At 50.1% G+C, this 40,926-nt stretch carries 29 protein-coding genes; all 29 read left to right on the top strand.

Annotated features, from left to right (window positions below; translation table 11 throughout):
* Positions 1-224, top strand: a 224-nt coding sequence (locus F560_RS0117890) for an IS3 family transposase (RefSeq protein ID WP_019007139.1), incomplete at its 5' end; no start/stop codon positions are given.
* 306 nt (positions 225-530) lie between these two features.
* Positions 531-1,745: a stage II sporulation protein D gene (spoIID, locus tag F560_RS24270; RefSeq protein ID WP_019007138.1), complete on the top strand. Its 1,215-nt coding sequence runs from the start codon at positions 531-533 to the stop codon at positions 1,743-1,745.
* Between the two features lie 121 nt (positions 1,746-1,866).
* Positions 1,867-2,598, top strand: a complete 732-nt coding sequence (locus F560_RS0117880) for a M23 family metallopeptidase (protein ID WP_019007137.1) — start codon at positions 1,867-1,869, stop codon at positions 2,596-2,598.
* A 376-nt stretch (positions 2,599-2,974) separates the two neighbouring features.
* Positions 2,975-3,262, top strand: coding sequence for a sporulation transcriptional regulator SpoIIID (gene spoIIID / locus F560_RS0117875; RefSeq protein WP_019007136.1), 288 nt, complete (start codon positions 2,975-2,977; stop codon positions 3,260-3,262).
* 149 nt (positions 3,263-3,411) lie between these two features.
* Complete coding sequence (gene mreB, locus F560_RS0117870) at positions 3,412-4,410, top strand: rod shape-determining protein (protein WP_026298376.1); 999 nt, start codon at positions 3,412-3,414, stop codon at positions 4,408-4,410.
* Between the two features lie 12 nt (positions 4,411-4,422).
* On the top strand, positions 4,423-5,289 hold the full coding sequence (locus tag F560_RS0117865) for a flagellar hook-basal body protein (RefSeq protein WP_019007134.1): 867 nt from the start codon (positions 4,423-4,425) through the stop codon (positions 5,287-5,289).
* 48 nt (positions 5,290-5,337) lie between these two features.
* Positions 5,338-6,180, top strand: coding sequence for a flagellar hook-basal body protein (locus F560_RS0117860; RefSeq protein WP_019007133.1), 843 nt, complete (start codon positions 5,338-5,340; stop codon positions 6,178-6,180).
* An 86-nt stretch (positions 6,181-6,266) separates the two neighbouring features.
* Positions 6,267-6,518, top strand: a complete 252-nt coding sequence (locus F560_RS0117855; protein ID WP_019007132.1) for a DNA-directed RNA polymerase subunit beta — start codon at positions 6,267-6,269, stop codon at positions 6,516-6,518.
* A gap of 157 nt (positions 6,519-6,675) precedes the next feature.
* On the top strand, positions 6,676-7,191 hold the full coding sequence (pgsA, locus tag F560_RS0117850) for a CDP-diacylglycerol--glycerol-3-phosphate 3-phosphatidyltransferase (protein WP_019007131.1): 516 nt from the start codon (positions 6,676-6,678) through the stop codon (positions 7,189-7,191).
* A gap of 211 nt (positions 7,192-7,402) precedes the next feature.
* The gene (fabZ, locus tag F560_RS0117845; RefSeq protein ID WP_019007130.1) at positions 7,403-7,840 is read left to right on the top strand and encodes a 3-hydroxyacyl-ACP dehydratase FabZ; all 438 of its coding nucleotides are present in this window, start codon (positions 7,403-7,405) and stop codon (positions 7,838-7,840) included.
* A gap of 45 nt (positions 7,841-7,885) precedes the next feature.
* Entirely contained in the window at positions 7,886-9,607 is a 1,722-nt protein-coding gene (locus F560_RS0117840; RefSeq protein WP_019007129.1) for a phospho-sugar mutase, read from the top strand.
* A gap of 361 nt (positions 9,608-9,968) precedes the next feature.
* Positions 9,969-12,014 (top strand): DUF5693 family protein, encoded by a 2,046-nt coding sequence (locus tag F560_RS0117830; protein WP_019007127.1) that lies wholly within the window; start codon positions 9,969-9,971, stop codon positions 12,012-12,014.
* Between the two features lie 106 nt (positions 12,015-12,120).
* Complete coding sequence (csaB, locus tag F560_RS0117825; protein ID WP_019007126.1) at positions 12,121-13,281, top strand: polysaccharide pyruvyl transferase CsaB; 1,161 nt, start codon at positions 12,121-12,123, stop codon at positions 13,279-13,281.
* Positions 13,282-13,353: 72 nt separating this feature from the next.
* On the top strand, positions 13,354-14,055 hold the full coding sequence (locus F560_RS0117820) for a WecB/TagA/CpsF family glycosyltransferase (RefSeq protein ID WP_083932126.1): 702 nt from the start codon (positions 13,354-13,356) through the stop codon (positions 14,053-14,055).
* 133 nt (positions 14,056-14,188) lie between these two features.
* Positions 14,189-15,334, top strand: a complete 1,146-nt coding sequence (locus F560_RS0117815; protein WP_019007124.1) for an MraY family glycosyltransferase — start codon at positions 14,189-14,191, stop codon at positions 15,332-15,334.
* A 712-nt stretch (positions 15,335-16,046) separates the two neighbouring features.
* Positions 16,047-19,940 carry an S-layer homology domain-containing protein gene (locus F560_RS0117810; RefSeq protein ID WP_019007123.1) on the top strand — a complete coding sequence of 1,298 codons (3,894 nt, stop codon included), beginning with the start codon at positions 16,047-16,049 and terminating at the stop codon, positions 19,938-19,940.
* A 581-nt stretch (positions 19,941-20,521) separates the two neighbouring features.
* Positions 20,522-23,185 carry an S-layer homology domain-containing protein gene (locus F560_RS0117805; protein ID WP_019007122.1) on the top strand — a complete coding sequence of 888 codons (2,664 nt, stop codon included), beginning with the start codon at positions 20,522-20,524 and terminating at the stop codon, positions 23,183-23,185.
* Positions 23,186-23,377: 192 nt separating this feature from the next.
* Complete coding sequence (locus F560_RS0117800; protein ID WP_019007121.1) at positions 23,378-25,525, top strand: hypothetical protein; 2,148 nt, start codon at positions 23,378-23,380, stop codon at positions 25,523-25,525.
* 138 nt (positions 25,526-25,663) lie between these two features.
* Complete coding sequence (locus tag F560_RS0117795) at positions 25,664-27,169, top strand: sugar transferase (RefSeq protein WP_019007120.1); 1,506 nt, start codon at positions 25,664-25,666, stop codon at positions 27,167-27,169.
* Positions 27,170-27,184: 15 nt separating this feature from the next.
* Positions 27,185-29,632: an O-antigen ligase family protein gene (locus F560_RS0117790; RefSeq protein WP_019007119.1), complete on the top strand. Its 2,448-nt coding sequence runs from the start codon at positions 27,185-27,187 to the stop codon at positions 29,630-29,632.
* A gap of 18 nt (positions 29,633-29,650) precedes the next feature.
* Positions 29,651-30,574, top strand: coding sequence for a glycosyltransferase family 2 protein (locus tag F560_RS0117785; protein ID WP_019007118.1), 924 nt, complete (start codon positions 29,651-29,653; stop codon positions 30,572-30,574).
* Between the two features lie 50 nt (positions 30,575-30,624).
* The gene (locus F560_RS0117780; protein WP_019007117.1) at positions 30,625-31,134 is read left to right on the top strand and encodes a hypothetical protein; all 510 of its coding nucleotides are present in this window, start codon (positions 30,625-30,627) and stop codon (positions 31,132-31,134) included.
* Between the two features lie 128 nt (positions 31,135-31,262).
* Positions 31,263-32,549 carry a glycosyltransferase family 4 protein gene (locus tag F560_RS0117775; protein WP_019007116.1) on the top strand — a complete coding sequence of 429 codons (1,287 nt, stop codon included), beginning with the start codon at positions 31,263-31,265 and terminating at the stop codon, positions 32,547-32,549.
* Positions 32,546-33,625, top strand: a complete 1,080-nt coding sequence (locus F560_RS0117770; protein ID WP_019007115.1) for a mannose-1-phosphate guanylyltransferase — start codon at positions 32,546-32,548, stop codon at positions 33,623-33,625. The genes F560_RS0117775 and F560_RS0117770 overlap by 4 nt, the downstream gene beginning before the upstream one ends.
* A 17-nt stretch (positions 33,626-33,642) precedes the next feature.
* Positions 33,643-34,626, top strand: coding sequence for a GDP-mannose 4,6-dehydratase (gmd, locus tag F560_RS0117765; RefSeq protein ID WP_019007114.1), 984 nt, complete (start codon positions 33,643-33,645; stop codon positions 34,624-34,626).
* A 95-nt stretch (positions 34,627-34,721) separates the two neighbouring features.
* Entirely contained in the window at positions 34,722-35,498 is a 777-nt protein-coding gene (locus tag F560_RS0117760; protein WP_033396374.1) for an ABC transporter permease, read from the top strand.
* Position 35,499: 1 nt separating this feature from the next.
* On the top strand, positions 35,500-36,795 hold the full coding sequence (locus F560_RS0117755; protein WP_019007112.1) for an ABC transporter ATP-binding protein: 1,296 nt from the start codon (positions 35,500-35,502) through the stop codon (positions 36,793-36,795).
* Between the two features lie 37 nt (positions 36,796-36,832).
* Entirely contained in the window at positions 36,833-38,071 is a 1,239-nt protein-coding gene (locus tag F560_RS0117750; RefSeq protein WP_019007111.1) for an FkbM family methyltransferase, read from the top strand.
* Positions 38,068-40,599, top strand: a complete 2,532-nt coding sequence (locus F560_RS0117745) for a glycosyltransferase (protein WP_019007110.1) — start codon at positions 38,068-38,070, stop codon at positions 40,597-40,599. The genes F560_RS0117750 and F560_RS0117745 overlap by 4 nt, the downstream gene beginning before the upstream one ends.
* The last annotated feature ends 327 nt before the right edge of the window (positions 40,600-40,926 follow it).

The following is a 40,926-nucleotide window of genomic DNA, read 5'->3' as shown; positions in this document are numbered from 1 at the left end:
GCAAGGGCAACTGTTACGACAATGCCTGCATCGAATCTTTCCACAGCGTTCTCAAGAAAGAGCTCATTTACCAAACGAAATTTAACACTCGTAAACAGGCGTATGATGCGATTTACGAGTACATTGAATTGGAGTATAACCGCATCCGTATCCATTCGTCGATCGGTTATCTGACTCCGTATTTGTACGAAAAAAGGTACTATGAGCAACTCCAGGCAGGATAAAAGTTGTGTCCACTTTCTTGACAGTGATCCAAATCGAGGCCTTTTTACGGTTTGCCGAAGGATTAACGGATTTTCTGTCCGGAAAAAACTTTTTTCAAGCGAAATATCCTCCATAACGGATTGTCCGTCCGTTACCTGGCCACATTCCCCGCACTCCCCGCACTCTCCGCGCTCTGCCCGCCTACCGATTGTTGCCTTTCTCCTTATCCGGTTCTATCTTCCGCATTTCCGTCATAGATTGTAAGACTTCGGACAGGCGGCTTACGCCTTGCGCCGAATCAGGACAAGCCGGAGGTGCAAGAGAGGATGAACAAGCGGAGCGGACGCATCCGGTCTCAGAGCGGGCGATGGATGTGGAGCGCGGCCTGCCTGGCGGGAGCGGCGATTGCCGCAATGGCGTGGATAGCGGAACACAGGCCGGCGGAGCAGGCATATCCCGAAGACCAGGCGGTTATCTATATGAAAAGCATCGAGGATTTCCAGAATGCGAGCGCGGATTTAGCAGGTTTAAGAGAGAAGGGAGACGGAAAGAAGCCGGTTGACGACGAAAGCGGCGCTGCGGCCGGGCAGGATCCTTCGGAAGCGAACCCGGATTCGGCCCGCGCGGCGGACGGGGCCGGCCATCGTCCCGGCCGGGCGCAGGAAAGAAGCGAACAGGCGTCCCTGCTGGTAAGGGTCTATCTGACCGAAGAAAAACGGATTGAACAGGTTCCGCTGGAGACGTACGTGCGCGGCGTAGTCGCCGCCGAGATGCCGCTCGACTTTCAGCCGGCCGCGCTGGAGGCGCAGGCGATTGCGGCCCGGACGTATCTGATCCGCCGCCTGTGGACGAACGACCGCTCCGGCGTGCCGGTTCGCGGAGCGGACGTGACCGATACGGTGACCCACCAGGTCTACAAGTCTTTGAAGCAGATGGAGCAGTTGAAAGCCGCCGATCGCAAGCATTGGGACAAGCTCGACCAGGCGGTCCGAAACACGCGCGGGCTTGTGATGACGTATGACGGCCAGCCGATCCAGGCTTTGTTTTTCGCGTCCACCGACGGCTATACGGAAGCGTCCGAGACGGTATTCGGCGATGCGCTTCCGTATTTGCGCCCGGTCGCAAGTCCATGGGATGCGGTACTAGCTCCGACGTACGAGGAAACGGTCGAAATACCGCTTTCCGATCTGTACCGCAAGCTGGGGATCGACGCGGAGCCCGCTATGGCCCAGGGTGCCGCGGGCGCCGCCCTTAAAATCGTAAAAAAGGCGGCCGGGCACCGGGTCCGAGCCGCCGCGATCGGGTCGAGGACGTTTTCGGGAGAGCAATTGAGAGAAAAGCTGGGGCTTCGTTCCACTTCGTTTACTTGGTCGGTCAAGCAACAGGCCGCGGTGATCACGACCTACGGAAACGGGCACGGCGTCGGGATGAGCCAGTGGGGAGCCGAGGGCATGGCCCGAAAAGGGATGACCGCCGAGAATATCGTCAAACACTACTATACCGGAATCGAGCTGAAAAACGTTTCGGAGCTTATTCGCTAACGGCCGGACGAAGGTGCGCGGCGGGTTGCGTTTTCTCAAAGCTATAAAAATGACAATCTTTCAAAGCGCGTGTATAAAACTCTATCACCTGGCAACACTTGGTTACTGAGGTGATAAAACAATGAGTGATCAAAACAACAAAAACACGCGCAAGGTAGAAGAGTCTCTCAAGCCGATTGCAGCGTCGACCCCTGTCAAGCCTACGGGCTGGAAGAAACTGTTGTCCAGACGTTGGGTGTTCCCTGCCGCTTATATGGCCGCCGCAGCAATCATCGTAACGATCCTCTGGCTGAACACGGGTACGAACGGCAAAGACGAGCCGCAATCCGTACCGAGTTTGTCCGAGGTCGCAAACGATGGCGCCGCCGCGGAAACGGGCGGCCAGGAAGCCGCGGAAGCGTCCGCGAACGGGGAAACGCTCCGCTGGCCGGTAAGCAACAGAGGCGAAATGATCGTCAAGCTGCCGTTCTACGATCCGAGCGGATCGGAGGAACAGCGCGAAGCGGCGATGGTGCAGTATAACGATACGTTCACGCCGCATACCGCAGTCGATCTTGGCCGCGAAGACAACGAAACGTTCGAAGTGCTGGCCGCTATGAGCGGGACCGTGACGGTGGCGGAGCAAAATCCGGTTAACGGCTACGAGGTGGAGATCGAGCATCCGAACGGCCTGACCACCGTCTATCAAAGCCTCGCGGACGTGAAGGTCAAGGTGGGAGACAAGGTGGAGCAAGGCGACGTCATCGCCATGGCCGGCCAAAGCGAGATCGGCAAGGACGAAGGCGTTCACGTACACTTCGAAGTGCGCGACAACGGAGTGTCCGTCAATCCGGAAACGCTGATCAAAGAATAACGAACATTTTGCCAAAACCATACCATGGATCTCTTCCGATCGGGAACCCTGTCGGAAGGGGTCCTTTTTTTACGCGCAAACGATCCGTACGGCGATATTTTCGGCCGGGCTGTCCGCCGCCGGCTTGCGGCAAGCTTTTTTGCGGGGAATGTCGCCGCGGCGGACGTCCGGAGACGGCGTCCTTTACCGGACTGCAGCGAAAGACGGACAGGACTCCGCCTTTTTGCGCACCTTTCCGGGACGCGCGATATGGACGTTTGGCCTAGAAGACGTGCCGCCCATGGAGTTTCTTGGGCTTGTCAGCCCCGATAACAAAGAATAAGTACCCGCTCCCCTCATATAATGTACCAATCTATTCGAGCAGGGAGGCGGGAGCGTGCACGATTACATCAAGGAACGCACCATCAAGATCGGCCGGTGCATTGTGGAAACGCGCAACACGGTACGGACGATCGCCAAGGAATTCGGCGTCTCCAAGAGCACGGTGCATAAAGACCTCACCGAGCGGCTGCCGGAAATCAACCCGGATTTGGCGGATCAGGTGAAGCACATTTTGGAATATCACAAATCGATACGGCATTTGAGGGGAGGGGAAGCCACGAAAATCAAATACAAAAAGACAACCGCCAAAAAACGGGAAATTTTGACGGCGGGAAAACCGTAATTTTGGGTTTATCCCCCAAAAAAAAGAGGATTTTAATCAAAGACGGCGAATACAATACCATTACGTTATTTTCGGAAAATAGCCGCCAAGCCGCTGCCTGCTTGACTTGCGGCAGCCGTCAAACCATATCGCTGGGGGATTCTCGGAACATGTTCAGCAAAGACATCGGAATCGATTTGGGCACGGCCAACGTGTCCATCCACGTCAAAGGCAAAGGCGTCGTGCTCGACGAGCCTTCCGTCGTCGCGATCGAAAGCGATACGCGCAAAGTGTTAGCCGTAGGAGAGGAAGCGCGCCGGATGGTCGGCCGCACGCCCGGCAACATCGTCGCCATTCGTCCGCTTCGGGACGGGGTGATCGCGGACTTCGAAGTGACGGACATGATGCTCAAGTCGTTCATTCAACGGGTCGGAGGGCGCTCGTGGTACAGCCGGCCCCGGATTTTGATCTGCGCGCCCACCAATATAACGTCGGTCGAACAGAAAGCGATCCGCGAAGCGGCGGAGAGAAGCGGCGCCAAAGAGGTGTTTCTGGAAGAGGAGCCGAAGGCGGCCGCGATCGGGGCCGGAATGGATATTTTCCAGCCCAGCGGCAATATGGTTGTCGATATCGGCGGAGGTACGACGGATGTGGCCGTCCTGTCCATGGGCGACGTCGTAACCGCCTCTTCTCTTAAAGTCGCAGGGGACAAGTTCGACGCGGCGATCATGAAGTACATAAAAAGCAAATACAAGCTGCTGATCGGCGAACGGACGAGCGAAGACATCAAGATCAAAATCGGCACGGTCCATCTCGAGGGACGCCGGGAGGAGATGGATATCCGCGGCCGCGACATGGTGACGGGACTGCCGCTGACGATCACGATCCGCTCGGACGAGGTGCGCGAGGCGTTGTGGGAGCCGGTGTCGAACATCGTGGCGGCGGCTAAGTCGGTGCTGGAACGAACGCCTCCGGAACTGTCGGCGGATATTATCGACCGGGGCGTTATTCTTACGGGCGGCGGCGCGCTTTTGGACGGTCTGGACTCGCTGCTCGCCGACGAGCTTAAGGTGCCCGTCCTGATTGCCGAAGACCCGATGCACTGCGTTGTGAAGGGAACCGGCATTATGCTGGACCATCTGGACAAAATGAAGCGCAAGCTAGGGTGAGGAGGGAGAATTATGATCAGAGGACTGTATACGGCGGCATCGGGCATGATCGCGGAGCAAAGACGCCACGATACGGTGACGAACAACATCGCCAACCTCAATACGCCCGGCTACAAAGCGGCAAGCTCCGTCAATCGGGCGTTCCCCGAGATGCTTCTTTATGCGATGGGGGGCAGCGAGCCTTCCCCTAACCCGATCGGCAAGCTGCATACGGGCGTGTTCGCGGAGGAGAGCCTGCTCGGCATGACGCAGGGGGATCTGGTGGAGTCAAGCCGTCCCCAGGATTTGGCGCTCGTATCGGATATCCAGGTGAACGGCGCCGTGTTCGACGGTTCGGGCAAATATGTGGACGCAAACGGAAATGTCGTGTATCAGCCTCAGGCCTTCTTTACGGTCGCTCTGCCTGACGGCACCCAGCGTTACACCCGCAACGGCAGCTTCCAGACGGCGGCGGACGGAACGCTCGTCACGGCCGACGGGTTCCCGGTGCTGGGCGTGAACGGACAGCCGATTACCTTTGACGGGCCGTGGGACAACGTGATAGTTACGGCGGACGGCCGCTTGACCGACAAAACGACGGGTGCGCCGCTGCCGGGCAATCCGCAGTTGCGGTTAACCCGGATCGACAACCCGAACGATCTGATCCGGGAAGGCAACGGCTTGTTCCGCTACGCGGGAGAGCCCGGGGGCATCGCGCAAGTTCAGGCGGGCGACCGCGTCGAGATCCGGCAAGGCTATCTGGAGCGCTCGAACGTCGACGCCTCGCAATCGATGGTCGATATGATGGCTGCGCTTCGGGCTTACGAGGCCAACCAGAAGATGATCCAGTATCTGGACCGAAGCCTGGACAAAACCGTAAACGAAGTCGGCAAAGTATAACCGGCTGCATCCGGCGGCACGAGCATAGAGGAAGGACGTTGAATACACATGAACAACTCCATGATCAGCGCGGCAGCCTCGATGGGCTCCCTGCAGCAGAAGCTCGACATTCTCGCGGACAATATCGCCAATCTGAATACGAGCGGGTACAAACGGAAAAACGCCGTATTCGAAGATCTTTTGACCAGCATCCAGCCGCATAAGGAAGATTTCCGGCTGGCCGGGCGCCGCAGTCCGCTCGGCTTTACGCAAGGCTGGGGCGCCAGATTGGTCGCGCAAACGCTGGATTTGACGCAAGGACCGCTTCAGGAAACGAAGAACGCGACGGACGTCGCGATCGAAGGGAACGCCCTGTTCGAAGTGCGGACGGGCGCTACACTGGGCAGCGAGCGCGCCTTTACCCGCCAGGGCGCTTTTCAGCTGGTGCCGACTGGTAACGGCGAGCGCATGCTGGTGACCAATGCGGGATACCCGGTTGTCGCCACCAACGGCGGCGCGGATACGTTCGTGCTGGTTCCGGACGGATATGAAATGGTCATTGGCGAAGACGGCAGCATTGCGGCCAAAAGCCCGGACGGATCGAATGTGCTCGATCTTGGCACACTAAAGCTGGTTGAAGCGGCGAAGCCCGACCTGCTTCAGGCGGTGGCGCACAACCTGTACGGCGTGCCGGCGAACGTAAACGCGGCCGATGTCGTGCGGCTTGTGGCGGCGGCGCCGGGGCAAAACGGAGGCGTTTCGGTGCGCCAGGGATTCCTCGAGCAATCCAACGTCGATCTTGCCGCCGAGATGGCGGATCTGATCATGGTGCAGCGGGCTTATCAATTAAACGCAAGGGCATTGTCCTCCAGCGATCAAATGATGCAGATGGCCACCGACTTGCGCGGATAACGGCCTTTGTCAACGAGGCGTTTTTTGCCGCGCCGGCTTAGACACGGGTTACGCCGCGCGGCAGAAGCTTAAGGAGGAATCGATAGGTGACGGCATCAACCCGTTCGCCGGACCCGAAACGTCCCGCGAACGGAAAAAAACGTTCAGCGGGCAAAATAGCCGGAAGGGTCGTCTGGACGTTTGTGAAAGTGTTATCGGTACCGATTGTTTGCTTAATCGCTTTGGCCGTCGGCCTGGCGTTCGGATATGTGGTGCTCGGAAAGAGAGAACTGGCCGAGGTGTTCGATTGGGACACCTGGCGGCATATGTACGATCTCGTGTTCGCGAAAGGCGGCTGAACGATCCGGGCCGCTGCCGGCCACCGGGCTTGCGGCTTACGGCTCCCCCCGGCTCCAACCGGGGGGTTCTTTGTGCGGTTTGACGGCCCTAGGTTTACGCTCGATAGGGCGAGCGTTATAATAATGGGAGCTTTGGAGAAATGGGGGGGAATCGGGAATGAACTTGCCGAATATGATGACCATGTCCCGATTTGTCATGATTCCCTTGTTTCTGGTCCTCTACTTTGACGATCATCCGGTAGCGGCGTTGTGCATTGTGCTGCTTGCCGGCCTTACGGATCTTCTTGACGGCTACATCGCCCGCCGCAGCGGACAGGTGACGGCGACGGGCGTCATGCTGGACCCGCTGGCGGATAAGCTGATGATGCTGTCCGTAATCGTCGCGCTTGTCGTCGGCGGGGAAATCCCGTGGTCGGCGGCGGCCATCATGGCTGTCCGGGAGATCGGAATGATCGCCAGCTCGGCATTTTTCTATTTTCGCGGGATGAAGACCGTACCGGCGAACATGCTTGGAAAAGTGACCACGTTTGTTTACTATGTGGCGATTATGCTGCTGTTTCTCGGGCTGCCCGGCGGAACGGCGGCGCTATGGTGCGCCATCGTGCTGTCCTTTGTGGCAACGGGCGTCTACTTCCTGAAGTTTCGGACCCTCAACAGCGTTTCCGGAGGATAGGGGAAAACAGAAAAAGACAAAAGAACCCTCCGCCGTGCCGTGCGTCAGACAGGCAAACAGCGGCGAGTTCTCTTATATCAACCTTCGCGACTGCAGCTCGCGGAAGGGACGATTCTAGTATGAACCGATTTGCGGCGATTTATGCGCTGCAGGGCAAGGCGGCCGGTTCATCCCGGCCGATTCCAATCAGATGACTTCGGGAGGGATATCCATGTTGGATATTACGCAAATTCAGGAAATCATTCCTCACCGGCCGCCGTTTCTGCTGGTCGACCGGATCGTGGAGCTGGAAGCGGGAAAGCGCGCCGTCGGTCTGAAAAACGTCACGATGAACGAGCCATATTTTGTCGGACATTTCCCGGGATATCCGGTCATGCCGGGCGTGCTGATTATGGAAGCGCTGGCCCAGGTGGGAGCGGCCGCCATTCTTTCCGTGGAGGAGAACAAGGGCAAAATCGGATTGTTTGCAGGCGTGGACGAATTCCGGTGGCGCGGCCAGGTAACGCCGGGAGATACGCTGACGCTTCAAGTTGAAATCATTCGGTTAAAAGGTTCTATAGGCAAAGGTCAGGCTACGGCCAAAGTCGGCGATCGCGTCGTCGCCGAAGGCGTTCTTATGTTTGCGCTGACCGATCCCGCCAAAGCCTGACGATAAGCCTGTAACAGACCATACTCGGTAAAGGAGCTGTGAGTCATGACGAACCAACCGAATGCAACGGATCTTTACAACGCCTGGCTGAACGACCCCAACGTGGATGAAGAGACCAAGGCGGAACTGCGCGGAATTGCGGATCAGCCGAGCGAGATCGAGGACCGGTTCTACCGCGATCTGGAGTTCGGAACCGGCGGACTGCGCGGCGTCATGGGCGCGGGCACCAACCGGATGAACCGCTACGTAGTCGGCAAAGCGACGCAAGGCTTCGCCCAATATTTGCTGGAGCGGTTTTCTTCTCCGACGTCTTCTCCGTCGGTCGTCATCGCCCACGATTCCCGGAACCATTCCGATTCGTTCGCGCTTGAGGCGGCTTGCGTGCTGGCGGCCAACGGCATCAAGACGTATCTGTTCCGCTCGCTGCGGCCGACGCCGCAGCTGTCGTTTGCCGTGCGCGATCTGAAAGCGTCCGGCGGCATCGTCATCACCGCCAGCCACAACCCGCCGGAGTACAACGGGTACAAGGTATACGGACCGGACGGCGGGCAGCTTGTGCCTGCCGATGCCGAACGGGTCATCGCCTCGATCCGGAAAGTCGCTTCCTTCGATGAAGTCAAGCGGCTTTCGCCGGAGGAGGCGGAAGCGCGCGGGCTGATCGTATGGCTTGGGGAGGACGCGGACGAACGGTATACGGATGCGGTCGTGTCCCAATCCGTACAGCCGGACGCGATCCGCAACGGCGCGGGCAAAGAGCTGAAGATCGTCTATACGCCGCTCCACGGCGCGGGCAATCTCCCGGTTCGCCGCGTGCTGGAAAAAGCGGGATTCACCAACGTGCACATTGTGCCTGAGCAGGAGCGGCCGGACGGATTTTTCCCGACGGTCAAGTCTCCGAACCCGGAGGAGCGGGAAGCGTTCACGCTGGCGATCGAGCTGGCGGAGAAGATCGGGGCCGACATCATCATCGGCACGGACCCCGACAGCGACCGGATGGGAGCCGTGGTCAAAAACAAAGAAGGCCGCTTCGAAGTGCTGACCGGCAACCAATCGGGCGCGATCATGGCTTACTATTTGCTGTCCAACCTGAAAAAATTGGGCAAACTACCTGGCGACGGCGCCGTGATCAAGACGATCGTGACGAGCGAGATGGGAGCGGATATCGCGAAATCGTTCGGCATGAGCGTCTTCAACACGCTGACGGGTTTCAAATACATCGGCGAAAAAATCACCGAATTCGAACGGACGGGCAAGCATACGTTCCTGTTCGGCTACGAGGAAAGCTACGGCTACTTGACCGGCACGTATGCCCGGGACAAGGACGCGGTGGTCGCCGCGCTGCTGATCTGCGAGGCAGCCGCTTACTACAAGTCGCAAGGGAAGACGCTGTACGACGTCCTGCTCGAGCTGTACGCCGAGTACGGAACGTATCTGGAGCAACTGGAATCCCGTACGCTCAAGGGCAAGGACGGGGTCGAAAAAATTGCCGGCATCATGAACGATTGGCGAACGAACCCGCCTTCTTCGGTCGCCGGCGTCGCCGTGTCGCAAGTGCTCGATTACAAGAATGGGCTTGACGGCCTGCCGAAGGAGAACGTCCTGAAGTTCCTGCTGGCGGACGGCTCCTGGTTCTGCCTGCGCCCGTCGGGTACGGAGCCGAAGATCAAAGTGTATTTTGCCGTAAGAGGCAACGGGCTTGGAGAAGCCGAAGCCGCGTTGAAACGGTTGGTTGCGGCCGTCATGGAACGGGTGGACGCGTTAAGCTGACAGGGAAACGCCGGCGTGCAGGCAAGCGCCGGTCCGCCGATTGCGGAGCGGTTCGGCGAAACGTCGTTTCGGTTGACCGGTGCTTGCCGTGCTCACGTTCGGCCCTTGCCGTTTTTGCGATAAAAATTGCCGCTTTTGGACAGATCGAGAACGCGGAAGTGCTGCGCCGGTGCCGTATGGAACATCCGATGGAACAGGGATGCGGGCAAGGCGGCTGCGGATTGCGCCAGGCGCGGCGGAAGAAAGGGGAGAACGCGGCATCGCAAACCTCTTGACGAGGAGCGGCGTTACGCGCGGACCCGAGATCCGTTCCATCCGGATGCCGTTCTGCGTTTTAGCAAACATTTAAGGAGTGAAAGTTGTGCCCCATTGGCTTGAAAATTGGAACCGGAGGCTGGCCAAGTGGTTATGGTGGGTCGTGCTGCTCGGTCTGGTCGGTTCGCTGCCGGTGTTGTACGCCCGCTCGGTAACGGAGCATTCCGCGAACGAAGTGGAATTTATTATGGACTACCGCGATTTGCTGCAGGTGTCCGCGACGCAAATCAATCCGGAAGCTTTCGTTAACGACCAATTGGCTGTTTTGAAGGAAGCCGGTGTCAATGCCATGGCGGTGTTCGAAAGCAGCCTGGACGAGCTGGTCTGGTCCGGAGAAGTGAACGTGTACAATGCCGCGCAAGCCGCTCTTCTGGAAGGAAAGCTGGCGCAGGTCGGAGACAACCGCACTTATTTGCTCTTTAATAAGCCGGAGCACGAGCGCGAGATCCGGGCGCTGATCGTGGATGCTTTTTCGAAAGCCGGAGTGGAGATTGGCGATTGGTCCGCGCAGGGCCGCAACGGCCTCGTGCTGAACGTGGTGCCCGAAGTGGCGTACATGCAGCCGATGCAGCCGAATCCGATCGCGATGAAAAAGCTGCATGACGAGGGCTTTCTGATCGTGCCCCGTCTCTCGGACCGCGGCAAGTATTACGATCCGGCCGAGATGGCCAAATGGCTGCAAACGTTCCGCGAATACGGCGTCAAAACGATCATTTTCGACGGCGATGCGGTGACCGGCTTCGGGAACGAGGCGGAAGCGGGAACGCTGAAGCAGTTCGCTTCCCAACTGAAGGAGGCCGGGATCGGCATCGGGGCGATCGAAAACCTGAAGCTGCCTCAGCAAGGCTTCGGCACGCTGGCCCGGCTGCTCGATTACGACGTGGCGCGGCTGCATTCGGTATCGGAAGCGGAGATGGCCGTGATCAGCCCGTCGACGCTGGCGGACCGCATCGTGCTCGCGGTGAAGGACCGCAATATCCGGTTTATTTATTTGAATGCGGCGCCGGTAAAGGATTCGGCGAGCGTTCGAATTTCGCATCCGATCGACACGATCGCAACCGCGCTGGCGGGCGGCGAGGAGACGGAAGGCGCGATCAAGCAGCTGAAGCATTTCGGATTTGTCCCGGGCGCAGCGCATTCGTTTACGGTGCATCACGCGCCGGCGGAAACGGCGCTGCGCGCGCTGGCCGCGGCGGGCGCGGCCGCGCTCGTGGCGCTGACGGTCGGCTTGTTCCTTCCGTCGCTGCTGGTGCCGGTTACGGCGCTCGGCGCGATCGGGACGGCGGGCGTTGTCGCGCTGCACTCCTCGCTTCTTGACCAAGCGCTCGCCTTGTTCGTGGCGATCGCCGCCCCGACCGCCTCGCTGGTGCTGGTCGTCCGCTGGCTCCGCGCGAAGCGCAGCCGGCCGGGCGAAGCCGCGCAATCGGCCGCTTCGCGCCTCGGCAAGGCGGTGCTGCTGTATGCGGGCACGTCGGTGCTGTCGCTTGCGGCGGTGCCGTTTGTCGCCGCCTTGCTGAACGACATTACGTACAGCCTGGTGCTTCAGCAGTTCCGCGGCGTCAGCCTGCTGCATTTGGCGCCGATTGCGCTGGTTGCCGTATACGTGTTCCTGTACGGCCCCGGCGGTTCGGTGAAGGACAACATCCGCCGCATTTTGCGGATGCCGATTACGGTGCTGACGGTCGTCGCGGCGGTCGTGATCGCCGGGGTGGGCTACTATTATCTGTCGCGCACCGGCAACAGCGGACAAGCCAGCGGTCTTGAGCTGATGTTCCGCTCGTATCTGGAGAACACGTTCGGCGTCCGTCCGCGGTTCAAGGAATTCATGCTGGCGCACCCGATTTTCCTCCTGGGCCTGTTCCTGGCGCTGCGCTACCGGTGGGCGACGGTGCTGATGATCGTGGCGTCCATCGGACAGCTGTCCATGGTCGATACGTTCGCGCATATTCACACGCCGCTCAAGCTGTCGGCCATTCGCGTGCTGCTCGGACTCGGCCTTGGAGCGGCGATCGGGCTGATCGCCATCTGCGTTTGGCAGATCGGCGAGGCGTTGTGGCGCCGCTACGGCGGCCAAAAGGCGCGGCAGGCATAGGTTTGGCGTTGGGACGGCAACAAGTTCGGGGAAAAAGAGGCCCGAAGGAGCGGCCGCGAAATGCCGCAATTTGGGCTGAATGGAAAAACAGGCGGTGCGTACCATAATGAAAAGAAATGAGGATGGCGTGGTTCGGCTGGTGCTGTCCGGTTATTACGGATTTCGCAACAGCGGGGACGAAGCCGTGCTTCAGAGTATTTTGACGGCTCTGGAAAACGCGGCGGCGGAAAAAGGCATGCGCGTGGAGCCGATTGTGCTGTCGGGCGATCCGGCCTGGACGGAGAAGCAATACGGCGTCAAGGCCGTGCACCGCATGAAGCTCGGGGAGATGCGGAAGGCGCTCCGCGCCAGCGACGGGCTGATCAGCGGCGGCGGCAGCCTGCTTCAGGATGCGACCGGATTGGGGTCGATTCCGTATTATTTGGGCGTGATGGAACTGGCCCGCTGGTGCGGCAAGCCGGCGTTCGTGTACGCGCAGGGCATCGGCCCGGTGCATCGGGCGGTGTTCCGCCCGATGATCGCCCGCGCGTTCCGCAAAGCCGCGTACGTGTCCGTACGCGACGGCGAATCCGCCGAGCTGCTGCGCAGCTTCGGCGTGGCCGCGGACCGGATCGACGTCGTCGCCGATCCGGTCATGGGCCTGACGCTGCCGGAGGAGGCTCCGGCAGCGGACGGCGCGCGCGACGGCGAAGCCGCGGCGCGCAGGGCGCACGGCACGCCCCCGGTGGTGGGCGTGTCGGTGCGCTTTTGGCGCAGCGACCGCGCGGATTTGGACCGCGTGGCCGCTGCGCTGGCGGCGCTGGCCGGACGGCGGAGCGTCCGGCTGCGCATGCTGCCGTTCCATCACGGCTCCGACGAAGAGGCTTCGCGGTATGTGATGGAACGGCTCGGGCGCTTCGGGGCGAGCGCGGAGCTCGCCCCGGCGCACGAGTCCCCGCGCGCGATGCTGCGCGAGGTGGCGGGGTGCGACCTGCTGTTCGGCATGCGGCTGCACTCGCTCATTTACGCGGCCAACCGCAGAGTGCCGCTGATCGGTCTTTCCTACGATCCGAAGATCGACCAATTTCTGGGCCGGCTCGGGCAGAAAGCGGCCGGCACGACGGATGCGCTCGATGCGGAGCGCTTCGCGGAGCGGGCCGCGGAACTGCTGGACAAGCCGGACCGCTGGCGGCGCGACGCGGATGCGGCGCTGGACAAGCTGAAGGCGGATGCCGTCCGCCCGGCGGCCCGCATCCTGCGCATTTTGGACGAACGTAAAGGAAGGTGAATTTTTTTGTCGGAAGCAAGCAACTCGGACACCTTTCCTACCGTCTCTATTTATGGCGTTCCGTTTTCAAAGATGGACATGCGGTCGACCGTGCATTTTCTGACCGAACGGATTGAAGCGCGCAAGCCGACCCGCGTCGTGACCGGCAATCCGATCATGCTGATGGCGGGCCTCGACGATCCCGAGTACCGCCGCGTGCTGGCGACGGCGGATCTCATCGTCCCCGACGGCTCCGGCGTCGTGTGGGCGGCGCGCAGGCTGAACCAGCCGGTGAAGGAAAGAGTGGCGGGCTTCGATCTGATGCACGAGCTCCTGCGCGAAGGCGACCTGCGCCATTGGAGCGTTTACCTGCTCGGCTCGACGCAGGAAGTGCTGGAGGCGGCGGAAGCGAATTTGGCGCGGCAATTTCCGGGCGTGCGGTTTGTCGGCCGCCGGAACGGATACTTCACCGACCAGGAGGACGAGGCCGTCATCGCCGACATTCGCCGGGCGAATCCCGATTTGCTCTTCGTCGCCCGGTCCGCGGCTAATCAGGAGCCCTGGATCGCCAAGCACGAGAAGGCGCTGGCCGTCCCCGTCATGATGGGAATCGGCGGCAGCCTCGACGTCATCTCCGGCAAGCTGAAGCGCGCGCCTGCGCTGTTCCGCAGGCTGGGCGTCGAGTGGCTTTACAGGCTGATTCAGGAGCCGTGGCGTTACAAACGGATGCTCGCGCTTCCGAAATTTGCCCTTAAGGTAATCCGAGACGGAGATAAAGTCCTGAAAATGCGGTGAAGCCACGTGAAAATCGGATGAAAATCAAGCATTTGCAAGAAAATTGGCGAAAATCCGCCGTAAAAATGCCTTGTTGAAGTCGTGGGCGCGGAGTATAATTCAATCCGGTACAGATAGAAAAGGGGAGTTTCAAATGCCGACAGGCTGGATAGCGGGAATCGGGATATCCGGTTTTGCACTGGCGCTGGCCCTATCGCTCGCGCTGACGCCGCTCGTACGAAAACTGGCATTCAAGGTAGGCGCGATGGACGTGCCGGATCAACGCAAGGTGCATACGCGAATCATGCCCCGGCTCGGGGGAGTTGCCATTTACGCCGCCTTTACGGCAAGCATTCTTCTGTTTCTTCCTGTTTTGCCGGATAACTTTCTGAATGCGTATGACCGCAATTTGATTTGGGCGCTGCTTGCGGGCGGCACGCTGATCGTGCTGCTCGGGGCCTTGGACGACAGATTCACGCTGTCCGCCAAGCTGAAGCTGCTGGTTCAAATCGCGGCCGCCTGCGTCGTCGTGTTCGGTTTCGATATCAAAATCAATCTCGTCAACGTTCCGTTCGGTTCGGCCATGCAGCCGGTCGGAGAATGGCTGAGCATTCCGCTTACGATTCTCTGGATCGTCGGCGTCACCAACGCCATCAATCTGATCGACGGATTGGACGGACTGGCGGCCGGCGTTTCGGCCATCGCCATCGGCACGATTCTCGTCATGTCGGCGCTGATGGGCCAGGAAGCGGTCATCCTGCTCTCGGTGGTGCTGCTCGGCGCCGTTATCGGCTTTTTGAAATATAACTTTCACCCGGCCAAAATTTTCATGGGCGATTCCGGATCGCTGTTTCTCGGCTTCACGCTTGCGATGCTGTCGATGCTCGGATTCAAGCAGATTACGGTCGTTTCGTTCGTTACGCCGCTGCTCATTATCGGCGTGCCGCTGTCGGATACGTTTTTTGCGATCGTCCGCCGCTGGATCCAGAAGAAACCGATTTTCGCCCCGGACAAGGGCCATCTTCATCACTGCTTGCAACAGCTTGGCTTCAGCCACCGCAAGACGGTTTTGATCATTTACGGCATTGCCGCCTTTTTCGGCGTTTGCGCCATCGTTCAATCGCTTATTTCCAAATCCGGCCTCGGCAACTGGGTGACCTTCGTCGTCATCTGCGTTCTGGTGTTCCTTCTGCAAATCGGCGCCGAGCTGATCGGCATCGTCGACAAGACGCGCAAGCCACTGATCGGCTTCCTGAACCGGATGTTCTTGCGGCAGCAGACGCATACGCGTTCGAAATAACGTTTGCTTGGACAATGATCCCGAAGCGCGGCTTCGGTTTTTTTACGATGGAGAGCGGTAAACATTCCGTTTATCCTTATCCGAATCGCCCCCAATCGTTTCCAAATCGTATACAAGTCATCTCCGCTTAACCGGATGCGCTTTCCGAGGAGAAGAGCGCCTCCGGTTTTGTTTTTGCCGTCCGGCTCGTCCGCCGTTGCCCCGCATTGCGCGTCTCGGAAGCTGCGATTTCGGCCCGGTACTGCATGCGGGGGTTGCCGATCGTGCGGATCTTCGAAGATCCGGAACGAAAGTGACTTTATAGCAATTGCAGTCTCCTTTTCGGGGAATTGACCGAGCGAAGCGCCATAGATGCAACTAAACTTCGCGTCGCGCCGAATTTTCGGACGAACGGATCGAATAAGTGCCGTAAAGGCAACTGCATGGGCAAAAAAACGGCGGCCGGGCTCTCCAATTGCATTTGAGGCAACTGGAGAAACGGCGATCCAAGCCCGGAGAAAGAGCCGAACCGCTCGCCTTCTGATACGGAGCGTTACCGTGCCGTTTCCGCTCGTTTTTCCGGCCCCGATCCCGGAGCGCGGGCGAGTCCGACTTTTCCGAGATTTTATGAAAAAACGCCGTAAAACCTAAAGATTGAAGCGCTTTGTGCCGATAGATAGAAGTATCTTATGTTTTTATGGCGTCAGAAACGGTAAAAAGGAGAGATTGTCACATGCAACGCAGCAAGCGGGCACTCGTATGGCTTATGGTTGCCGCCCTCGTGGTAACGTTGTTCCCGTTCGGGGTTGCCCAGAAAGCCAGTGCGGCATCCACGTATTTTATTCCGGATATCGCATCTCTCAACAATACGGCGCAGCTGTCAACGGAAGGTCCCAATATCATTACGCGGGATAACGTGTATTTGACGACCACGGGTACGATTACCATTACCGGTACGTACTCTTACGTTACGTCGACCAGCATGACGGTCAAGGTCGAAATGCTGACGGCCGACACATCGTCGGGAACGACCCGGTATGTGACGGACCCGGCCCACGTCGTGACGAGCGCGGTGACGGCGGATGCCGGTACGACCAACCGCTTTACGGCTAGCAATCTCCCGCTTTTCGCCGGCTTCAATAAAATCACCTTCACCGGCATGCAAGGCAACGTAGAACGGTCCGACACCTTCTATGTGCTGTACGACGCCGTGCCTTACGTGCAAAACATCAAGGTTATGGGCAGCTCTGCGGGCACGATCGTGCTGAACGAGGGCACGCAGGTTGTCGTAGACAAAAAGAACGTTTCCATCCAAGGTTCGGTCAAAAATGCGACCAGCGTCACCTACAGCCTGAACGGCGGCACGTCGATCGTCACGTCCCTGCTGTCGGACGGAACGTTTTACACGCCGACGCTGGATCTCGCATCCGGCCTCAATACGCTGACGTTCAAGGTTTCCAACGGCGCGGACTCGATTATCGTGACGCGGACGCTCTACTATTTCGACAGGGATCAGCCCTTTACGAAACTGGGCATCGTGCAGGACGGGGGCTCGGGGACCGAATATTCGCTTCTGAACAACGTGCCGACCTTGACGGACGGCTCGACGACCCCTCCGCAAAGCGGCAAAATCAGGGCGCAAATCCTGGTGCCGTACAACGCAACCCCGTTTAAGGACAATGCGACTTACAGCATCAACGGGTCGGCGGCCCAGCCTATTCAGGCGAGCTATGTATCGGACGAAACGGAAATTCCCGGCGTGGACGGCGTGACGGCGGCGTACCGTCTCGTGACGTTCGAGCTCCCTTCTTTTGCGTTTAAAACGACGGGCTCTGTCGTAGACGCCAACCAAACGGTCGACCTGGTTGTCGTTTATAACGGAACTTCGTACGGGTATGAAGGGAAGTTCAAGTTTTTGCCGGGCGACATCGCCATTAAGGAAATGTATTATTTGCCGGATTATACGTCCGGGGCCGATCTGAAAACGGTAAGCAAAGTGCCTCTGAACGGAGCGGAAGTATCGGGATCGAGCTTTTATATTCTTGTTCGCACGGAAAAAAGCGCGGCGGGCAAGGATCTGAAGGGCGACTATCTGCCGCTCAGCAATACGTCCGTGAATCTGGCGGAAATTGTAGACAGCACTTACAACAGCAGCTTGGGTCTTTACGAAGAGGTTTTTCAGGTTACGGGCTTTGCCAGCGGCATCCAGCAGGTCAAGTTTTATTACGACGGCTCTACCGCCTCTTATAACGCAACGATCACTTACGCTTCGAAAAGCTATATTTATGTAGAAAATCTCTACGACGGACAAACGTATACGTTCAACTCCAAGAACAGCTCGAACACGTTGAACATCAAGGGGAAATTCATCGGGTTCGAGAACCTGGAAAGCGCGCAGTACTTCGTCAACGGCAACGATATGACGAACGACGGCGACGTCAACGGCCCGCAAACGGACCTGGGCATCGCTCCGGTTCCGGGAAAAAGCGAATACGCCTTTGATCTTACGCTCTTTATTCGCAACGAAGGGCCGCTTGTCTACGGCCAAAACACGATTTTGTTCAAAGGCGTTACGCTTGACGCGTCCGGCCACAAGCAGGAGATTACGAAGCAGCTTAAAATTTACATCATCGATACGAACGTCTCGACGATCGAAAGGTTCCATCCGACTTCGGTCGAGAATCGGGAGCCGTTCCCGTCCACGGATACGTCGAACTTCAGCGATGAGGTTCTCTCGAAAATTTTTGCGCTGTCGACCGATTTCGTTTACACCGGCGGACAGTACGTCACGAGCGAGACGACGTATGACATCGTGCTGCGCGGCAGCGGCGCGACGAAGCTGAATCTGAATTTCGGGACAACCACGTTCCTGAGCCTGGATCTGGTGCCGCCTTCGCAGGTCACTTCCCAGATCCCGAGCCCGATCGACGGCGAGCCCATCTACTACGATTACGCCGGCGACGGGGACGATTTCATCGTGCGGGTCCGAGGGCTGAAGTTTACGGAACCGGGAACGCACACGTACAACCTCGAGCTGATTAATTCGACGGGCGCGCGCACGACGCAGAAGCTGCAGATCGTACGCGAAGCTTCGTCCTACCGTGTGCTGTCGCCGCAGCCGACCGTAGGCAACCAGATCGTCGTGAACAAAAACTTCATTCACTTCGACATCGAGGCCGAGGGCGCGTCGAAGGTGCTGATTAACGGCGCCGAAGCGAAGCGGCGTTCGGACTTCGAGGACCGTTTCATTTATGACTATATCGGTCTGAAAGAGAACAAGAACAACGCGATCAAAATCCAGATCGTGCGGGAAGGCTCGTCGATCAACGATACCATTAATGTCTATTACACCGGCACCGTGCAGGTCGACGCCCAGTATATGGAGCCGCTGTCGACCAAGCACTCCGTATTCAACAAGACGTTGTCCCTGACGTTCCCGAAAGGAACCGTCATGAAATCGGCCGCCCAGGACAGCAACGGCGTGACGAAGTATTACACGGATGCGAAGCTGCTGTTCGGCATTGCCGATCCGGCGGACGGAGTCGTGGAACGGCGCAATGACTACGGCAACATCATCAACCGGGATCCGGACGGACGTTCGGAGAACGGCAGCATTACGGTCAAAATTCCGGAATACCTGAAGACCCGGTTTCTGAGCACGACCAACACGAGCAATTTCACGCTGGTGTCCAAAATCTACTGGATCAACGGCGGCTTGGGCGAGGATGCAACTCACCCGGCGACCAACGGGCTGCCCCCGTATTCGCTGGTCGGCAACTTCCCCGACGATTTCCAGGGAACGCGCAAAATCGTGCCGTCCAACCGCGGCCAACTGACGCTCACTTACGACGCCAATGTCGTTGAAGACGCCGGCACCACGCTTACCGTGTTCAAGTATACGGACGGCGAGTGGAAAAATATCGGCGGCGAAGTCAATACGAAAAACCATACCATTACCGTGCCTTTCGACGACTTTGGCTACTACAAGGTCATGAAATTGAACAAAGGCTTCAGCGACGTGACGAACCACACGTGGGCCCGCAATATCTTGAACGCGCTGTATGCCAAAGGCATCATGACCAACTTGCGGGTGAGCGAATTCGGCGCCGACGACCTGACGACCCGCGGGGAGTTTGCGACGCTGATCGTCAAAGGGCTGAACATTCCGCTCAACTACGACGACAATCAGACGTTCTATGACGTCGTGCCGACCGCCGCTTCGGGCACATGGGATTACGCCAGCATCGAGACGGCGGCCAGGGCGGGGATCGTCAACGGGATTTCCGAGGGCTTCTTTGCTCCGGACCAGAGCCTGACCCGCGAACAGGCCGCGGTCATGATCGCCAGGGCGCTGGAGCTTAAACTGGCCGCGAACGACAGCAAGCTGGAGGCGGCCCTTTCCAAGGCGTTCCTGGATTCTTCGCAAATCCAGTACTACGCGAGACCGGCCGTCAGCGCCGTAAACAGCGCGAAAATCATGGTCGGGTCTCCGGTCACCGTGCCGGGCTCGAACAAAACCGCGTACAACTTCAACCCGAAAGCCACGATGACGCGCGCGGAGGCGGGCAAGATCGCGGTCGAGCTGTTCAAGAAGAGCACGAGCATGTTCCCGAAAAACCTGAGCTAGCAGGAAGGAGAGGCCGGCCTGGCTCGTCGGCCTTCTTTTTCTTCGTCGAACATGTTTCTCCATTGAACATGTTCTGCAACCGTCTTGCGGCAGGAAAAAGTTAGGCAATGACGAATCCGTCTGTACAAGCTATACTAGAAATCGGTCCCTATTTACGTATACATACTTTCGCGATTGGCACTGACGTTTTTTTCGAATGAGGACGAACTCGGAGAAAAATTTAGGTTTTTTAATAAAAGTCCGCAACTTTTTTGGCGGTCGGACGTCTAACATCATGTGATTACTTAGAGGGATCAAGGACCTACAATCTAGCGATTTCGGAGGAAAATTCTCTTTACGCTGGGGTATTGCCCATGTATAATGAGTAAAGTGGCATCTTTTACCTGCCTGTTTTGCGTTTGTATTTGCCAGATTACGAGTTTCTGCGACATGTCTCTACTACATAGTCATGCTTGCAGACATCAATTATAGACAATGCTCAACTCCGGAGAGGGGGTGAAACGCAGATGAGAGATTCGAGCTACCCATCTTTGAACAAAGCAACACAACAGAGTCCTTTTCAAGGAGGAGAAAAAAAGGTTATGAAGAAAAGTTTGTCTCTTCTTCTGGCCATCGCCTTGGTATTCGGCTTGTTCGCATCCATGGCGTCTGCGGCAGAAAATGATCTGACGACTGCTCAGAAGTACCAGCAGTTGAAAGACAAAGGCATTTTGAAAGGCACCACGACGGGCAGCGACATGCTGGATGACAACCTGACCCGCGCTCAATTCGCTACGATCGCTGTAGCGGTTCTGGGTCTGTCGGAAGACAACTCCGCTCCGTCTCCGTTCTCCGACATCAAAGCCGGACAATGGTGGTACGGCGCGATCAAAGCCGCTTCCACTGCCGGTCTTGTAAACGGCATTGGCAACGGCAAGTTCGGTCCGAAACAAACGGTTACGCTGCAAGAAGTGTACAAAGTTGCAGCTTCCGCGCTGAAACTGGCTCCGGTAACGGACGCTAAAGTTGACGGCGCAGCCGCTTGGGCCGCTCCGTACATCCAAGCTCTGATCGACGCTGGCTTCAAGCTTCCGTCGACGAACTACAAGGCCAACGCAACCCGCGGTCAAACGATCGAAGTTGCTTACGACCTGTACCTGGCCGGCCAAGTTCAACCTCTGTCCGACGTTTCGGCCGTCGTTAACGCGGACGACACGATCACGGTAACGGGTAAAACGGCTGGCGGCGTAGACAGTGTTAAAGTTGCGATTGGCACGGCTGCCGAAGCAGCTGCTACGCTGAATGCGGACGGCTCGTTCACTTACACGAGCGCTGCTCAAGCTGTTGGCACTTATACCGTTAAAGTTGTTGCTTATAAAGGTACGGCTGTTGCAGCTTCCACGGAGAAATCTGTTGAAGTCGCAGGTTTCAAAGTCGAGTCCGCAACGGTTCTGAACGGTAAGCAAATCGCGATCAAGTTCAACAAAGCTGTTCAAGCAGGTACGGCAGCGGGCGGCCACAACAACCTTGGCTACTATTCGCTGTCCGGCAACTCCTCGGGTAGTGCACCGGTTTTGCGTTCCGCTTCCCTGAGCGACGACAAAACGACGGTAACGCTGACGTTCAACCGCTTTAAAGAAAATGGTGGTTTGGATCGTTATGCGCAGCTGACGGTTAGCGATTCCCTGAAATCCGCTTCCGGCAAATCCCTGACGGCATATAAAGAGCCGATTCTGCTGACGGATACGACTTCCCCGTCGGTAACGGGCGTAGAATATGCCGGTACGACGGCTACGATCAAATTCAGCGAGCCGGTTAAATCGGTTGGCACGTTGACGTTGGGCGGCGCAACTCTGTCTTCCTCCGCTTCCACTGGCGTATACTACTCCTTGGTAACGGATGGAACGACTGAGGCCGACGCAACTGCAATCAAGATCTACAACCTGACGACCAACACGAACTACAGCTTCTACCTGATCGGCGGCCAAGATACCGCTGACAACCTGTTCGATTACAACACGACGCTGAATGTACCTTCCGACACGGTTGCACCGTCGATTACTTCTCTGACGGTTAACGGCGGTGTGCTGACGGCTAAATTCAGCGAAGCAATCAGCAATGCCGGTAATGTTTATTGGAATGGTAACACGGTTCCGGGTACGATTAGCTCCGATGACAACACGGTTGCTACCTATAATGTCGGCAGCTGGCTTGGATCGTCGACGACGTTCCTGAACATTACGGTTAAAGTTTCCGGTTACAAAGACCTTGTTGGTAACACGGGTTCTGACTTTACGCAAGCTGTAACGATTTCCAAAGATACAACGGCTCCTACGGTTGTGAGCGCGCTGTATGATGGCAACTATGTCGCTATCAAATTCAGCGAAGCGCTTGATACGACTGGAACTGTAGCGAACACGACTTATACGTATACGGATTCCAGCTCTGTCGTTTACCAAAACCGGTCGTTGACTGGTGGTTCCTTCAAGTACGATGCCAACAACGACGGTGACACGAGCGACAGCGGTGAAGATGCTTGGATCAAGTATGCGGTGTCCGGTCTTGGCACTGGTAAATACGAAGTTTCGATCCCTGCAGGTCTCGTTAAGGATGCGGCTGGCAACCTTGTAGCGAAAACTTCCGTAACGTTTAATGTTACGGCTGGTGCTACTAGCGGTAGCGTAATTGTAAACAGCATTGAGCAAACGGCTAACGGCCAACTTACCTTCAAGTTCAATGCGAACCTGACGACCGCCGCATTGGATGCTAGCAAGTATCTGATTAACGGCGTAGCTCTTCCGAGCGGAACGAACATCTACTTCCTGGGTGACAAGAAAACCGTTGTTGCCGATCTTCCGGAAGGCGCAATCGCCGCTAGCGGTACTCGTCTGATCAAAGTAGTCAACATCGTTGACGAAAATGGCAATACGCTGAATACGTCTAACTCCGCATACTACCAAGCAAGCATTAACCTTACCGAAAACACCAAGCCGGTTGCACAATCGCTCGCTCTTGTAAGCGACAGCGCTCTTGCTGTAACGCTGAGCGAAACGATTAATGCACTTCCGACGACGGGCGTTGAAATCTACATCAATGGCACGAAGTACACTGGAGCTCAAAGCTACAGTAAGTCCGATAATGTTCTGAACATTACGGTTGCAGCAGGTACGTTCAGTGCTACTCAAACCATTGAAGTGAAATTCAACGGCTCCGACCTGACCGACCTGAACGGTAACAAAGTGAAGGACGGTTCGGTTACGAAATAATCGGATTTAGCAAAACAAAAAAGCAAGCCTTCGGGCTTGCTTTTTTGTTGCGAAATTTTTACAAGATGTAACAACTTTTTTACCCGTACATACGTCTAATAAATTAGACCTCATCATTTATTCAGCTTCTATTCATATTCTATTCATGTGCAAGGGTTATAATGGGATCAAAGAAGATTGGGAGGATTCATCATGATTCGTAAACGTAATCAAAGCAGATTGCTGCTCGGTGTTACGGCTGTTCTGCTAGGCGCATGTCCCATTTATACAAATGCGGCAATAACGCCGGTAGCTGCAGCTGCAACGAGCAATATAACGTCTGTTGCCCAAGTGGTAAAGCCGATCTTCATTACATCAAAAAGTTATTTTAATTTAGTGGATGTTGGTTTAACTCCAGATGATGACGGTCAAACGGCGACCTTTATGATCAGCATTTATAACGGCGATTCTAAAGAGCTTGATCTAACTGATTACTGGTTTAGGGTTTCCAGCGCCTCCGGCAGTACATATCCAATTAAAACATCAATGGCAGATGCGAAAACAACGAAAGTAGCTCCCTATTCGAAAGTGTTTATTACCCTTTATGCAAAGGTTGGAGAAAAGACAAAACTCTCCGATTTGACCTTAAGGGTGGTAAAGTTTGATTTTAGCAGTGCGACCTATGAGAAAACAATTGGTCGGTTTGCATTTCCAACTAATTATACAAGCGAGGTTACCGTAGGATCTATTAAACCATTGTATAATACGAGCACAGTGCTTTATTCGAGGATTTCTTCCGCCTCGATTGGCGCATCTGGCGATTACAATTTAGCGACGGTTAATTTCGTTTATAACAATGTTGGTAAAAAGTCCATTACGCTAAGCGGTTATAAGTATTACATCGTGACGGCGGCTGGACAAATGTATCCAGCGACATCTGCTGAAAGCGGAGATTTATCCTTAAACCCGGCTGAGCGCAAAGAAATTCAACTGACGGCATCCATACCGAATTCGATCAAGACAACAGGATGGAAGTTGGTTGTTGTCAGAGACAATGGGGGAGAAACCGGGATAGAGCTCTCTGTCGGCACGTATAAATTGAATTTCAGCAACAGCACAAGCACTACGGCAAAAGATTTCTTTACTTATTCCAACAGCGTAGGAACGTATCAGTTTACTCTACTGCAACTCCAAAGAGAGCCCTGGGATAATGAAGACGTATTAAGCGGAAGAGTTCGAATTCAAAACAAATCCGCTAGCTCTATTGAAATTCCGGAAATTACGGGTTATTTTTATTTTGACGATAAAGTCAAGATGAATTTTAACGTTATTAAACCCATTTCCCAGAATGTTCTGAATGCGGGCGGCTATGTGGATATAGATGTATATGTCAAATTGCCAACCAACTATAGTTTCACTTCGGTGAAAGCGATTATAAATAATAAAGTTGACGATAAAACGGAAACCAAGTTGGGAGAATTGAAGTTCTCAACCGGTTTATCGCAAATCCCTCTATACGCAGCAGATAAAACCTATAATCTGACCAGAGACGGAAAGAATATGGCGGCGAGCTTGAATGCCGTAAATGTTTACCATAATACGACATCCAAGATTTTAAGCGTGCAAATGACTTTGGCCAATATGGAGCAACGTACAATAGATCCGATTAAGCTGTCGGGGTTGTTTATCAACGATAACAATCAAGTATTTCCTGCAACTTTGACAATGATCGACGGAAAAGTAAATCCGTCCAATAAGGCGTTGATCACGTTTACAGCCACTTTGCCTCAAAGCTACGATACGAGCAATCTTCGGTTAATTATCGGCGAGGCAGTGGCCGAATCGGTTTATGCATCGGGAACAACCGTGCCGGATGCTTATGTAAATGCGGTGAAATTTAACTTGCCGGCAGAGCAAAAAACATTAAGTGTGTTTAAAAATGTTCCTTTGCTCCCGTATCAATTTACCATCAATAAATTCACGCCAACGATACTGGGCGATGATGTACAGGTTACGTTGGATTATAATCTGATTAAGGATACTTCTTATAATCTTTATCCGACAGATCGCAAGCTTGTCTTGAGTATTGACGGCATTGATCCTAATGATGGAAATACGTATACTTATTTTACTCAGGAGTTGACGGTAGAAGGGGACTCTTCCGCTAATCTGGTGGCCGGAACAAATAATAAGCTTGTTTTGAAATATGCGAATGGCTTCAACGGAATTGATGCGACTCTCAATTATAAAGTAAGATTGTATGAAGTCGTTCAAAGCTCGAAAAAACTGTTAGTCGAGAGACCGCTCGGTTACTGGTTTGTTGAAAATGATTGGACATCGGATGTCGTTGAGAACAATTAAAACAGAATGATTCTGGAAGAACTGCCGGTTTAAGCATAAAGCCGGCAGTTTTTTGACTTGAATTGACGCTAACCGACATCATTGAATGAAAGTATGATAAAATAAAGCGAGAAATCCTTTACCATTGGAGAATGGAAAATGCCGTTAAACGAAGTGATGGAATCCATGAATTACGCCCAGCAAGCTAAGGCTATAGGTGTAAGTTCAAAACAGAAGCTTCGAATCCAGAACCTTAAACGTTCAATTAAGGCGTTCTTTTTTGCGCTTGAATACATAGGTTACATTCTAACTTTTTATATCTTGATGGCTGTTAAAGTACTGCCGGATTATAAAGATATAACCCCTTATAATTTGTTGGCTTGGATCCGGGAATTGCCGGTGATAGAAGAATACTCTCTTTTCCTTCTCATGATGTTGATCATCCATGCGTTCGCTCTGGTTCAGGGGTATTTGTTCTCCGGAAAGGCCGATCGATCTTTTGTCGAAGAATACTGGTCTGCGGCCAAATCGATCGTATTCTCATTTCTTGTTACAATCGGTATAACTTTTCTTTTGAAGACAACATTTATTTACTCCAGGGTTACGCTTGTCACGTTTCTATTGCTTATGCTATTTGAAGCTTTGATTTGGAGATCCGTTTATGCTTACACGATTCGTGTTTTAAATCGAAAAGGCGTGATTCGCAATCATGTCCTGATTTTAGGAGCAGGAAAAGTAGGTTTGGAAATTCTGGAACAAATGACTCAAGAAAAGAGGCATAACAATCACTTTGTAGGGTTTCTGGATGATCATAAAGTCGGCCCCGACATATTGGGACGTACAAATGAATTAGAGACGATTCTTCAAAACCAACGGATAGACATCATTTACATTACGATCCCTTCCGAGCGAAAGGTGATTGAATCCATTCTCCATTCGGTCTATAAGTATAACGTAGACATTCGAATCATACCTGAAATGTATGATCGTATGCCGACGGTATTTACTTTTCGTAAAGACCTTGATTTTCCATGCATGCAAATCGTGAAGACACCTTTGCGAGGAATTAATATCCTATTAAAGCGAATTGCCGATATATGCGGAAGCACTTTGTTGTTGGTATTATTGTCTCCGCTTTTTCTGGCGATCGCGATATGGATAAAACTCGATTCTAAGGGCCCCGTATTTTTCCGTCAACAGCGGGTTGGCAAGAATGGGGTTCCCTTTCTTATGATAAAGTTTCGTTCGATGTATGAGGAAGCGGAAACGATGAAAGGGGAACTTGCTGCAGCAAACGAAGCAAATGGGCCTGTATTCAAGATGAAAAACGATCCCAGGGTTACAAGAATCGGAAAATTTTTGCGCAAATACTCGCTGGATGAGCTGCCGCAACTGTGGAATGTGCTTAAGGGCGAAATGAGCTTAATCGGCCCAAGGCCTCCGCTGCCTCAAGAGGTGGCGCAGTATACGAATTATCACTGGAGGCGTATGGATGTACTTCCAGGGATGACGGGGCTTTGGCAGGTGAGCGGCAGAAGCGATCTCGATTTTGAATCTTGGGTTGATCTTGATATTTATTATATCGAGCGTTGGAGTTTGGCTTTGGAGATGCGAATTCTATTAAAGACGATACCTGTTGTCATTAAGGGAACGGGGGCATATTAATAAGGAGTGGCATTGGTGAATAATCAGCAAGGAAAACGTAAAGACAAGCTTCATGAAGAACCGAGTTTTATTATGTATAGCTTGGCGTGGGGTTGGATTGGCTTCGTTCTACTCATAGCTTTATTTAATAACGGATCGTTTCAAGGCTTTGGAATACACAACCCGGCCTCGTACCGGTTTGAAAAACCGGTTCTGTATACGCTTTTAGTCGCGGTTGTCATCATGTTCTGGCTTGCTATGCATTTTCAGCGCAAAACGCTTACGTGGAACCGGAGTTTATTGTTTGGGATTGCAGCTCTTGTTTTACCGATTACATATGCATTAGGATCTCTTCGCGCTTTATCTCCATACCTTGCTCATTACGGAATCTTAGCGCATGTTTTGCTTTTTGTTTTTTTTGTGGCAGGTATACGGCTAACTTCTTATTCCCAAATTATTCGTTGGTTTCCGACTGTATACCTGGTATTTGGGTATTTGATCGTGATATACGGATTTCTAAGTTTATTTGGGAATGTGTATATGCTGGATGCGCTCACGCCGCAAGATGGAATCCGTATAGCCTCGATATTTCAGTATCCGAACGCATACGCGGTTTTACTTTTAACCTTGTGGATCGGCATATTAATTGAGATTGATCGAGTGTCCAATCGGATCGTTCAAGTGTTTCACGGGTTGATGCTTTTTCCGGTTTGCGTTTCTTTTTTGTTGACCCTTTCGCGCGGTGCTCTTATCGTGTTGCCGATTGTCGCCATTGTGGCTTTGACTTTGTTCAGGCTAAGGCAGCAAGTAATGGCGATTATCTACTCCATTTTGGGAATGGGGATATCGCTTGCCATTTACAATACGATATCAGAACGCGGAATTGCCGTCATCAAAAAAATTCAACAAGCCGCAGCAAATAAAGTCCCGTTTGATACGGTTTCCGTATTTTCGAGAGAAACTGTCGGTTACTGGGGATTGTTGATTTTCGGCAGTATCGTTATGGGAGCTCTTGTGTATGTCGTTGAGAGATTTATAACACCTCGCATAGCGAAAATGTCCGAACGGTTTCATTCGGACTGGGCGAATCGTTGGATTCCGCTAAGTCTGATCGCTGTTTTCGTACTTGGAGCCATCGCCATTGCTACGGATGCTATTACTCGTTTTCTGCCGCCGATTATTCGCGGCCGGGTTGAAAATATCAATTTTCAGACTCATAGCGTCTATGAGCGGCTTACGATGTACAAGGATGCCATAGCCGTCTGGAAGGAAAATCCGGTCTTTGGAGCGGGCGCAGGCGCATGGGAAGCATTGTACGAAAAGTATCAGTCTTATCCGTACTCCAGTGCTCAAACGCATAGCTTCTTTACACAGCTACTAGTCGAGACCGGTATTGTAGGACTGATTCTTGTTGCTGTTTTTATACTTGCAGTACTTATTACATTTTATAGAACGTATCGAAAAGCGAATGAAGAAGAACGTTCCCGTTATGTTTTTTATATGATTACGCCGGTAGCCATCCTTCTTCACTCTCTGATCGATTTTGAAATGACTTATTTGTTATACGGGTTCTTGGTATTCACATGCTTGGGAATACTGGCTGGAGCCCAAAGGGCACCATTATTGGAGAAATGGAATGAGAGCAGAAAGCGCTTGGTACAGCAAACGGCTGCTATTGTCATGGGGATTGGCGCTATTTTTATCCTTATCGTTTCTTCCAAATGGCTGTATTCCATCAATCAATTCGAAAAATACACTTACGCGATTAATCATAATTTGTCTTATGAGGACATGATGAGTGCGCTGAAAAGTGGACTGAAGCAAAATCCCAACCATCCGCTATTATTAAATCAAGCAGGGGCGATCAATTATCAGGTTTATGAACAAACCAAGGATACGAAATATCTTGAAGAAGCCAAACATTATGACTTCAAATTGGTAAAGAGGGAGCCGTATTATCAAGCTGGTCTTTATTTAAACTATGCCATTCATCTAGCCGAAGGAAATAACGAAGAAGCATTGCGAAGCATTGAACAAGCGATTTCTTTAAATAAGTACAATCAAAATTATTATGAACAGGCTGTTTCGGTTCTCATTAAGCAATGGGATGCGGAACGGCAGTCCGGCAACAGCAACAATCAAGCAGGAGAGAAGATTATTTCCATATACGAGAAAATGAATCGATTACTGCAAGAAGTCGATCGGCTTCCGGATACCGTTATACTTAGCAAAAACTTCGGCATTACAAGCGCTATTCGCGCGGCTGCAGGCCAAGTCTATTATTTCAAAGGGGACTACGCCCAAGCGGAAGAAGTTCTGAAGCCGGGTCTGAAAGAAGATTTGTCGCAGCCGAACGACCGTTACGTGGCAAGGTTCTATTTGGCATCGCTTCGCAAACAAGGCAAGGATGATCCGGCACTCTATGAAAAATTGCTTCAGGCGGATCAAGGAGAAGGAGCAATGTTGGAGCAGCTACTTCAATGAAAGTAGAGGACAAGTGATATGCGGATCTCCGTCATTATTCCGACATTGAATGCGGAACGGGAACTGCCGGCCCTTCTCGACCGGCTCCATCATCAGACCGTAAAAGCGTATGAAATTCTGGTTGTCGATTCCGAATCGGACGATCGGACAGCCGCGATTGCCCGCGAGAAAGGCGCCAAGGTTCTGCCGATCAAGCGGGAAGCGTTCGATCACGGGGGGACGCGCAATATGGCGGCCTCTCAGGCTGCCGGCGACGTTCTGGTATTTCTGACCCAGGATGCTCTTCCGGAGGATGAAAGGCTGCTAGAGGCGCTTACGCAGCCTCTGGCGGAGCATCCGGAGGTTGCGGCCGTTTGCGGCAGGCAAGTGGCACGTTCCGGGGCTTCGGCGCTTGAGCGGATGACGGTCGAGCTGAATTATCCGCCCGAGCCGCTTTACAAGTCGTTAAAGGATCTTAAGCGGCTTGGAATCAAACTGTTCTACTTCACGAACGTATGCTCGGCTTACCGGCGGGAGGCCTTCGAAGCTGTCGGCAGATTTCCCGAGCCGATCATATCGAATGAAGACATGATCATTACCGCCAAGTTTATTCTCGCAGGGTATACCGTCGTTTATCAGTCTCAGGCCAGGGTGATTCATTCCCATCGGTATAATCTGAGGCAGCAATTTCGGCGGAATTTCGATATCGGCGCTTCACTGCGCATTCATAGTTGGATATTGAAGCATGCGAAGGCGGAGGGGCAAGGAGTCAAGCTGGTCAAAAACCAAATGTCGCAGCTGTTACGCAATGGCGACTGGCTCTCCATTCCCCGATTGGTATCCGAAGCCGCAGTCAAATATCTCGGCTATCGGTTGGGGTTAAGTTTTCCCGCCATCCCCATGTTTTTACGAAAAAAAATGAGCATGCACGCATTTTTCTGGCGCCGTTGGCAGCAACTTTAGGCGAAAAATACCGTCATATGAAGTAGGTTCATGGTGAAAGGATGAGAATAATGGATTTTAAACGCATTTCCTATACGGCAATCGCTGCGGTCTTCATCGCGGCAGCCGGGTTCGGTCTCTATAAAACGGTGTATGCGGATACGTCAACGGTTACTCCCGGCTCGACGGAGGACCCGATCGTCACGAAAAGTTACGTCGATCAGAAAATCGCTGAGCTCCTCAAACAAGGAGGGGGCGGCAGCGGCGGAAATCCAGACAGCGGAGACAAGTCCGGCAACGCGGGTTCGAATGCGCTCGAAGTCGTAACAGTGCCTTTCGGCAAAAAAATCATGGTGAATGCAGGCGGAGAGCTCGTCGTGCGAGTCGGCAAAGCGGTGGCCTATTCTTCGGATGCCAACGGCTTGTCCGACCTGACTGCCGGAACTGATATTCCGAGCGGCAAAGCCGTGCCGACCAACCATCTGATTCTCTTCCCCCGCGACGGCCGCGGCGTCGAACCGGACCCGAATCAGAAAAACGGATTGACGGTGTTGGTGCGGGGCGGGTATAAGTTAGAGTAGGCTTATTAATGACAGAAATCAACAATAGAAGCCAGAAATTGCGAGAAAACATGGTATAATAAACAAGATAAACTCCATTAAACCATTTCTAACGAAAAGCAAATGGAATTGGCGGTGCGATTAGATTAATGAAGGCTTTTATATTTAAGCTGATTTATAAACTGGCTATATCGATGAAAAAAGTACTAATTCCGTTCATTCCACAGTCTGTGAGAAAAGAACTTAAGAGAAAAGTCATCGATAATGCATTTTCGTTAGAAAAATTAGATATTCGCTCGATGGAAAAGCCGATGGACATATCGGGGATTAATTTGATTGGATACATAAGAGCGGAAATGGGAATCGGAGAATCTTGCAGAATTGCGGCCAATTGTATTCAAACCACCAATATTCCTTTTGATATACTTAACTTTAAAGGTACGAACACGGCACGAATGTCAGATTTGTCCTGGAGTCATAAGGAAGTCGATGCCCCTCGATATAATGTAAATATCTTTCATGTCAATGCTGAGCAAATGATTGAAGTATATACACATTTTGGACAATCATTATTTGAGAAAAGATACAACATTGGATATTGGCACTGGGAACTGCCTGAATTCCCGGATGAATGGCTGGACGGTTTCAAATTTGTGAATGAAGTTTGGGTTCCTTCGACTTTTGTAGCGGAGGCCGTTTCTGCGAAGAGCAATGTGCCAGTTACGATTATCCCCCACGGTATTGAAGTGAAAATAGAAACATATAGGGATCGTTCTTATTTCCGGCTTCCTGAGCAGTCTTTTCTGTTTTTAACGATGTACGATATGAACAGTTTTCAAGAACGAAAAAATCCAATAGCTTCAATTGAAGCTTTTAAAATGGCTTTTAAGCCTGACGATTGTTCAGTCGGACTTATTGTTAAAGTGAATAATGCTCATTCCAATAAAGAGGACATGAAAAAACTCTTAACGCTTACGGAAGGGTATTCTAATATTTACATTTTGAATCAAACGTTCAGCCGAAACGATACGAATGCGCTGATCAACTGTTCTGATTGTTACATTTCACTTCACCGAAGCGAAGGGTTTGGGCTAGGTCTGGCTGAAGCAATGTATTTGGGTAAACCGGTCATTGGAACCAACTGGTCTGCCAATACGGATTTTATGACGGAAAGCAACTCTTGTCCGGTTCGTTATCGTCTAAAGCAGGTAGGTAAAAACTATGGACCTTATGCAGCACATCAAGTCTGGGCCGACCCCGATATTGCTCATGCAAGTAAATATATGGTGAAATTAGTCAGAGATCCGGATTATTACGCACAGATTGCGGAGAATGGAAAGCAAACCATTATGACAGACTTTTCACCTTCCGCAATAGGAGCTAAAATCGAACAACGTCTTAAAGAGATAAGGGATGATCTAGGAGGCCTGGCATGACGATTACCAGTCTAATTATGGCAGGTGGCAAAGGGGAGCGGTTTTGGCCGAAAAGCAGAACTCACTTGCCCAAGCAGTTCTTGAATATATCGGGCAATAAATCGATGATTCAACAAGCGGTTGCTCGATTGGAACGGATTATGGACATTCAGCAGGTGTTCGTAATTACGAATGAACTCTACGCGGAACTGATTCGAGTGCAGATCCCACATTTGCCTGAAGAGAACATTATTATCGAACCCATTGGCAAAAATACAGCGCCATGCGTAGGGCTTGCGGCTATCCATATTGAAAAAAGATATCCGGGAAGCACAATGATTGTCTTGCCATCCGACCATATCATCAAAGATGAAGATGAGTTTGTTCGAATTTTAAATACGGCCGCCGAAGTTGCCTCGAAGGATCAAAACATCGTCACTTTGGGGATTACACCACTTTATCCTGAGACAGGGTATGGGTATATAGAAAGCTCCGGAGAGATTGATCAAACCGGAGGAGTAGAGGTTCACGCTGTCAGTCGGTTTGTCGAAAAACCAGATTCCAAAACTGCCGAAAAGTATCTAGAAGCAGGAAATTTCTATTGGAACAGTGGTATTTTTGTTTGGAAGACGACAACGATCCTTTGTAAATTTAAAGAATATATGCCAGAAGTTTATACGATTCTTCAATCGATACAAGATGCTCTAGGCACTCCTTTTCAAGAGCAGGTAATCAAAACCGAGTTCACCAAAATGCCGGATGAGTCCATTGATTACGGCATTATGGAAAAAGCAGATCATATTTATGTCATCCCTTGTAAATTAGGTTGGGATGATGTTGGTAGCTGGACCGCGTTGGACCGAATTAATGAACGTGATGAAAATGGTAATGTTATCGTTGGAAATACACTGAATGTGGATACCAAACGTTGCATTATTGAAAGCAATAGCGGAAAATTAATTGCAACCCTAGGCATTGAAGATTTAATAGTCGTAGATACGGAAGACGTTACTCTGATCTGTACTAAAGATAAAGCCCAAGAAGTTAAAAGGCTATTGAAAGAGATTAGAAGCCAAAAGCTCATGCAATATTTATAAAATAAAGGAGAATTTACATGACGAAAAGAGCACTAATTACGGGAATCACGGGACAAGACGGTTCTTATTTGGCAGAGTTGTTGTTGAACAAGGGATACAAAGTATACGGCTTGCGCCGTCGGACGAGCACCCCCATTATGGAAAATATTGAGCATATAAAAAATGAGATCGAATTTATCGAAGGGGACTTAATGGATCAAGGATCGTTATCCCATGCTGTAAATGTATCGCAGCCAGATGAAGTTTATAATCTGGCAGCTCAATCGTTTGTAGGTACTTCTTGGGATCAGCCATCCTTGACTGGTCAATTAACGGGAATTGGTGTAACCAATATGTTGGAGGCTGTTCGTCTTAATAAGCCGGATGCGAAATTCTATCAGGCATCAAGTAGTGAAATGTTTGGCAAAGTAGTAGAAACACCTCAAAAGGAAACAACACCTTTTTATCCAAGAAGTCCATATGGTGTAGCAAAAGTTTACGGCCACTGGATTACGGTTAATTATCGCGAAAGCTATAACATGTTCGCATGCTCAGGGATTTTGTTCAATCACGAATCTCCTCGTCGTGGAGTGGAATTTGTGACAAGAAAAGTCACGGATGCAGTAGCTAAAATCAAACTCGGTTTACAGACCGAACTTCGCATGGGGAACTTAGATGCCAAACGCGATTGGGGATTTGCTGGAGACTATGTAAAGGCTATGTGGCTCATGTTACAACAAGACAAACCCGATGATTTTGTTATTTCAACTGGTGAGACGCACACGGTTCAAGAACTGGTCGAGATTGCCTTTAGCTATGTAGGACTAAATTGGCAAGACTATGTCGTCATTGATCCGAAATTCGTAAGACCGGCTGAAGTTGATCTTCTACTTGGCGATTGTTCAAAAGCCAAAGAGAAGCTAGGGTGGAAACGTGAAGTTGGATTTGAACAAATGATTCGGATGATGGTTGATCATGACTTGGAACGTTTGCAAAAGCAGGCGCAAGCTGAATTGGTCTAACAACTAAAATTTTGTTTAGAAGAAGGGGACAAATTGTACCCCTTCTTTTGGTAAACTGAACACAGTTTTCATGAACGGTGGGTCGTAAATTCAAAATGATTAATCGCATTGAAGAAGTTTGGGCTTATAGAGGAATGTTGGTCAGCATTGTAAAGCGAGATTTACGTTCTCGATATAAAGGCTCCTTTCTTGGATTTCTATGGACCTTTGTAAATCCTCTTTTGCAACTGGTTGTCTATTCGATTGTTTTTCCTTATATATTAAAAGTCACACAAGAAAATTACGCGATGTTCTTGTTTATCGCTTTGTTGCCATGGATCTTTTTTACATCTTCGCTTCAAGGCGCGACAACAAGTATTGTGGCAGGTTCAAACTTAGTTAAGAAAATCTATTTTCCTCGGATTATTTTGCCTTTAGCTGCAGTTTCCACGAATTTAATGAACTATATTTATGGGCTATCCATCGTTTTTGCTGCACTGCTAATAACCGGTGTCCATTTGACCGTAAATGTGCTTTGGCTCCCAGTTGTCCTACTTATTGAATTTATTTTTATTTTTGGTTTAGCATTAATATTCTCATCACTATATGTTAAGTACAGGGATCTGGAGCACATTGTAAACGTACTTACTTTTGTTTGGTTCTATTTAACACCGATTGTCTTTCCTATTACCATTTTTCCAGAGCAAATAGGGGAAATGGTTGGTTATAATCCGATGGTTCCGATTATTGAATCGTTTAGAGATATTCTATTAAATGGAACTCCTCCCGATTGGAATAGGTTGCTCTATTCTCTAATAATTGGCGTTATTGTGCTGATTGTTGGAGTTTTGTTGTTCGAAAAATGCGAGAAAACCTTTGCGGAGGAATTGTAATATGAAAGATCAAACTGTGATCTCGATTAAAAACGTGACGAAAACTTTTAAAATATATCGTGATAAACCAGTATCATTAAAAGAAAAAGTATTAAAGCTTCGAAGTAATGAATACAGTACTTTCTATGCGCTTAAAAACTTAAGTCTGGATATTCGCCGCGGAGAGACCATTGGGCTAATTGGCCATAATGGCTGCGGTAAAAGCACGCTGTTAAAATTAATAACGAAAATCTTATATCCGGATCAAGGCACGATTACCGTTAATGGTAAAATATCAAGTTTAATTGAATTAGGTGCAGGTTTTCATCCGGATTTTACGGGAAGAGAAAACATATACATCAATGCATCTATTTTTGGATTAAGCAAAAAAGAAGTAGATCAACGAATCGATGAAATTATCCGTTTTTCAGAGTTGGGAAAGTTTATTGAAAATCCGGTGCGAACTTATTCCTCTGGTATGTATATGAAATTGGCTTTCTCTGTTGCAATTAATGTAAATCCGGAGATTTTATTAATCGATGAGATATTATCGGTTGGTGATGCAAATTTTCAAAAGAAATGCTTGGAAAAAATTGAGAGTTTTAAGCGAAATGGGGCTACGATTGTTATTGTTGCTCATGATTTAGGTACGATTGAGAAGATTTGTGATCGTGTTGTATGGATGAATGAAGGACAAATCGTTCGTCAAGGAGAAGCGGATCAAATTATTAATTTATATATTCAACACATGAATAAGCAGTTCGTAGAGCAAAGGCAACAAGAGTACCTGGAAATTAGTTCTAGTGGTGTTGGGGAGAAAGAAGAAGTGGAAGTGACGGAGGCTAATGAAAGCTCAGATACCTCGACAGTCGATGAACCGACATTTTCGGAAGATGTACGTTGGGGCTCGAAGGAAGTTGAAATTACAGAAGCACGCATTTTAAATGCCGAAGGAAAAGTGACGAATGTTTTAATGGCCGGGGAACCTTTCTGCATTGAGATTGATTATAAGCTAAATCGGGAACAGAAAGCATATATATTTGGTACTGGTATTTACACAGCAGATAAGGTTTTAGTTTATGGAAATAATACCCAAATTGCTAATCTAAAGATTGATCGTATTAATAAAAGAGGAACAGTTCGATTTAAGGTGAAAAAATGCAATCTATTAAGCGGAACCTATAAGCTTAATGTTGCAGTTGTGGATGGAGACCATCGAGCCTTGGATTTTATTAAGTATTATATGGATTTTACAGTTGTGTCCAATGATAAGGCTGTAGGTCTCTTTACGATTGAACATGAATGGGAAATTGGATAATGGAGTTTTATTTTAAGGCCAAGGAGGTTTCCGATTAATGAAATTTAATAATGTTGAACACGAAGTTATTTTTAAAAAATTGATGTCCCATATAAATGCCAACAATCAAGCGGCACTGTTTGAGGTTTCCGGTGACGTTTCTGAATTGGACGAAATCAATCGAAACATTTCGATTATGCACCAAACGAAGGATAACTATGACCACCGGCCAATCACATCGCATCGAAAATTTATTGGTCCTGCGATTGTTTTTGGGAAAAAAGTTGCTCGAAAGTTTTTGAAATGGTATATTAGACCAATTGTTGTTCAACAAACGGAGTTTAATCATGCAGCAACAACTTCAATCAATCGAATAACAAATAAATTAAGTGAACAAGAAAGTAAGATTAGAGAAGGCTTTGATGAAACAAATCGACGTTTCAACGAATTCGAGAGTCAGACGAGCATGGCAGTTCTTGAAACGTCAAGGAAATTTAATGAGTACGATGATCTTCTTAAGAAAATCGAGAATAAAATTGTTTTTTTAGAAGAGCAGAATCAGAGAAAAGATGCTTTGATTGAACAGTTAGCGAAAGAATTGGAGTTTTCCATTTTTAATAAACGCACATATGCTCAGGCCGGAGAAGATAGTATTCTTGCTTACATGGTACATGTCTTAGGTCTCTCCTTTGATTCGATTAGTTATCTTGATTTAGGTGCTAATCATGCGAAAGAAATGAGTAATACTTATTTTTTCTACAGCAGAGGGGCAAAAGGCATTCTCGTTGAGGCCAATCCTATGCTGATTCCGGAACTTAAACAATATCGCAATAGAGATATTATATTGAATTATTGCATAGATGTTGAATCCGGGAAGAACGTGGATTTTTACATTCTAAATGGAGATGGCCTTAGTACACCGGATTATGAAACGGCAAAAGCATTTTGCGAGAGAAATCCTGATTTAAAAATAATCGATAAAATTTCAATAGAAACCATTTCCTACCGAGATATAGTGAAGAAGTTTTTGGGTAAAGCACCAACGATATTATCGATTGACATTGAAGGAAAAGACTTGGAAATTATTAAGTCAATTGACTTTGAAAATGACCGACCTGTAATAATTGTAATTGAAATGATTGAGTATGATCCTCTTAATTTGGCCTATCAATCTAAAAACCAAGAAATTATAAAATTTTTAAAAGCAAAAGATTATGATGAGTATGCATTTACAGGAATTAACTCCATTTTTGTTGACAAGCAATATCTTCATTCCAAGAGAGGAGATAAACAGTGAATATTGCTATTGATGTCCTTGCTATCTTAGGTCCAGACTCGAAAAATAGAGGCATCGGGAACTATACGACAAGTCAGCTCAAAGCATTATTCGAAATCGATAGAGTTAATCGATACTATCTTCTTAATTTTTATGAAGATACATGTTTGAAGAATCTTCTTCATTACTCGGATAATGTTAGTGAACATTATTTCTACTTAGGTAAAGAAGGCTTTTTGGGGAGAAATCCGCAATTTCAGTTGGTATTTGGAGATATCGTAAAAAAGTTCATCAAAGCTTATGATATTGATATTTTTTATTTTACATCACCATTTGATCATAGAATTAAATATGACATGAATTGGTTTTCAGAAATTAATAAAGTATCCACTCTTTATGATATAATCCCTTACGTGTTTAAAGAAAGATACCTTAGTGATAAACATTTTTACAAGCAGTATATGGAGTTAGCTTCGAATTTGAAAAAGAATGATAAAATTCTTGCCATTTCTCAAAGTGCTAAGGATGATTTGGTGAATTATTTGGGGGAAGACCCTCATAAAATCAATGTGATTTATGCAGGAACAGATGAATGTTATACGAGGCTAGATATGCCTTCTTCAGAAGTTGAGGCATTAAAAGCTACCTATAAAATAAAAGATTCATTTATTATGTGTACCGGAGGAGACGATGATCGAAAAAATATTGCCGGTCTTATTGTTGCCTATTCTAATTTGCCCAAAAGATTGATCGAACAATTTCAATTAGTCATCGTTTGCAAGCTTACTCCGGCTTCTGTAACTCGTTACACCGAATTGGCAAACAAGCATCAAGTGGGAGATCGCGTTATTTTAACCAATTTTGTGCCGTTAGATCATTTGGTTAAATTATATAATCTTGCTCATGTCGTTGCTTTTCCGTCTCAGTATGAAGGATTTGGACTGCCTGTAGTGGAGGCAATGGCGTGTGAAACTCCAGTTTTAACGTCGAATAATTCAAGTCTTGGGGAGATTGCAGAAGGGGTAGCCGTGCTGGTTGACCCTTTTAACACAAAGGATATTACCCGAGGATTGATAGAAATACTGGATAATGCCGATTTGGATGATTTGAGGAAAAAAGGGCTTGAAAGAGTCAAGAAATTTAATTGGAAGAATGTGGCAGAAGCGACGTTAGAAGCTTTTAGGTCTTTGCCTAAAAAAAACAAAAATTCTCGAAGTACAGCATCCAAGATTGCCTTCTTTACACCGTTACCTCCACTACAATCGGGAATCTCGGATTATAGTGTAGATATTTTAAGGCGTTTATCGAATTATTTTACAATTGATGTTTTTGTAGATACAGGTTATACACCTGTCGATTTACAGAATGAAAACATAAAGATATACGAACATACGCAATTTAAAGCCAGAAGCAAAGAATATGTTGATGTAGTCTATCAGATGGGCAACAGTGAGTATCATGCCTATATGCTTGAATACATTAAAAATTATCCTGGGACAGTTGTTCTGCACGATTTTAACTTGCACGGTTTAATTTACTTTTTATCTCAGAAGCAAAAAGATAATTTTCAAAAATACAAAGAGTTTTTGATGGAAGATTATGATTCGGAGTTCGTTGAACGCTATGTTCTTGATTTTCGTGAGGGTCGTACACATTTGAAAATCTATGAAATGCCTTGCAACGGAATTGTAACAAATTATGCAAAAAAAATCATTGTTCATAGTGATTTTGCTAAAAAAGGAGTTTTGGAAAGACAAGTCCAAAGAACGGTGTATAAAATACACCATTATGCAAAATTGAAGGAGAAGGATACAAACAAAGTAGAAGTTCGAAAACGGCTTAATATTGCAGAAAATCGTTTGATTTTATCAGCATTTGGTCATATTCACGAAACGAAAAGGATTATACCAATTGTAAAAGCATTTAGAATTTTAGCTGATAAGTATGAACATATCGATTTGTATTTGGTGGGCAAACCGTCTCCAACAATACAAGAAGAATTAGAAGAACTGTTGAGAGATCAACAATTAAATGCTCGTGTTAAAGTTACAGGTTATATAGAATTGGACGAATTTGGAAGCTATATTGATGTAGCCGATATTTGTTTGAATTTACGTTTTCCCTATAATGGTGAGTCTTCGGGCAGTCTTATGCGAATTTTATCAAACGGCAAATGTGCGCTTATTAATGATATTGGAAGTTTTTCAGAAATCCCGGACGATTGTTGCGTTAAACTTCCGTCCCCTGAACGGCTGCAAGAGTCTGAAGAAATAAATATGATCATAGAAAAGTTGGAGATGCTGATTGCAAATCCTGAGCTCGTTCAGACAATTGGAATGAATGCGAGGAATTATGCGAAGAAATATCTGGATCTAGATATTATTGTAGAGCAATATGTAAAGGTTATAAATGAATCCAGCAGTTCCAGTCTCACGGAATCTATGCTGGAAGAAGTGAGTCAGTTTTTGAAGAACAACGGAAGCGTAAGCACGGAAGAAGTGTATAACTTATCTAGTACACTAGCCTATGCGAAATCTCAAAGTTTATAATTTGTAAAGAAGAAGCACCGAACGTATTGCTAAAAGCAATTGTTACCGCTGAAGCATAACGTCCAATTGCTGATGGGATTGCCTGTCCGGAAGTTGCTGAATATAATGACCGTATCACAGAAAAGGAAAAGGATGCTTCCCTTTTATGTGGGCCTGCAGCAACAGGCTCACGGGATGCATCCCCTACCCAACATGATCATTGTAACAGAGTATGAGCTGGTTGAGAAGACTCCCGGCGTTTTCAGTTCGATGTGCAGAGTTGGTCCCCTCACCTTGTTGTGGAGAAGCGCTTAGTGTGATCGGCAGTCGGCGGCGGAAACTAGTGAG

The sequence above is a fragment of the Cohnella laeviribosi DSM 21336 genome (assembly GCF_000378425.1).
GTDB classification, from domain to species: Bacteria; Bacillota; Bacilli; order Paenibacillales; family Paenibacillaceae; genus Cohnella; species Cohnella laeviribosi.
This window is presented reverse-complemented; position numbering and strand designations above follow the sequence as displayed.

Bases quoted from the DNA above. Each gene is read 5' to 3' on its own strand.
- spoIID (WP_019007138.1), top strand. From the start codon at position 531: ATGAACAAGCGGAGCGGACGCATCCGGTCTCAGAGCGGGCGATGGATG.
- F560_RS0117880 (WP_019007137.1), top strand. From the start codon at position 1,867: ATGAGTGATCAAAACAACAAAAACACGCGCAAGGTAGAAGAGTCTCTC.
- mreB (WP_026298376.1), top strand. From the start codon at position 3,412: ATGTTCAGCAAAGACATCGGAATCGATTTGGGCACGGCCAACGTGTCC.
- F560_RS0117865 (WP_019007134.1), top strand. From the start codon at position 4,423: ATGATCAGAGGACTGTATACGGCGGCATCGGGCATGATCGCGGAGCAA.
- F560_RS0117860 (WP_019007133.1), top strand. From the start codon at position 5,338: ATGAACAACTCCATGATCAGCGCGGCAGCCTCGATGGGCTCCCTGCAG.
- pgsA (WP_019007131.1), top strand. From the start codon at position 6,676: ATGAACTTGCCGAATATGATGACCATGTCCCGATTTGTCATGATTCCC.
- fabZ (WP_019007130.1), top strand. From the start codon at position 7,403: ATGTTGGATATTACGCAAATTCAGGAAATCATTCCTCACCGGCCGCCG.
- F560_RS0117840 (WP_019007129.1), top strand. From the start codon at position 7,886: ATGACGAACCAACCGAATGCAACGGATCTTTACAACGCCTGGCTGAAC.
- csaB (WP_019007126.1), top strand. From the start codon at position 12,121: ATGAAAAGAAATGAGGATGGCGTGGTTCGGCTGGTGCTGTCCGGTTAT.
- F560_RS0117820 (WP_083932126.1), top strand. From the start codon at position 13,354: ATGGACATGCGGTCGACCGTGCATTTTCTGACCGAACGGATTGAAGCG.
- F560_RS0117815 (WP_019007124.1), top strand. From the start codon at position 14,189: ATGCCGACAGGCTGGATAGCGGGAATCGGGATATCCGGTTTTGCACTG.
- F560_RS0117810 (WP_019007123.1), top strand. From the start codon at position 16,047: ATGCAACGCAGCAAGCGGGCACTCGTATGGCTTATGGTTGCCGCCCTC.
- F560_RS0117805 (WP_019007122.1), top strand. From the start codon at position 20,522: ATGAAGAAAAGTTTGTCTCTTCTTCTGGCCATCGCCTTGGTATTCGGC.
- F560_RS0117800 (WP_019007121.1), top strand. From the start codon at position 23,378: ATGATTCGTAAACGTAATCAAAGCAGATTGCTGCTCGGTGTTACGGCT.
- F560_RS0117795 (WP_019007120.1), top strand. From the start codon at position 25,664: ATGCCGTTAAACGAAGTGATGGAATCCATGAATTACGCCCAGCAAGCT.
- F560_RS0117785 (WP_019007118.1), top strand. From the start codon at position 29,651: ATGCGGATCTCCGTCATTATTCCGACATTGAATGCGGAACGGGAACTG.
- F560_RS0117780 (WP_019007117.1), top strand. From the start codon at position 30,625: ATGGATTTTAAACGCATTTCCTATACGGCAATCGCTGCGGTCTTCATC.
- F560_RS0117775 (WP_019007116.1), top strand. From the start codon at position 31,263: ATGAAGGCTTTTATATTTAAGCTGATTTATAAACTGGCTATATCGATG.
- F560_RS0117770 (WP_019007115.1), top strand. From the start codon at position 32,546: ATGACGATTACCAGTCTAATTATGGCAGGTGGCAAAGGGGAGCGGTTT.
- gmd (WP_019007114.1), top strand. From the start codon at position 33,643: ATGACGAAAAGAGCACTAATTACGGGAATCACGGGACAAGACGGTTCT.
- F560_RS0117760 (WP_033396374.1), top strand. From the start codon at position 34,722: ATGATTAATCGCATTGAAGAAGTTTGGGCTTATAGAGGAATGTTGGTC.
- F560_RS0117755 (WP_019007112.1), top strand. From the start codon at position 35,500: ATGAAAGATCAAACTGTGATCTCGATTAAAAACGTGACGAAAACTTTT.
- F560_RS0117750 (WP_019007111.1), top strand. From the start codon at position 36,833: ATGAAATTTAATAATGTTGAACACGAAGTTATTTTTAAAAAATTGATG.